The sequence below is a fragment of the uncultured Roseovarius sp. genome (assembly GCF_913057115.1).
Taxonomy (GTDB): domain Bacteria; phylum Pseudomonadota; class Alphaproteobacteria; order Rhodobacterales; family Rhodobacteraceae; genus Roseovarius.
Genome location: NZ_CAJXNN010000003.1, coordinates 111,535 through 159,736, shown reverse-complemented (window position 1 = coordinate 159,736; position 48,202 = coordinate 111,535). Strand labels below are relative to the sequence as shown.

Sequence of the window (48,202 nt, the reverse complement as noted above, 5' to 3'; positions counted from 1 at the left end):
GGCACCTATGCCCGGCAGATGGGCGAATGGTCGGGCCTGCAACTGCCGATGACCTCGATGACCCACCATTATTTCGTGACCGACACGGTGCCGGAATTCCAAGACCTTGAGGAAGAACTGCCCGTCATCCGCGATGACAAGCTGGTCTCCGGTTACATCCGGATGGAGCAGAAAAAGGGCCTGATCGGCATTTACGAGAAGGAAAATCCCAACACCGTGTGGGAGGATCACTGCCCATGGGACGCCGAGAATGAGCTTTTCGAGGCTGACTATGACCGCATCATGCCGTGGCTGGAAAACGCGCTGGACCGGATGCCTATCTTTGCAGAGCTGGGCATTACCCGCGATGTGCATGGTGCGATCAGCCACCCGCCCGATGGCAACCCGCTGATTGGTCCCGCGCCCGGTGTGCGCAACTACTGGTGCTGCTGTGGCACGCAGATCGGGATTGGCTGGGGCCCGGGCCTGACCCGCGAATTGGCCCGCTGGATGGTGCATGGGGCGGCCGATATATCGATGCGGGATTATGACCCGCGCCGCTTTGGGAGCTACGCCACCAAAGACTGGCAGGTGATCAAGGCCAAGGAAGATTACTGCCTGCGCCACGAAATCCCCTTCCCGCATTTCAACCGTCTGGCGGGGCGGCCGGTGAAACCCTCGCCGCTTTATGAGCGCCTCAAGGAAAAGGGCGCGGTTTACGAGGAGGTCTTTGGCCACGAACGCCCCCGCTGGTTCGCCCGCGATGGCGTGGCGCAGGAGGATCACTATTCCTTCCGCCGCAACGCGGTGCACGATGTGGTGGGGGCCGAATGCCAAGCGGTGCGCGAGGCGGTGGGCATCATGGATATCTCGGCCTTCACCAAGGTTGAGGTTTCTGGCCCGGGGGCCGAGGCGCTGTTGGATCGGTTGGTCGCCAACCGCCTGCCGCAAAAGGTGGGGGGCATCGCGCTGACCCATATGCTCAACCGCCGGGGCCGGATCGAGTTGGAAACCACGGTGGTGAAACTGGCCGAGGATCGCTTTTATCTGGTCTGTGCGGCCTTCTTTGAACAACGCCTGCTGGATCACCTGGACCAAAACCACGCGGGTGAGGAGGCGCAGGTGATCCTGCGTTCCAATGACTGGGCTGCGCTTGCTCTCAACGGTCCGGCCTCTCGTGCGGTTTTGACCCAATGCACCGATGCCGACCTGTCGAATGACGGCTTCCGTTGGCTGACCGCGCAACAGATCACCGTGGCGGGTGCGCCTGTCTGGGCGTTCCGCATGTCCTATGCCGGGGAGCTGGGGTGGGAATTCCACATTCCGCGCGAGCATACCCTTGCCGTCTATGACGCGCTTTGGACGGCGGGTCAGGCCCATGGCATCACCGATTATGGCAGCTTTGCGATGAACGCCCTGCGGATGGAAAAGGGCTTTAAGGGCGCGGGGGAGCTGACCAACGAAGTCACCTTGCCCGAGGCCGATGTCATGCGCTTTGCCAAGCTCGACAAAGAGTATCTGGGGGTTGAGGCCACCCGTCAAAGCGCCGCACAGGCCGAGGCGGGCCAACACCCCTGGACCTGCGCTTACCTTGAGATCGAGCCGGATGGAGAAATCGATGGTCACGGCGGCGAGGCGGTGATGCTGAATGGTCATGTCGTCGGCTCGACCGCCTCGGTGGCCTATGGGCATACCGTCGGCAAGATCCTTGCCTTTGCCTATATCAAACCCCACGCCGCCGCGCCGGGCACCGAATTGCAGGTGGTGATTCATGGCACATCCCGTACCGCCCGCGTGCTGGGCGAACCGGCCTATGACCCGGCCAGCGTTCTGCCCCGCACCGATGCTGTTGCCGAGGCCGCGCAATGACCCTGCCCAAAACCATGCGCGCCATGGTCACCATGGGCCATGGTGACCTTGATCAAATGGTGCTGCATCCTGATTGGCCCCGCCCCGATCCGGCCCCCGGTGAGGTGCTGATCCGGGTGGGCGCTTGTGGGCTGAACAATACCGATGTGAACACCCGCTCGGGCTGGTATTCCAAAACGGTGAGCGATGCGACAACCGGAGGTGCCTTTGCCGAGGTGGGCGAGGATGACCCCACATGGGGCGGCGCGCCCATCACCTTCCCGCGCATCCAAGGCGCCGATGTTTGCGGTGAAATCGTCGCCGTGGGCGACGGGGTTGACCCGTCCCGCATTGGTGAGCGGGTGATCACCGATGGTTGGCTGCGTGATCCCGATGACCTTCTGAACAAGGACAAATCGGGCTACTTCGGCTCGGAACGCGATGGTGGTTTTGCCGAATACACCACCACGCCCGCGCGCAATGCGCTTCCCATCAAAAGCCCGCTTTCGGATGCCGAACTTGCCACTTTCTCCTGCTCTTACTCCACTGCCGAGGGCATGTTGACCCGCGCGCAGGTGAGTGCCGGGGATACCGTGCTTGTTCCCGGTGCCTCGGGGGGTGTGGGGGGCGCATTGGTGCAACTGGCCAAGCGGCGCGGCGCGCGGGTCATCGCCATGGCCGCCGAGGGCAAACATGAGGCCGTGCGCGCCCTTGGGCCCGACCGCATCCTACCGCGCGCGCCGGGTGACCTGCGCGCCGCCTTGGGCGATGAGAAAATCACCGTGGTGGCCGATGTGGTGGGTGGCCCCTATTGGCCGCATCTTATCGACATCCTGGAGCGCGGCGGGCGCTATACCTGTTCAGGTGCCATCGCGGGGCCGATGGTGGCGCTTGACCTGCGCACCTTTTACCTGCGCGATCTCACCTTCACCGGCTCCACCGTGATCGACCCCGAGGTGATGCCCAATATCGTCCGCTATATCGAAGCAGGCGAGATCAAACCGGCACTGGCCGCCACCTATCCGCTGGAAGAGTTGCGCGAGGCACAGGCCGCCTTCATCGCCAAAACGCACAGCGGCAATATCGTGGTGACCCCATGAAAATCACCTCGATTACCGTCTACCAAAAAGACCTGCCGCTGGAGCATCCCTATTGGCTCTCCGGCGGGCGGCTGCGCTTTGACAGTCTCGACGCCACGCTGGTCAAACTCGAAACCGATGAGGGTCTCATCGGTTGGGGCGAAGGCACGCCTTGGGGGCATACCTATGTCCCCGCCCATGGTCCGGGCATCCGGGCGGGGATCGAAACCATGGCTCCCTTCGTCCTTGGCCTTGATCCGCGCCGGGTGCTGGAGGTGGAGCGCGCCATGGACCTTGCCTTGCCCGGCCATCTTTATGCCAAATCGCCCCTCGACATGGCCTGTTGGGATATCGCGGGGCAAGCGGCGGGCCTGCCGATTGCCGACCTGATGGGCGGCGGCAGCCGCACGCCCCGGCCCATCGCCTCCTCGGTGGGTGCCAAAACCGTTGAGGAGACCCGCGAGGTCATGACCCGCTACCGCGCCCGCGGCTATATCGCCCATTCGGTCAAAATCGGCGGCGATGTGGAACGGGACGTGGCCCGCATCCGTGATGTCGAGGCGCATCGCGCCCCGCATGAAATCATCCTTTACGATGTCAATCGCAGCTGGACCCGGCAACAGGCCCTGCGTGTGATGCAATCCACCCAGGACCTGCGCGTCACCTTCGAACAACCCGCCGAAACGCTGGATGATATCGCCGCCCTGCGCCCGCTGCACTCCGCGCCGGTTTCGATCGACGAATGCCTCGTCACCCTGCAAGACGCCACCCGCGCCGCCCGCGATGGCCTGGCCGAGGTCTTCGGCATCAAGCTCAACCGCGTCGGCGGCCTGACCAAGGCGGCCCGCATGCGCGATGTGGCGCTGGCCCATGGCATCGACATGTACGTCATGGCCACCGGCGGCTCGGTTCTGGCCGACACCGAGGCGCTCCACCTCGCCGCCACCATCCCCGGTCACGCCTGCCACGCGGTCTGGGCCTGTCAGGATATGCTGACCGCCGAGATCGCGGGCGGCCGCGGCCCGCGAAATGAAAACGGCCACCTGCACCTGCCCGAGGACCCGGGCCTCGGCGTCCACCCCGACGAAGACAGTCTTGGCGATCCGGTGGCCCACTATGCCTGACCGCGTCTTTCTTCTGGCCAAAAATATCCTGGGGGGAAGGTTGCAAACCGATCAGGTTTGCAACGTGGGGGGCAAAGCCCCCCAGCCCCCGGCGATGCCGAAGGCAGCGCAATACCTTCCGGGAGCACGCCCATGAAACTCACCAAACTCCGCCTCTGGCATGTTCCGCTCACCAGCTTTGAGGCCTATTACATGGCCGATGGCAAGACCTGCGACATGGTGGAAACCGTGGTGATCGCGCTTGAAACCGATACCGGCCTGACCGGCTGGGGCGAGGTCTGCCCGATCCCGCATTACCTGCCCGCCTATGCCCGTGGCATCGCGCCCGCCTTGCAGGAATTGGCACCCGTCATCCTTGGCGGCGACCCGCTTGGGGCCGAGGCCTTGATGGCCCGCACCGAGGCATGGCTTCCCGGGCATGCCTACGCCAAGTCGGCGCTTGATATCGCGCTGTGGGACATCACCGGGCAAGCCGCCGGATTACCGCTTTTTGCACTTCTGGGCGGAAGGCAAGCCGCCGACCTGCCGCTTTATCATTCGATCACCTGCATTGCGCCGGATGAGATGGCCCGTATCGCGCGTGAGGCACAGGCCCAAGGCATGACCCAGTTTCAGGCCAAGCTGGGCGCAGATGGCGATTGGCAGGCTGATGTCGAACGCCTCACCAAGGTGCGCGAGGCCGTGGGCCCCGGTCCACTGGTCTATGGCGACTGGAACTGCGGCGCGACGACACTTTGGGCCACGCGTGTTGGCCGTGCGGTGGCCAATCTTGACGTGATGCTGGAGCAACCCTGCGCGACGCTCAACGAATGTGCCCAGGTGCGCGCCGCCACGGGCCTGCCCATGAAAGTGGATGAATTGGCGCATGATACGGCCACGCTTTTGCAGGCGCATAACCTTGGCATCATGGATGCGGTTGCGCTGAAGCTGTCGAAATTCGGCGGGCTTTCGGCCCTCAGGCAGGCGCGCGACCTCTGCCTGCACCTTGGGGCCAAGATGTGCATCGAATGCACTTGGGGCTCGGATATCGCCACAGCCGCCGCACTTCACCTTGCTGCAGCCACAAACCCTGCCCGGGTGCTGAACGTCTGTGATCTCTCGGGCTATGTCAGCCCGCGCATTGCACCCGACGGCCCCGTGCGCGCCAATGGCCGCATCACCCCGCCCGACGGCCCGGGCCTTGGCATCACACCCGATCGCGACCTTCTCGGCACGCCTGACCTGATACTGGATTGAACACATGAACAGACAGCACACCCAAGCCGAATGGACAGAACGCGCCCGCGCCGTGCTTCCCGCCGGGGGGTTCGGCAATTTCGACCCCTCGATCGTAATCCGCGAAGGCCGCGGGTCACGGGTCTGGGACGAGGACGGCAAAGAGTACGTCGATTACCTCATCGGATCGGGCCCCATGCTTCTGGGCCACGGCCACCCCGAGGTACTTGAAGCGGTGTTCGAACAACTCCCCAAAGGCCAGACATTCTTTGCCAATAACGCGCTCGGGATCGAACTGGCCGAGGAAATCTGTCGTGCCGTCCCCTGTGCGGAACAACTGCGCTATGTCTCTTCGGGCGGAGAGGCGGACATGTACGCAATGCGCCTCGCCCGGGCCTTCACCGGGCGCGACAAGATCGTGAAATTCGAGGGCGGTTATCACGGCATGTCCGCCGAGGCGCAGATGAGCCTTGCCCCCTCACGGCGTGAGAATTTTCCGCAGGCCATTCCCGACAGTGCAGGCATCCCGCAAAGTGTGGCCGATGAAATGCTGATCGCGCCGTTCAACGATTTCGACTATATCCGCTCGCTTCTGGCCGAATATGACGGCCAAGTCGCCGGTCTGATTGTGGAGCCCTTGCAGCGTATCATCCCATCTGCGCCCGGCTTTCTTGAGTTGCTGCGCGCGGAATGCGACCGATACGGCATTGTCCTGATCTTCGACGAGGTCGTGACCGGCTTTCGTTTTTCCTATGGTGGAGCACAGGAACACTACGGCGTCACGCCGGACCTATGTACCCTGGGCAAGGTGATCGGGGGCGGCTTCCCCCTCGCGGCGACAGTCGGGCGGGCCGACATCATGGCACATTTCGACAAGGCGGCCGTGGGCGAGGAAGGTTGGCTTATGCAACTTGGCACGCTCTCTGGCAACCCGGTGGCGGCAGCGGCGGGGCTCAAAAGCCTAGAAATCCTGCGCCGCGACGGGCAATATGCAAAACTTCGCGATCTTGGTGAGCAGGTTGCCAGCATGATCCGCGACGCGCTTGAGCCAACCGGTATTCCCTATCGCATAGTGGGCGATGCAACCCTGTTCGAGGTCGTATTCACCACACAGGATGCGCGGGATTACAGGTCGGTACAGGTTGGCGATACCGGTCGCGCGAAAGACTGGAACGATACTCTGCGCCTCCACGGTATCTTCAAGTCACCGGGCAAGACCTACCCAAGCCTCGCCCTGACCGAAGACGACCTTGCCATGACATGCGAGGCGATACAGGCCGCGGCGGTGGCGATCGCTGCAAAAACATGACCACTCCGTATTGCCAGGGGTCTGTTGCTGCTTCGGCATCGGCTCATCAGTCGCAAACACTGGATCAAGAATTGGAGCCCAGCCAGTCAAAGCGGGCGCTGGTCGTTTTGCAGCGAACGCTTGCTCCTCGCCTTTGCGGTTGTTTCAACAACCGCCCAATCAGATACACCGCCCACCATCCACTTCCATGCAGACGCCGGTGATCATGCTGGCCTCATCGCTGCACAGGTAGGCGGCGGCGTTGCCCATATCCTCCGGCGTCGAAAACCGGCCCAAGGGTATCGTGGACAAGAACTTGGCCCGCATCTCGGGGGTATCTTCCCCCATGAAACTCGCCAAAAGCGGGGTCTCCCCCGCCACCGGGTTCAGGGCATTTACCCGGATGCCCTCAGGGGCGAGTTCCACCGCCATGGCCTTGGTTGCCGTGTTCATCCAGCCCTTGGAGGCATTGTACCAATTGAGCTTCGGGCGCGGACTGACCCCTGCGGTGGAGGCGACGTTCAGGATCGCGCCGCTGCCGCGGTCCTTCATTCCCGGCACCAAGGCGCGCGCCACGAGGTAAACCGATTTGCAGTTCACTGCGAAAACCCGGTCGAAATCCTCTTCGGTGACATATTCCATCGACTGCGGCAGATGCGTGACCCCTGCGTTGTTCACCACGATATCGGGCAGGCCGAAGGCGCCCTGCGCGGCCTCCGCCATGGCCTGCACGCTCGCCCCGTCCGAGACATCGACGGTGCAGGCCACAGCGCCCAACTCCGCGGCCGCTGCCTTTGCCGCCTCGCCGTTGATATCGGCAATCATCACCTGCGCGCCTTCGGTCAGGAACTTGCGCACGATGCCTTCGCCAAAGCCGCTGGCACCGCCCGTCACGATGGCGGTCTTTCCTTCCAATCGCATCACTCTCTCCTCCTCGTTCATCCGTACAAAACGCATGTACGTTTTGTACGTTTCTCCCCGTACGCATTGTTAACGTCACGGGCGTCGGGAAAAAATACCGACGCGATACCGACGTGAAACCGACGCCATGCAGACAGGGGTTTTTCCCGTTAACCCAATGGCTTAGCCCCCGATTCGCGTACAAGCCGGGCATCCACCTCAAAAACCCCCGCCAAGCGCGCGAACCGCTGCAATTCCCGGAACAGCTTTTCGCGCCGCCGCTCTGTCCATTGAACACCCGGCTCCGGCCAAAACCCGGTGACCAGCATCCATCCCTTGGCCCGGTCCGCCTTCAGTTCGACCCGGCCGACAAAGCGGTCCCCTTCCAAAAGGGGATAAACATAATACCCCCAACGCCGCTTGGCTTTCGGAACGAACATCTCGTTGCGATATTCAAAGCCGAAAAGACGCTTCAGGCGCGTACGGTCTCGTATGGACGGGTCAAACGGATTCAACACCCTCAGACGTTTGACCGGAGGGGTCAGCTGGTCCAAACGCGACTCGATATCCGGCGCACCCCAGCCGTCACGCCACTCACCATCCGCCCCCTGTACCCGCAAAGGCACCAATTCGGCCCTCGCCATCCAGTTCCGAACCTCGCCGGCAGTGGTCGCATCCCAGAAACGCTGGATCTCCCCAGGGGTAGCCATCATCAACTTGTCGACCGCTGATTTGTGCAATTTATCAATGGCTTGCTCATCATCCAGAGCCTCGTGAAGGCTTGCAGGAAAAACCCGCTCTCCCAAATCATAGAACTTGACGAAGTTCTTCCGGTGGCTGGTCGCCAACTCCCCGGCATACCACATTTGATCCAATGCCTTCTTGTGCGGCGGCCGTGCCCACATTTCATCGCCGCGCGCACCGCTGTCAAAGGCATGTGTGGAAAGTGGGCCCTCCGCTTCAATACGCTTACGTATTTTAGCGACCTCCTCCCGGCCCAATCCCGATTGGAACCACGCACTACGTGCCGCCTTCTCGCCCAACCGCTGAAATTGCCGCCGCCAATACGGCAGCACATCCTTCGGAATAAGCGAGGCATCATGCGTGAAATGCTCGAACAACTGGCGCTGCTCCAACAGGGGCCAAAGCATCCCTTCGCGGTAATTCTGGTTGCGCGACCACAGAATATGATGATGCGCCCGGGTGACATTGCGCACCGTGTCAATCTGCACGAAACCAAGGTCTTGAATCATGCGGATCACATCCACCGGCCCGGTTGGCGCCTGCGCTAACCCATTAACCTGCAACCATAACCACCGGGCAGACCGGTTCGATACCTCAAGTCGGGCCGTCATGATGAACTAAGGTAAATCAGCGCATCGCGTAGGTCTCGGCCCTCCAGATCAAGGATAACATCGGCAAATAGCTTGCCCGCATCACAGGCCGACGCCGCACTCGCCCGTTGCAGATTGTCGAAGGTTCTGGCCACCGCGCGACCATTTTCCACCGACTGCACGCGATCATTTAAGGCCACGGAAATACGTTGCTCAATACGCGCCCGTGCTGCGGGGCTAAGCTGCTTTGGAGCACGCGTCACCCCCAATCGAACAGCCTTACGTTGAATGCGATAATAGGTGCGCAAGGTCTTGACCGAAAAATAGGTTTCAGCCCTCCCAAGAACATCCTCCATGCGTTGTGGCCGCATCTCGCCCTTGACGATCAGCCCACAGTTTCGCTTGCTCATGCCGTCCAGAAGGGCGCGCTGCATCTGGTGAAAGAACTTCATTTCTGCCAAGGGCAAATGCGTGATACCACTGTCATACAAGGGCGCAATCAGCCCTTCGGTTGCCACGCCAACCGACAGATCGCCATCGTAAAGAGCTATTAACCTATCGGCGATATACCCTGCGACAAGCTTGTCATTCATCAGCAGGCGCGTGTGTTCTTCGGCAAGGGTCAGTTTTTCACCACGAAAGCCTTGGTCGATCAGTTGATTGCGTACGGGTGCGATTTCCGGCAGGCGGCCCAGAAGGTCGATGATCTCATCGCGGCTGTCTTTGGCCGACTGTGCCGCGCTTGGCCCGGCCAATGTGCTCAAGGCCAGGAAAACAAGGGCGGTCAAAATTTTCAGGGGCATGGGCGCTGTCCTTTCGGCGCGATACAACCTTGGTCCAGCATCCCGCACCACCCGCGCCGGTGCAATACAAAGCTGCGTGTCAGCCGGTTTTCGGCAGCCGTGGCACCGCGTCGATCAATTGCTTGGTGTAGGCATGTGTGGGTTTGGCAAAGACATCCTCGGTCGGGCCTTCCTCGACGATAAGGCCATCCTTCATAACCAGCACCCGGTCGGTCACATTGCGCACCACGCTCAGGTCGTGACTGATGAACAGGTAGGTCAATGACAGCCGGTCGCTCAGGCTGGCCAGGAGGTCCAGCATCCGGGCGCGCACCTGTACATCCAGGGCACTCACCGCCTCATCTAGGATAATCAGGTCGGGTTGGATGATCAGTGCGCGTGCAAGCGCGATCCGCTGTCGTTGCCCGCCAGAAAACTCATGGATGTACTTGTGCCGATCATCGGCATTAAGCCCAACGTTTTCAAGCACTTCCACGACAGCTTCCTCTCGTGCAAGCGCCTTTGGCGGCACGTCAAGCAGGTGCAAGGGCTCCGCGACCGAGCGCGCCACAGTCCAGCGTGGGTTGAAGCTGCCGTAGGGGTCTTGGAACACCACCTGCATCCGTCGCCGCACAGCGCGGTTGGCGCTATGGCCGTCGAACACGGGGTACCCATTCAAGGTAATCGTGCCGCCCTGAAGCTCCTCCAGGCCCAGAATGGCGCGTGCCAGCGTGGACTTGCCACAGCCGGATTCCCCCACCAATCCAAGGTTTTCACCGCGTTGGATATCGAAACTGACTCCACCTACGGCCCGATGCACCCCGGCTTTGCCGAACCACCCCTCGCGCGGTGCCGGATAGTCCCGCACGGCATTTTGAACCGATAAAAGCGGGGCGCGGTCGGTGACCTCTACCCGATCAGGCTTGTGATCCGAGGCCTCCATCAGCGCCAGGGAATATGGTGCCTTGAGGCTCTCGAACCGTCCGCGCTCAACCACGCGGCCCTCGCGCATGATCACAATACGGTCGGCCATACCCGCCACGACACCCAAATCATGGCTGATCAACAACAGGCCCATGCCGTCCTCATCCACCAACCGCTTGAGTAGCTTCAACACCTCTGCCTGCGTGGTCACATCAAGGGCCGTAGTGGGCTCATCCGCAATCAGCAGCTTGGGCCGCAAGGCGATGGCCATGGCAATGCACACACGTTGCCGCTGCCCGCCCGAAAGCTCGTGCGGATAGCGTGACAGCGGCACGCGCTCGGGCGGCAGTTCAACCCGGCGCAGGGCCTCTTCAGCACGCTGCATAGCCTTGTTTTTGCTCGTGTCTTCGTGAATCAGGATTGTTTCGGCCACCTGTTCACCAATGGTGTGAAGCGGATTGAGGGCTGTCATCGGTTCCTGAAAAACCATGCCCACCTCTTGGCCACGCAGAGCGCAAAGCGCAGGCTCTTGGAGGTCCAGAATACTATGGCCATTCACCATGATGCGCCCTTCACAGGCCGCACCGCGCGGCAAAAGCTGCATCACCGACAGGGCCGTCATCGACTTGCCACTGCCTGACTCGCCAATCACGCCAAGGATTTCCCCGGCGTTGAGCGCAAGCGAAACATCATGCAATACGGGCGCGCGTCCAATGCTGAGGCTCAGGCTTTCGATATTGAGAAGGCTCATCGCGCATCCCTCGCCAACCGGGGGTCCAGCCAATCGCGCAACCCGTCCCCCATCAGGTTCAACCCCAGCACCGTCAACAAAATCGCCAACCCCGGGAACAGCGCCATATGTGGAGCAAAAGAGATCATCGTCTGGCTGTCGGCCAGCATTCGCCCCCAGCTTGGCACCGGTGGTTGCGCCCCCAGGCCGACATAGCTCAATCCCGCCTCGGCAAGGATGCCAAGGCTAAACTGTATCGTGCCTTGGACGATGAGAAGGTTGGTGACATTCGGCAGGATATGCTCGGCGCTGATACGTAGACGACCCTTGCCCGCGACGCGTGCCGCAAGCACATAATCCCGTGTCCAAAGCGAAAGAGCGGCGCCACGCGTCAGCCGTGCAAAGACGGGAATATTGAAAATGCCGATGGCGATAATGGCATTCACGGCACCGGGGCCAAAGACAGCGGTGATCATGATCGCGATCAGCAGGCTCGGGAAGGCAAAGATCAAGTCATTTCCCCGCATGATGACTTCATCCAGCCAACTGCCCGTTCGCGCGGCAGCGGCCAATCCCAACGGCACACCGAACCCCATGCCGATGACGACGGCGACGATGGCCACGGCAATCGAAGTGCGCGCGCCAACCATCAGCATCGACAGGATATCGCGCCCGAAATGATCCGTGCCCAGAAGGTGTACCCCTGAAGGTGGCTTGATCTTGTTGGCGATATTGAGCGCCTCGATGTCATGCGGCACCCAGACAAACGACAGGACCGCCGCGCCCGTGACAATCGCCGAGATCACACCCCCGATCCAAAGGCTGGCCCTCATCTGCGCCCCCTCAGCCGTGGGTCGACCCACGCATAGGCCATGTCGACGGCGAAGTTGACCATGATGACAGCGAAAACCAGCAGCATCACCACCGACTCAACCACGATCAAATCCCGCGCGCTGATCGCTTGGAAAACCAACCGACCAAGCCCCGGAAGGTAAAAGACATTCTCGATGATAATCGCACCCGCAAGCAGAAAGGAAAACTGCAAGCCGATGATCGTCAGCACAGGTACAAGAGCGTTTCGCAGGGCATGCCGTCGCAACGCCTGCCCCCGCGACAAGCCCTTGGCGCGGGCCGTGCGGATATAATCCTCACCCAGGGTATCCAGCAAAGCCGAGCGCATGACACGTGCCAGAATACTGGCCTGCGGCAATGCCAAGGCGATGGCGGGCAAAGTCAGTGCCTTGATGGCGGGGCCCATGCCCCCGTCCCATCCCGGAAAGCCTCCCGCGTTGAACCAACGCAGGTTGATGGCAAAGACCAGCACCATCAGCATCGCGAACCAAAAATTCGGTATCGCCACGCCCAGTTGTGTCCCCCCCATGATCGCAAGGTCCACCGCCGATCCACGCCGCCGCGCGGCCCAAATGCCCGCCGGAAACGCGATAAGCGTGGACAGCGCCAAGGCATATAGCGCCAGTGGCAGGCTGACCCAAAGCCTATCCGCAATCATCTCGGACACCGGCGTGCGATAGGTGTAGGAGGTGCCAAAATCTCCCTGAAGCATCCCGCCGGTCCAAGACAAGTACCTTTGAACTGGCCCGCCGTTCAGGCCCAGTTCCTCTCGCAGGGCATTCAAAGTATCCTCCTGCACGTTGAGACCAAGCATATAGGCGGCCGGGTCCCCGGGCACGACTTCCAAAGCAAGAAAGATCACGACACTGGCCACCCACAGCGACACGACAAGAGAAAAAATTCTCCGCCCGGCATAACGCAGCATCAACTGTGGCCTTTCGTCATTCTATCACCTGAGCGCCTCGACACGTTGAGCCCTTTATGACTTCTGGCAGGCGGGTTGTTAAGGGCAGGCATCGCACAAAAGAACAAGGCCCCGCCACTCAGGGAGGCAGGGCCTTGATGACAACACGCAATGCGATGCTCGCGTTACGCCGCCTTGCGGGGTTCAGTCAAAACCTCTGGCTGGCTGCCACGCTCAAAAAACGCGGCATGCAAGGCACTTATCGATTGCGAAAGCGCTTTACGCGGAACCACGAACTGCACATCGACCGCACGCGTCGTTTGATGCGCCGTGATAACGTCGACATCCGACTGCGCCAGCGCTTTCAAGCCGTTGGCCAAAACCTTCAGCCCCGACAAGTCGCGGCCGATCACCGAAGCGATGGCAAGCGGCTGAATAGTGAGTTCCGCGCTAGGATAAACTGCGTTCAAATCCCGCTCGACCTTCCGGATATCTCGAAGTGGCGCGTCCACGAAGTGCGTAATCGTATTGGCGTTCGATGTTTTGGACACAATGCGAATACCATGCCGTGTAAGCAATTCGAGGATTTTCGCATCATAGCCTTTCACCCCGACCATATCCTGTTCGAAAAGCTCAAGCGCATGAACATCAAGGCCTGTCACGATCTCTGCCGCCGGGGTTTGGGCAGGTTGGTCATCAATGAGCGTGCCAGGATCATGCGGCTCAAAGGCGTTAGTGACGCGCAAAGGCACGTCTGCCTGACGCAGGGTTTTGGCCGCCTTGGGGTGAATGGCCTCCATACCCATGTTCGAGAGCTGGTCGGCGACGTCATAGTTCGTATGACCCAGCTTAAACACGTCGCCTTCAACAAGGTTCGGGTCTGCCGAAGACAGATGGAATTCCTTGTGAATGATCGCCTCCCGCGCGCCGGTCAGGGCGGCTATACGGCTGAACGTCACTTCTGAATACCCACGATCGAACTCCGCCATCAGGCCCTCCTTGCACTGGGCATAGCCTGTGACAATGGGCATTTCCTTGGCGGCGTCGACGTCGGCGAAACCATCCCTGATGCGTTCATCCAAAGTCACTTCGCGCTCATCGCGCCAACCGCTGAGGTCAACGAATCGTGCGTTGATACCTTCGCGGCGCAACGCAAGGGTCGTCACGTAGGCCGAATGCGCCTCGCCCAATCCCGACAACAGTTCGCGCGTCAGCATCATGTGCTGGCTTAGCCGGAAATGTCCGTAGGAACACAGACGTTGCAAGTCGATCAAGCAGCTGCGGGCACCTTCAACGCGGTCACGCACGAAATCGTCCGCATCGCTGATGTCCGCCGGGTTCGCCAATACGGCAGCATGGGCATCACGCATGCCTTTCGCGACTTTCGACAAAGCATCAAGCCAGCCGTGGTCGTCTTCATCGTTGGCAAAGCAGGCGTAGACACCGGCCTCTTCGGTTTTCTTGTGCTCAAGCAACAAGTTGGTGATTCCGCCGAAAGCCGAGACAACGAACACTCGGTTGTACATCTCTGCGTTGTTGTCGCGATTGAACAAGGGCTCGATCAATTCGTTCAGGCGCGACATGGACGTGCCACCGATCTTCTCGACGGTGTGATTTTCAAAAGTCATCTAAGCTCATTCCAGGGCTTGCGCCCTGCAATGCCTCTCTGGTGTTAAGAAACCTCTTCCGGCGCGGCATAAGACCCATCTTCACGATGGACTTCTTTACCGGTCACTGGCGGGTTGAAAACGCAGGCCATGACGAGTTCTTCCTCGGCCCGCAGAATGTGACGATCATGCTCGTTCAGGGCATACATCGTACCCGGCTTGATCTGATGGGTTTCCCCGGTTGCCAGATCAGTGATCGACCCCTTGCCCTGAATGCAGTAGACGCTTTCAAGGTGGTTCTTGTACTCGAAGGTGTGCTCGCTGCCTTCGTGCAGGAAGGTGATGTGGAACGAGAACCCCATTCCGTCATCGGCCAGAAGCATCCTCACCGACGTCCAGTCTGCATCCGAAACGGAATTGCCGGCTTTGACCACGTCGTCAAAATCTCTCACAATCATTGGCTTACTCCGCTGCAATCTTCGTGTTCACCGTCGCGTCGCGAGCGGCATCCAGCAGGATGTTGAGACCCTTGCGCAACGTCTCTTCCGGGATGGTCAGCGGCGCGAGCACCTTGACCACTTCGTCCTGTGCGCCGGACGTCTCGATGATGAGGCCCTTTTCAAAGGCGCGGGCACAGATGTCACCCGCTAATTCTCCCGATCCGACATCGACGCCCTGCATCATGCCACGGCCCTTGAGGCGGGCATCCGATACGACATCTGCAACGGCTTGCAGCCCCTCGGCGAGGATGGCCGACTTCTTCTGCACCTCTTTTTGGAAAGCATCGTCTTTCCAAAACTTCTCGATCGCGACCCGACCAGTGACGAAGGCATGGGTATTTCCGCGGAAGGTGCCGTTGTGTTCGGCGGGCTTCCAAATATCATGCTCAGGCTTGATCAAGAGCGCGGCGAACGGCAGGCCGAAACCCGACAGCGATTTTGCCTGCGTGATCATGTCCGGCTTGATCCCGGCATCTTCAAAGGCGAAGTACGTCCCGGTACGGCCACAGCCCGATTGGATATCGTCCACGATCAGCAGCGCACCAAGTTTCTTGGCCAAACGGGCAACGCCCTGCATCCATTCATTCGACGCAGCATTCAGGCCGCCCTCGCCCTGCACGGGCTCAAAGATAAAGGCCGCGGGAGCATCGACACCGGAGGAGGGATTGTCGAACATCCACTCGATCTGTGCAAGCGTATCCACACCCTCACCAAGCGCGCCATCAAATGGCAAATGCGTCACATCGGCCAGCGATCCGCCACCGGCACCGGCACGCTTACTGGCGTTCCCGGTCAGCGAAAGCGCCCCCATTGTCATGCCGTGGAAGCCATTGGTAAATGCCACCACATTGCGACGGCCAGTGACCTTGCGGGCCAGCTTCATCGCGGCTTCAACGGCGTTTGTGCCGGTCGGGCCGGTCATCATCACCTTGTAGTCCATGCCCCGCGGCTTCAGGATGTTGTCCTCGTAGGCCTGCAGAAACTTGGCTTTCTCGGCGGTGTACATATCAAGCCCGTGAGCAATGCCATCACCCGCGATATGCTCGACAAGCGCTTGCTTCATATCCACGTCGTTGTGCCCATAGTTGAGCGACGAACAACCGGCGAGGAAGTCAATGTAGGTCTGCCCTTGAGCATCGGTCATTTCCGCGCCCTTGGCAGTGGTGAAGACCGTTTCGAAGCTGCGGCAGTAACTGCGCGCCTCTGATTCACGGCGATTAAAAATGGAAACTTCGGCTGACGTGTCAGTCGACATGATAAATCCTTTGGTTAGGAGAGTTGAAGGCTGGCGCGCAAGACATCAGGCCGCGCGCTTCAGCTCCTCGGCGAATTCGATTGTGACCATGTGTTCCGTCGCATGACGTCCGTCGAAATGGTCCTCACGGGTATAATGCGGCTCGCTGCGCAATTTGCCGTTCTGAGCCTTTGAGAACCGCCCGAACAGCGCCCAAGAGGCATCGTTGTTGATTGTGATCGTGGTTTGCAGGCGATTGACGTCCTTGCATTCTTGACGATCAAACAGCTCGGTCAGCATGCGCGTTCCAAGACCCTTGCCACGTGCTTTGGAAGACACCGCGACTTGCCATACAAACAGTGTCTCCGGATCGCTCGGCATGATGTATGCCGAAACCCAACCCACTGGCTCGCCATCCATTTCGGCAAGAATGCAGGTATCGCCAAAATGGTCACACTGGATGAGGTTACAATACATCGAGTTCTCATCCAGCGGGTGACAAGACGAGATCAAATCCCAAATCGCTGCACCATCCTCACGCGCGGGTTTGCGAAAGGTCAACTTTGTCTCGGCTTTTGATCCTTGAATGCTATGCACGGCTCTCAGTCCCTTTTTGTTTGTATGTCTAATAATACGTATCGCGCAAAATATTTCAAGAGGCTAAGTATTTTGCCGAATTATACGAGGACTCCCTCTAATTTGTATATTTTTATGCTTAGGACTATATATCACGTATGAAACATTTAGTTAGTAAAACCAAGGCTTCACCATCGCGGATTGCGCAGATCGAAAAAACGGGTAAGTTATCAAGGCCTTATCCGGAGCTTGACTTGGACCGCACAGATATCAGCCTCATCGCCCTTCGCCGCATTCTTCGTGCGACCGAGATGTATGCGCGCGATCTGGCGCGCGAGGCCGGACTTACGGCCGTGCAGCTACGCGTGTTGCAAATTGTCGCGGAAAAAGGGCGCGCGACCCCGACCGATCTTTCGCAGCGCATGGGCGTGACAATGGCCACAGTCTCCGCCCTCATCAAGAAGCTGGAAGGCAAAAACCTTCTTACGCGGCATCGCTCAACCACTGACCGCCGCCAGATGGACCTTGAGATCACCGATGAGGGCCTATCCAAGGTACAAGTTGCGCCCGATGCATTGCAGCAGAAGTACGTGAAACAGTTTGAAAGCCTTGAGGAATGGGAGCAGGCGATGATCGTCGCGGTCTTGGAACGCGTCGCAAGCATGCTCGACGCAGAGGAAATCGATGCCTCCCCAGTGCTTGCGGTGGGCGATATCCACCATACACACTAATATCTTTGGTCGCATAGGTCGCGCTGCGTCAGCCGTACCTGCCTTCTTGCGAGAAGGGGCCTTTACGGATCAAATCCCCATGACACAAGTTTTCGCCGCACCGGCATAAAAATGCCCAGTTTTGTTGGAATATTGTCCTTCAATCCTGCATAATGTGCAAAACATGGCTAATCGTCCATTAACAAAGCCTCGGTAAAGAGGTCAGGCAAGAGCAGCATCGGAGCAACTGGATGCTCGAGTTCGACAATGTGAGTAAGTCTTTTTGGACTGGCACGCAGCGCAAGGTAATTCTTGACCGCGTGAGCTTTCGTGTCGACATCGGCCATTCACTCGGCGTCCTAGCCCCCAACGGTACCGGCAAGACAACGCTGATCAACATGATGGCCGGCCTTGAAAAACCAGATGAAGGCGAAATAAGGCGTGGCTGTCGGATCAGTTTTCCGCTTGGCTTCATGGGTGGTGTGATTTCGAAAATTTCTGCGATGGAAAACTCTCGCTACATCGCCCGGCTATATGGCCTCGATCCAGATTATATCGAGGCGTTTTGCCGGTGGATGTGTAATTTGGGGGAGTATTTCGACCAGCCGTTGGGCACCTATTCATCCGGCATGCGGGCGCGATTCACTTTTTCACTGATGCTGGCACTGGATTTCGACATCTATTTGATTGATGAAGGCATGCCCAGTTCTACAGACGTTGAATTCAATCGCAAGGCCGGGGAGATCCTCAAGGAACGGCTGCGCACCACCACTGTCGTGATTGTATCGCACCAACCGGCAACCCTTGAAAAATTCGCGCGTTCGGCTGCCGTTCTTATGAACGGACAATTATACATGTTTGATACCTTGGAAGAGGCGAAGCAACTCTATGACTACGAAACCCAAGGCTAGAAAATTCCGCATCCGCCGAAACGCCCCAACCACGGGTGGCTCGGGTGGATCTCAACCGCACACGTCCGAGCAGGAGCCGCCGCAAGCGTCCCAGCAGGAAGACGGCGGTTCGGCACATGTGCACCCGACACAAGCTCATGAGGGGCAGATCAGTTCGGCCAGGGAGATGGCCGCGTCCCAGAGCATCGACGACATTCGCAAAGAAGGCCTGACCGGACGGCAACTGCGCATGGCCCGTCGTATGGCCCAAAAATATGGCCTTGCACCAACATCGGACTTTGACGCCGTACGGCTATTGCGCGCGAAGGGTGTCGATCCGTTCCAACGTGCCAATATCCTGGAACTCGTCGCGCCGGGTAGTGGCTCTGGCGGTGATGGTGGTGGGAGCGCGGCAAAGCCCACGACGCCCGAGGGCGGACAGCCCAAAGTCCAGCTGCCGCAAACGGTTCCAATGGGCCAGCAAAACCTGCCCTCCACCGAACAGCTCAGCCCGGCAGACCGCCGAGCACATGAGATCCAAGGGATACAGCGTGACATAGCAAAACGCCGCCGTCGCAGACTTTTGCTTTTGCTGACGCGTCTCGCAGCCTTCGTTTTCCTTCCAACCCTGATTGCCGGCTACTACTTCTATGCCGTCGCGACCCCGATGTATTCCACCAAGTCGGAGTTTCTTATCCTGACAGCTGATGGGGGGGGCACCGGGAGTCCCGCCAGCTTGTTCAGCGGCACCGCCTTTGCAACTGGGCAGGATTCAATTGCGACCCAATCCTATCTGGGCTCCAAAGACGCCATGCTTCGCCTGGACCAAGACGTGGGTTTCCGGGATCACTTCAGTCAGGACTGGATTGACCCCATTCAACGGCTTGCCCCCGATGCAAGCAATGAAAGTGCCTATAAGCTCTATAAGAAATATGTGAATCTTGGCTATGATCCGACCGAGGGTGTCATTCGGATGGAGTTGTCGACCGCCGATCCGGAAACGAGTGCGCGCTTTTCAGAGAAATTGTTGGAATATGCCGAAGAGCGTGTCGACCAACTGAGCCAAGAGAAACGGCAAGACGCTGTGAAGACGGCCGAGGCCAGCCTCGAAGACGCCAAGGAAGACCGCCGTGCGGCACAAGAGAGACTCGTGAAAATCCAGGAGGGGTCACTTCTTGATCCGGAAGGCGAGATTGCGTCGATACGGGCTTTGATCAACTCGGTCGAAATGCAGCTTCAGGAAAAGCAGTTGGCACTCAATACGCAAATGAACAATCAAAGGCCCAATCGGGCGAAAGTGGCCGCACTCGAAAGCGAGATTGAAGTGCTACAGGCAGAACTGAAAAAGCAAGAAGCGCGCTTGAACAGCGCAACAGAGGGGAGTTCCTCGCTTGCAGCACAGGCTGCCGAAATCCAGATGGCTCAGGCCGATCTTGCGACGGCTGATATGGTTTTGCAGTCAGCACTGGAAGCCAAGCGTCAATCAGAGATCGAGGCAAACAAACAGGTCCGTTACCTCACTGTCAGCGTGAAGCCAGTTGCCTCGCAAGACCCTTCCTACCCGCGGTCTTTCGAGAATACCATGTTGGCCTTCCTGATTTTCTCGGGCATTTACCTGATGATCTCTCTCACCGCATCAATCCTTAGAGAACAGGTATCGTCATAAACCATGAAACATATCGCCATCTCCGGTCTGAGCATCGGCAATGACCTGCCGCTGACGTTTCTTGCCGGTCCCTGCGCGCTGCAAAGCACAGATCATGCCCAGATGATCGCTGGCACACTTAAAGAAGCCTGTGAAGCGCACGGCGCTCAACTGGTTTTCAAAGGCAGCTTCGACAAGGCCAATCGAACCTCCGTGTCAGCGCAGCGCGGCACGGGTATTGACGAAGGCCTGAAGATTCTGGAGGCCGTGAAAACCGGGCTGAACATCCCCGTAGTGACCGATATCCACTTGCCGGAACAATGCGCTCCGGTGGCCGAAGTTGCGGATATCTTGCAAATCCCAGCCTTTTTGTGTCGCCAGACGGACCTTTTGGTCGCCGCGAGTGAAACAGGTGCCGTCATCAATGTCAAAAAGGGCCAGTTTTTGGCACCTTGGGACATGGTGAACGTCATCAAAAAGATCGAGCGTACGGGCAACGAGCAGATCTTGCTGACAGAGCGCGGAACGTCATTTGGCTACAATACCTTGGTGACGGACATGAGAGCTTTGCCGCAAATGGCGGCAAGCGGTTACCCGGTCGTCATGGACGCCACGCATTCCGTGCAGCAACCGGGCGGCAAGGGTGGAAGCACGGGGGGGCAACGTGAATTTGCCCCGGTGATGGCACGCGCAGCCGTGGCGCTTGGCGTTGCCGCGGTATTTATCGAAACCCATGAGGACCCGGATAACGCACCCTCGGACGGGCCCAACATGATTCCTCTTTCTCAGATGCCCGCACTGATCGAAAGCCTGATGACTTTCGACAGTTTGGCAAAATCTGATCCGATACGACTTTGAGTAAGCAATGCGAGTGAGTTCTGCCGTGAGAAAACCATCCCCGAACGTTGTTCAAAACAGCTGGTCATTCCTGCGCGATGCGATGATTTCACCCACAGGCTTCCGCGAGTACGATGCCCGCTGGAAATATCCCGAAGAAATCAACCTACCCGGGGTGACTGCCCTGGGGCTAGGGCTTGGGACGCAAATGCAAAGGCGTGGGATCAAACCCGAAATTGCTGTTGGAAATGACTATCGGGACTATTCGTTGGCCATCAAACAGGCGCTCATGCTGGGACTCATACAAGCGGGAATTCAGGTCAAGGACATTGGCCCGGCCCTCAGCCCAATGGCGTATTTCGCTCAGTTCCACCTTGATACTCCAGCTGTCGCAATGGTCACGGCCAGCCACAACCCGAACGGGTGGACGGGTGTGAAGATGGGGTTCGAGCGCCCATTGACACATGGCCCTGATGAAATGGCCGAACTGCGTGACATCGTTTTGAATGGGGCAGGAGAAGCCCGCGAAGGCGGTGGCTATGAATTCATCGAGGGTATCCGCGAGGCTTATTTGGACGATCTCGTGGGCGACTTTAAAATGTCGCGAAAACTGCGCGTTGTCTGTGCCACCGGAAACGGCACCGCATCCGCCTTTGCGCCCGATCTTTTCGAGCGGATAGGGGTCGAGGTCATCCCCTCCCATAACGAGTTGGACTACACCTTTCCGCATTACAACCCGAACCCCGAAGCCATGGAAATGCTCCATGATATGGCCGACAGCGTTAAGCAAAGCGGTGCGGACTTTGCGCTTGGCTTTGACGGTGATGGCGACAGGTGCGGCGTGGTCGATGACGAGGGCGAAGAGATTTTTGCCGACAAGGTGGGCGTCATCATGGCCCGGGATTTATCCAAGCTTTATCCGGATTCGACCTTCGTGGCGGATGTAAAATCAACCGGGTTATTCGCCTCGGACCCCGAATTGAAACTGCATGGCGCGAAAGCCGATTATTGGAAAACCGGTCACTCTCACATGAAACGACGGGTTAAAGAAATCGGCGCGCTCGCCGGGTTTGAGAAATCAGGCCACTACTTTCTCGCCGAACCCGTAGGGCGCGGCTATGACTGCGGTATGCGCGTGGCCGTCGAGATCTGCAAACTAATGGATCGCAACCCCGGCCAGTCGATGTCCGATCTTCGCCGCGCCTTGCCGCAGACTTGGTCAACGCCAACGATGTCTCCCTATTGCGCCGATACCGAGAAATATGACGTCCTGGATCGCTTGGTGGAAAAGCTGGTCGCCAAGCATGAAGCCGGTGAAACGGTCGCCGGGCGGACCATCGACAATGTGGTTACGGTCAATGGGGCGCGGGTCATTTTGGACAATGGGTCATGGGGCTTGGTGCGCGCGTCCTCGAACACACCAAATTTGGTCGTGGTCTGTGAAAGCAGCGAAAGCGAAGCGGAAATGCGCGCAATCTTCGAAGCGATCGATGCCGTTATTCGGACAGAACCGCAGGTCGGTGAATACGACCAGACGATCTAAGGCAGGCCGTTTCGAAGTCCACGGCCCACACAAGCGGCTTGTTCGTTGGCCGCAAAATAACTATAGGCAGCCCATGTTGGACGAGGCTGACGATATCCACCCACTTTTCTCCGGTGCACCAAGCAGTACCGAGTTCAAAAAGCTGCGCAAACGAGTCGTTCGCCAGACGCGTGAAGCAATTGAACAGTTTGGCATGATTGAGAAAGGCGCACGTTGGCTTGTGTGTCTTTCTGGCGGCAAGGACAGCTACACCTTGCTGGCCGTTTTACACGAGTTGCAATGGCGCGGTCTGCTGCCCGTCGACATCCTCGCCTGTAACCTAGATCAGGGGCAGCCGGGGTTTCCCGCGACAGTCTTGCCTGATTTCCTCGAAAAGATGGATGTTCCACACAGGGTGGAATACCAAGACACCTACTCGGTCGTCATGGACAAGGTGCCGCAAGGACGTACCTATTGCGCGCTTTGTTCGCGCCTCAGGCGTGGCCACCTTTATCGCATCGCAAGAGAAGAAGGGTGCACAGCGGTCGTCTTGGGGCATCACCGTGACGATATTCTCGAGACCTTTTTCATGAACTTGTTTCACGGCGGGCGCTTGGCCACGATGCCACCGAAACTTGTGAACGAAGAAGGCGATCTTTTCGTTTACCGCCCCTTGGCATTTGTCGCCGAGTCAGACTGCGAGCGTTTCGCGAAGGCCATGCAATATCCCATAATCCCCTGCGATCTATGCGGATCGCAAGATGGATTGCAGCGCCAACAGGTGAAAGGCATCTTGGACGCTTGGGAAGCCAATTCCCCAGGGCGCCGACAGGTCATGTTTCGGGCGCTCATGAATGCCCGGCCCTCACACCTTTTGGACCCGAAGCTATTTGATTTCGCAGGTCTCGAACGTGGATCTCTAAAATTGAACGAAAATCCCGAGGGCTTGCCGAAGCTGCGTTAAGCCGGTGTTGAGGCGACCAAAGATACCATCATGCGGAAACGCTTCGGAAAGCCCGCATGATACTATCGCTGAAATCTTCGCTTGGCAAAGCCCTGAGCCTTGCTTCCGTTTTAGGCCAAAGACCACAAGTTCTCGCGTTTTTGCCTGCGCTTGTTCTAGGTAGTTTTTGGCTGGGTGGAGAACTATTGCTCATGGTCACCGCACTCGGCATTCCTGTACTTTTGGCCTTTGCCGAACAAAGGGACGACACCGCAATCTCGGCGCATAACGACAAACTGGAAGATGAACTGGACTCAGTGTTGTCGATAGCGCGGCGCAAAGCGCTCAAGACTGTATGCTACATGGTCGAAATCGATGATCACCGTACGATCCTTGATCGCTTTGGCTCGTCGGCCATGGCTGACATCATGGATCAGACCCAAACCCGTCTCAAGCGAGCCGTCAGAAATCAGGATCGCGTGCGCATCTTGAACGACAACCTCTTGACCGTCGTCATCGCGCCGACGCGCCAACTCGACCACCCATCAGCCCTTAAACTTGCAGGGCGCCTGCAAAGCGCGGTCGAGGAGCCATTGGCGGTGGATGCGGCCAATATCTATATCTCAGCGTCCATTGGATTTTGCACCAGCGATACGCTCTCCAATCCCACCGGTGCCGATTTGGCCGATGCAACGACACTCGCGCTTAGAGACGCCCAACGCCATGCCCCGTCAGGGTTGCGCGCGTTTTCTCGTGATTTGACGATTTCCGACAAGGCGCCCGCCCAATTGCGTCACGAGATAGAGGCTGCATTCGAGCAGGGCCAAATCAAAGCCTGGTTTCAACCCCAAGTTTCAACAGAAACAGGAATGGTGACCGGGTTCGAGGCGCTCGCCAGATGGCAACATCCATCCAGAGGTATGATCCCACCCGCAAAGTTTTTGCCGGACCTCGAGCATTCCGGGCATATCGAACGCCTTGGCGAAGTCATTCTGAACGATGCCCTCACCGCCATGTCGCAATGGGACAGCCTTGGCCTTACGATTCCAAGGGTTGGCGTAAACTTCGGCTCCGACGAACTCCGAAATCCCAAGCTTGTCGAGAACGTGGCGTGGGCCTTGGATCGTTTCGACATAGCCGCGCAACGTCTTGCCGTTGAAATACTGGAAACCGTCGTTTCCACGTCACCAGATGACACGATCTCAAGCAATATTCGTGGATTGGCTAACCTTGGCTGCCATATTGATCTGGATGATTTCGGCACCGGTCACACCTCTATCTCTTCGATCCGCCGCTTCGCTGTTCAACGTCTGAAAATTGACCGATCCTTCGTCGTAAAGGTTGACCAAGACCCGGATCAAAAAGACATGATCGCAGCCATACTGGTGATGGCGGAACGCTTGGGGCTGGATACCATTGCAGAAGGGGTCGAAACGGCCGGTGAGCACACCATGCTGGCCCAACTCGGGTGTGGGCATGTACAAGGCTATGGAATTGCGCGACCAATGCCGTTCGAACGCACCATGGAATGGCTCGAGGCTCACGCGCAGAAAGTAAAACAGCCCCCGATCATTGGAAGGCAAACAGGGTGAATCTTGTAATCCAGTGCGACACACATGGCCGATTTCCCTGAATCCACTTGACCTTTGCCCCCGCACTCTGTTGAACCCCCGTGAACGTCAACAGACAGGTGGCCACCGACGATGGACGATCAGAACAAGAACCTAATTCTCGCAACCGCGCTCAGTTTCATCGTCATTCTGGTGTGGTTCGTCGTGTTTCCTCCGCCTGAGCCGACGGAGTCCCCCAACGCCAGGACAACTGCTGAGTCAACGACATCCGAGCCGACCTCGGCAAGTACGCCTACGGCCGAAGGCGATACAACTGTCGCGGCGCAATCTGGTGGCGCGACGACCTTGTCTCAGGATGCGCCGCGACTCGCGATCAATACTCCAACCGTTGAAGGCGCCATTTCCCTTCAGGGCGGACGTATCGATGAGTTGTCGTTGAAGAATTACCGCGAAACCCTTGAACCGGGCTCGGACATCGTCCAATTGCTTCAGCCCGTGGGTGGTGAAGAACCCTATTATGCCCTGTTCGGCTGGGCCCCCGGTGCTGGTCTGGCCCCTGATCAAGTTCCCAATGCAGATACAATTTGGTCGGCGGAAGAAGGCAGCGAATTGACACCGGATTCACCTGTTACATTGCGTTGGGATAATGGGTCGGGTTTGATATTCGAGCGCGTGATCTCGGTCGACGAGGACTTCATGTTTACCGTCACGCAATCGGTTGAAAACACAGGCAGTCAAACGCCTACCCTCGCGCCGTACGGGATCATTGCCCGCCATGGCGAGCCTGCAGATATGAAGAACTTCTTCATCCTGCACGAAGGCTTGATTTCAATGTCAGACGGTGAACTCGCCGAAGTCGATTATGATGACGTGGCAGACTACGAATTCAACCCGCGTGAAGGTGCGCCAGCGGAGGTCGTGCAAGTCAACGAAAACGGCTGGACTGGTTTTACAGACCACTATTGGATGACGACGCTCATCCCAAATCCCGGTACGCCGTTCAAATCTGTCAACAAATACGACCCTACGCGCAATATTTACCAAACCGAAGCGGTGCAACCGACGTTAACTGTCCAGCCTGGTGAGAAAGCAACGGCACAAACGCGACTCTTCGCAGGTGCGAAGGAATGGGAGGCCATTCGATCTTATCAGAACGAAGGCGGCGTCGAGCGTTTTCTCGACTCAATTGATTGGGGTTGGTTTTTCTTTCTGACCAAACCGATCTTCGCCGTCCTGCATTGGTTGAACGTCACCCTCGCAGGCATGGGGCTCGCCGGGTCCATGGGATGGGCCATCATCGGTCTAACCCTTTTGATCAAAGCACTTCTTCTACCGCTGGCTTATAAATCCTATGTCTCGATGGCGAAGATGAAGGAACTCCAACCGCAGATGGAGAAGATCAAGGAAACCGCGGGCGACGATCGCCAGAAGCTCCAACAAGAGATGATGGCGCTCTACAAGAAGGAGAAGGTGAACCCTGCCTCCGGCTGCTTGCCCATCCTCCTGCAAATCCCGATCTTCTTTTCGCTCTACAAGGTGATTTTCGTCACGCTGGAACTGCGCCACGCGCCTTGGGTCGGCTGGATCAAAGACCTCTCGGCGCCCGACCCCTCGTCGCTCTATAACCTCTGGGGCATCTTCCCTTGGGACGCACCCGAACCCGGCTCGATCATGGCGCTGATCTTCATTGGTATCCTGCCGCTTCTGCTGGGTATCTCCATGTGGCTACAGCAAAAGCTCAACCCGGCACCCACTGACCCCACACAACAAATGATCTTTGCTTGGATGCCTTGGGTCTTCATGTTCATGCTGGGCAGCTTTGCCAGCGGGTTGGTCATTTACTGGATCGCGAACAACACGATCACCTTTTCGCAGCAGTACCTGATCATGCGAAGCCAAGGGTATAAACCAGACGTTCTGGGTAACATCAAATCCAGCTTCAAGCGCAAAACGCAGACGGAAGAAAAATGACCGGACAGATCACCAAGATCATCCGGCACCCCATCAAGAGCCACGGTCGAGAGGCCGTGGCTCGTGTCTCTTTGACGGCAGGCCAAACCATGCCGTGGGATCGCACATGGGCTGTCGCACATGAGCTTTCCGATGCCGATGGCTCCGAATGGGTCCCCTGTCAGCACTTTTCTCGCGGCTCCAAGGCGCCCAGCCTTGCGGCGATCACCGCCAAACTGGATGAAGACAGCGCCAAGGTCACCCTTCACCACCCCACACAAGGCAGCCTGACGTTTCACCCCGATACCGAGGGCGACAAGCTGCTTGATTGGGCGCGCGGCCTGATCCCTTCCAACCGCGCCCAATCCACCAAACTTGTCCGCGGCGCAAAACGTGGCTTCACCGATAGCGATTTCGCCTCGGTGACCCTGTGCAACATGGCCTCGCACCGCGCCGTTGAGGCCCGCATTGGGCGCGACCTGTCCATCCATCGCTGGCGCGGCAATATCTGGTTCGATGGACTGCCCGCATGGGAGGAATTCAACTGGATGGATCGCGAGGTGCAAATCGGCAGCGCCATCCTCATCCCACGCGAACGCACCGACCGTTGCCTTGCAACCCACAACAACCCCGACACCGGCGACCGTGACACGGACATCCTTAGCGCGCTAGACAGTTTCGGACATCAGGATTTCAGCGTCCGCGCCGAAGTCGTGAAATCCGGTGACATCGCCTTGGGCGACGAAATAGGGTGCCTATGATGCAGCTTCCCTTCCCCGTCGCAGAAACCCCGGATGAGGCCACACTTGAAAAAGGCCGCAAGCTTTTCGCCGGCCCCATCGACTTTCTCAAAGGGGTGGTCGCCATGTCCGGCCTGCCCCCCGCCGACCGGCTTGAGGTCTGTTTCGCCGGGCGCTCGAATGTGGGTAAATCCAGCCTGATCAACGCGCTTACAGGTCGGAAGGCACTGGCCCGCGCCTCCAACACGCCCGGCCGCACACAGGAAATCAACTACTTCACCATGGGCGAAGAACGCTACCTTGTTGACTTGCCCGGCTATGGTTACGCCAACGCACCGCTGGCCAAGGTCGAACAATGGCAGCGCCTGCTGAAACAGTACCTCTCAGGGCGTCAAACCCTACGCCGGGCCTTCGTCCTGATCGACGCGCGCCACGGGATCAAACCTGTCGACGAAGAGATCATGAGCCTGTTGGACAGCGCCGCCGTAACCTTCCAATGCGTTTTGACCAAAACCGATAAGGTGAAAGCCAAGGATCGCGACAACGTGCTGAAACAGGTGCGCGGGAAACTCTCGGCCCACCCTGCCGCCTTCCCCGAAATCCTTCTCACCTCCTCGGAAAAGGGCGATGGCATCGCCACTTTGCGGGCGATCATCGCGAATCTGGACTGACGCAACCGAAATCTTTCAAAGATTTCGGACCGATTTCTTTTCAAGAATTCGGCACCACGCCAAAAAACGCGACCCTCTCAGGCCGTGTTTTCATGTCTCGTTTGGCTGGGCTCAGTGGCCCAAAATCTGGCTCAAGAACAGCTTGGTCCGCTCAGATTTCGGGTTGTTGAAGAACTCTTCGGGTTCATTCTGTTCAACAATTTGACCTTGGTCCATAAAGATTACACGGTTGGCAACCTTGCGGGCGAAGCCCATCTCGTGCGTCACGCAGAGCATGGTCATACCTTCTTCGGCAAGCTGGATCATCGTGTCCAGGACTTCCGAGATCATCTCGGGATCCAAGGCCGACGTGGGTTCGTCGAACAACATGATCCGTGGCTTCATGCACAGCGACCGCGCAATCGCCACACGCTGCTGCTGACCGCCCGAGAGCTGACCGGGATACTTATCGGCCTGCTCAGGGATCTTGACCTTCTCAAGGAAGTGCATGGCGATCTCCTCGGCCTCGCGCTTAGGCGTCTTGCGTACCCAGATCGGCGCAAGAGTGCAGTTTTCCAGGATCGTCAGGTGCGGGAACAGGTTGAAGTGCTGGAACACCATTCCGACCTCAGACCGAATCTTGTCGATGTTCTTTACATCCGACGACAATACCGTGCCATCCACGGTGATTTTGCCCTTCTGATGCTCCTCAAGCGCGTTGATGCAACGGATCAACGTGGACTTGCCCGACCCCGAAGGCCCCGCAATAACGATCCGTTCACCACGATTGACCGTCAGGTCAATATCCCGCAGCACGTGGAACGCCCCATACCACTTGTTCATGTTTTCGATAGAGATCGCGACTTCGTCGCTGACTTGCATTTGAGCGGCTTCAGACATGGTGCCCTGCCCTCCTTAACGATGATCGGTTTGCAGCTGACGTTCCAGCCACTGCGAATATTGCGAAATGCCGTAGCACACGACGAAGAACAGAAGCGCGGCAAAGCCCAGAAGCTCCCAATACACGCCGTTCCACTCGGTCGAGGCAAGGATCGGTCCACGGATCATGCCCACAAGGTCGAACATCGAAATGACCGACACCAGCGTGGTATCCTTGAACAGCCCCACCGCCACGTTCACGATCCCCGGGATCGAGATTTTGAGCGCTTGCGGCAGGATGATCAGGCGCATCGCCTGCGGATAATCCAGCCCCAAACTATCGGCGGCCTCATACTGACCCTTCGGCAAAGCGGCAAGGCCGCCCCGGATCACCTCGGCGATATAGGCCGAGGCGAACATCGTGATCATGATGATCACCCGCAGGATCAGGTCAAAGGTCGTGCCCGGCGGCAAGAAGTAGGCCAGAACCACGTTCGCCACGAACAAAAGCGTGATCAGGGGAACACCGCGAATGAACTCGATGAAGAGCACGCAGATCCACTTGATGATTGGCATGTCCGATTGCCGCCCAAGCGCCAGCGCGATCCCGAAGGGAATCGACAGCGATACGCAAACCGTCCCAAGGATCATGTTGAGCATGAAGCCCCCCATGTCCCGGCTGGGCACGGCAGCCAGAAGCGTATTATCGCTTACCGTGGCCTCAACGATCATGCCACCGATCCACCATGTGATCAGTGCCGCGATGATTGCCCCAAAGAACCCCGCAGCGAAAGATTGCTTCACCAATCGGTTCCAGACAATGTAACCCGTGACGAACCCCAACAGTGCAAACACCGGCGACAGGATCGAGCCGCCCCAAATCAGCCAATAGGCCAAGAAGGGATACAGGCCCGAGAATATCAACAGCTTTCGCGGGACGTGATTGGGGAACATGATGGGGGCCGCCGCCGCAAACAGCAGGACAAAGGCCAATGTCGGGCGCCAATATTCCTCGGACGGGTATTTGAACCCGAACAAGAGTTGGTTCCAACGCTCGGTCAAGACAGCGAAACACCCGCCAACATCCCCTTGCAGGATTTCACGGCAGGCACGAAGGGACGGTGCATCCCAGATGCCATTCAAGAACCATGGCAAAAAGCCCGCCAGCAGATAGTAGACTGCGGCAAGCGCCGCCAGCGTCAGAATGCTGTTGGAAACGCCCGAGAACAAGTTTTCACGCATCCACTTGACGATGCCGGTTTCCATCGCCGGCGGCGGCGCTTCGGGCAGCATCGTGTCCCGGACAAAGGCGATGGAATGCTGGTGTGTATCCGACATCTCAACGCTCCTTCAGCTTGACGCTATTATTGTAAACATTCATCACACCCGAAATCGCCAAACTGATCGCCAGATAGAATAGCATCAGCAACAAGACCGTTTCGATCGCTCGGCCCGTCTGGTTCAGGGTGATGCCGCCAAGGGTACCCGTAATATCCATGTAACCCACGGCAATGGCGAGTGACGAGTTCTTGGTGAGGTTTAGATACTGCGAGATGACCGGCGGGATGATCACCCGCAGAGCCTGAGGCAGGATCACGAGGTTCATGATTCGCCCCGGGCGCAGCCCCAATGAGGCCGCTGCTTCGGTTTGGCCCTTGCTGACGGCCAAGATACCGGCACGGACGTTTTCCGCGATAAAGGCCCCAGTGTAGATGGCAAGCGCGAACCACAACGCGATCAATGACCCCCTAATCTGGATCCCACCCTGAAAGTTAAAGCCCTTCAGCGCCGGGTAGTCCAAGGCAATCGGTCGACCGAGGATGAAGAAGATCAAGAGCGTCGGCACGATCAAGATGACCAACGAGGGCCACCCCATCGGTAAAAGCTTCCCCGTGTCGTACAGCAACTTCGTCGCATAACGGCGATAAGCGAACATGCCGATGACCGAGGCAATGAAAACCCCCACCACAATGCCAGATCCCTCAAGCCACACAGGCTTGGGGACATACACACCTCGATTGGTGAAGGCGACAGCATCCAGAAACATGGTACGCGCCGGGTCATCACCTCGAAACGCGCTCGGCGCGGGCAGAACTGCTGTCATCACGGTGAAAATGATGATGATCCAGATCAGGACCGGCACGTTTCTAAATGCCTCGACGTAGCCAGCCATCAGCTTCCGAACAAGCCAGTTTTTCGACAGCCTCAAGACGCCGACAACCACACCAAGAACCGTCGCTGTAATACAGCCCAGAAAGGCCACCAGAAGAGTGTTCAGAATACCGGCGACCGACGCCCGCCAATGCGACGACCGGCTGTCGTATTCGATAAGTGTCTGGTTAATGTCGTATCCCGAAGGCTCACCCAGAAACTCGTAGGAAATGTTCAACCCGGCGTCTCGCAGGTTTTGCATGAGGTTTGACCCAAGATAGGCAAACAATGCAATGACCGCCAATAACGCGATGAATTGGAATGTATATGATCGGTACCGCGTATCGTTGATCAGCATAGATAGCCGAAACGACTCGCGCGGTGGGTCGCTGAGTGTTGTCATGGATGACTTCCCTGATCGTCCCCGGGCTCATTTGCGGCGGGTTTATCCACGCTCGTCCGGCCCAGATTATTGATTGTCCTGGTCATACAGGAAAGGGGGCGCGGTGTATCCGCGCCCCCAAAAGGTTCGATTAACGGAACGGCGGGCTGTAGAGCAAGCCACCATCGGTCCACTGCGCGTTCAGACCACGCGACAGGCCGATGGGCGTATTCTCACCGATGTTCTTTTCGAACAATTCGCCATAGTTACCGCCAACCGAGATCGCACGGACAGCCCAATCAGCGTCAAGACCGAGCATCTCGCCAAGGTTGCCCTCGGTGCCCAGCAGACGGTTGACTTCAGGCTTGTCGCCGGGGGCCGAGGCCATGTCGGCGATATTCGCACTGGTCACGCCATATTCTTCGGCAGCGATCAGCGCGTTCAGCGTCCAGCGCACCACATCGCCCCATTCGTTGTCGCCGTGGCGCACAAGCGGGCCCAGCGGCTCTTTCGAGATGGTCTCGGGCAAGATCACGTGATCGCCGGGGTTTTCAAAGGCAGCACGCGTTGCCGCCAGACCCGAGCGGTCGGTGGTGTAAACGTCGCAAGCGCCTGCAAGGTACTGTTGCTGACCTTCGGCGTTGGTTTCGATCGGAACCGGCTCATAGTCCATGTTGTTCGCACGGAAATAGTCGGCAAGGTTCAGCTCGGTGGTGGTGCCGGTCTGGATACAGATCGTTGCCCCACTCAGTTCCTTGGCCGAGCTTACGCCCAGCGCCTTGGGAACGATGAAGCCCTGACCGTCATAGTAGTTGATGCCGGTGAATTCGAACTTCAGGTCAACGTCACGGCTGAAGGTCCAGGTGGTATTCCGGGCCAGCATGTCGATTTCACCAGATGCAAGCGCGGTGAAACGCGTCTTGCCGGTGGTCGGAACGAACTCAACGGCGGAACCGTCGCCAAGAACGGCGGCGGCAACAGCGCGACAAACGCCTACGTCGAAGCCTTCCCATTCGCCGTTGGCGTCAGGTGCAGCAAAGCCAACGAGACCTGTGGTCACACCACAGTTCAACGTGCCACGCGCCTTCACGTCATCCAGCGTGCCCGCCGCAGCAGCACCAGCAGCAATGCCGGCGACAGTCAGCGCGCCAAGAAATACGGATTTTTTCATTTTTACCTCTTCCTGATTGTCCACTCTTTTTGAGCGGTTCATACGGCTCAACCGAGCCGGGGCGATACTGTAAAAAGGGAATTTCCCCTTTCAGTGCCCGTAAGTGTGAGTGGATTCATTCAAGAACGTCAAGCCCAAGATCACAAAAAGCGATGGTCTCGACTGCTGCATGACCTTGCGTAAGGCGCTTTTAAAAGCGGTTCGCCTGGCTCTGCGCAAGATTCAGAAAGCGCTTGGCGTGCAGAAAATCACTTTCTTTCCTTTTGGCCACGGCAACAGCTTCCTCGTCAGGCCCCCAAAGCTCTTCTTGCCACGCCTCGTCAACGCGCGAGAGATGCCAAAGCTCTTTCGCCTCCCGCATATCGTGTACGGCGGCCAACCCGATGATGTATGATCCGGAGAGGGAAACGAGGTCATGAAAAGCCGTGAGCGAAAAGGAATCCATGCTATGCGCTTGGCGTGAAAGAACTTCCAGCGCCTTGGGCGACTGAGGCTGATGAATCACCCCTGAGACAGGATGAAGCCTCGCACCAAACGCTTTATCCGCCCAATCCAACAGCGGGTTCCAAGCATCGGCCTGCCGCTGAACAAGGGCTTCCGGACTGTCAGCACGATAGCACAAGAGATCCGCATCCGCGTAATCCGCGATCATTTGCGCAACCTCGGCATGCTGGACCGAAACCTTATCAATCGCTGCGTTCGCAGACCGCGTAACCGGCATCCGGGCTGGGTCTATTTCACCGTCCTGCGCATCCCACTCTTCGGCAATCGCCTGCGCCATCGAGCGCGTGGGAATGACCAACGGATTCTTGGCTGGCGTTTTCACGGTCCTGCCATCCAGCTCAACCGTGAAGCCCTGGTCCATTTCCACAACCGACGCCTCTTTCCAGAAACGCTTTGCTTTCCATTCGCTCATGACACCGTCTCCCACAATCTGTTCAGTGCGCCGTGCAAGTCTTGGAACCCTTCAAGGACAGTCACCGCACCCTCCAAGGCGGACACCTCGTGGTATCCCCAACTGACCCCGATGCCCGTGATACCCGCTGCCTGCGCCATCTGCATGTCAAAGCTGGTGTCACCAACCATGACCGCATCCTTGGGTTCGACCCCTGTTTCAGACATCGCCGCCATGAGCATTGAGGGATGAGGTTTGGAGGGATGGTGATCACTGACTTGCTGGGTGATGAAGAAACGGTGCAAATCATGCGCTTCAAGCAGTTTGTCCAACCCGCGCCGTGATTTCCCGGTGGCCACACCAAGAAGCACGTCAGGCATTGCATGCAAGGCCTCCAGTGCGTCCACCGCCCCGGCATAAAGCGGCGACGAATGGGCGGCACCGTTCTTGTGCCTCAGGTCGACATAGGCTTCCTTGTAAAAATCCACCATCTGGTCGTGTTGCCCACGCTCCAATTCGGGTGCCAAGCGGGCGACAGCTACATCAAGCGAAAGCCCGACAATACCCAGAACCTTACTCCGTTCAGGCATACCCATGCCGACCCGATCAAAGGCATATCCCATCGCGGCAAGGATGTCCGCTTGACTGTCGACAAGCGTCCCATCCACGTCGAAGACCACCAACCGCAACGCGGATGTCATGACATTTCCTCGAACGGATCATCAGGGACGTCGGAGGTTTGCCACTGGAAGGTTTCCCACGTGCGCTGCATATGCTCTGGCATGGGGGCCGTCAGGTGAAGCGTGGCCTTGGTGACAGGATGCTCCAGTGTCAGCGACCGCGCGTGCAAATGCAGTTTGCGGCTGAACTCACCACCAAGCTGCGCCCCCCAGCCATCGCCGAGATTCTCCTGGCCCGATCCACCATACTTGCCGTCGCCGACGATCGGGTGCCCGATCTCGGCCATATGCGCACGCAACTGATGTGTGCGGCCGGTAACCGGAACCAAGGCAACCCAGGCACATCGCACGCCTGCCCCCTCAAGGACCGCATAATCGCTCGTCGCGTGTTTGGCACCGGGCGTAGAATCAACCTCGCGCGGATGAAGGCACAGCATCTTTTCCCCCTCACCCTTCGATCCATGACCTGGTGCCTTCACCAAACCAAACTTGATCGTACCTACTCGCGGAGAGGGGACGCCTGCGACCGCTGCCCAGTATATCTTGCGCGTATCCCGATGCCGAAAGGATGCTGTCAGTGCGGTTGCCACGGCGCGCGTGCGCGCCATGATAAGAACGCCCGACGTATCCTTGTCGAGCCGATGCACAAGACGAGGTTTTTCATCCATCCCAAAGCGCAATGCCTCGGCCAAACCGTCGACATGGCGGCTTTGCTTGCTCCCGCCTTGAACCGGCAGGCCCGGAGGCTTGTTAAGCGCAATAATATGGTCGTCGCGATAAATGACACAGCTTTGTATCATCTTCGCATCTGCTGCACTGACCGATGACGCTGCCTGCGTTTTCATGTCACCGGGCTCAGGCAATGGCGGCACGCGCACGCTCTGGCCTTCTTCTAGGCGCGAATTGGCTTTGACGCGCGCACCATCGACACGCAATTCACCCTTGCGGCACATCTTTTCGATGCGCCCCTGCTGCACATGAGGAAATTTCCGACGAAGCCAACGATCCACCCGCTGATCCGCATCTTCAGCCGAAACTGTAATATTCTGAACCCGGCTCATGCCCATATTCCTCTGGCAATCAAGACCCCAAGGCCCAAGCCCAACAACGAAAGCGCGACAGAGAGCACGACATATAGCCCGGCCGCCGCGATCTGTCCGCGCTCGTACAAGGTGAACGCCTCAAGCGAAAATGCGGAGAACGTGGTGAACCCGCCCAAGACCCCGGTCATGACAAATGGGTTCAGATGCTGCAACCCGCGATGAAACGAGTACACGGTAAAAGCCCCCATCGCGAAAGACCCCAGGACATTCACCGAAAGAACACCCAGCGGAATACCCGATGCGATCACGCGCATCACGCAAAGCCCTGCCCCATAACGAAGCATGGCACCGATTGCGCCACCAAGGGCCACTTGAATAAAGGTCGCGATCATGGAGGCGTCATTCGCGCGGCACATGACCTTTGTCAAGAAGCGCGCCCTTGGTCCTTGGCAATGTGTGACGATTGCGAGTTGGCGAAGACTGTGCACAAACTGTCGCCGGACAACTCCCTAGGACAGCTTGATGAAAGATCCCACCACCCTTCTGCGCCGATTGTTCGACCGGGCCGTCGAAGTCGCCGATCCGATGCAAAGCCTTGCAGGATTCCTGCCGCCCCGCCCGACGGGTCGCCTCGTGGTCATAGGTGCAGGAAAGGCAAGCGCCCGGATGGCTGAAGCCGTGGAAGCTGTCTATGGCCCCTGCGAAGGATTGGTGATCACCCGCTATGGATATGCGCGCCCATGCCAAGGCATTGAGATCGTCGAGGCCGCCCATCCCGTGCCCGACGAAAACGGATTGCGCGCCACCCGAAGAATACTGGGTCTTTTGGAGGGATTGTCTGAAAACGACACGGTCTTGGCATTGATATCTGGTGGCGCATCCGCGTTACTTGTTTGCCCTGCGGGCAACATCACACTGAAAGAAAAACAAGCGATCAATAACGCGCTTCTGGCCTCCGGTGCCACGATTGGCCAGATGAACACCGTGCGAAAGCATCTTAGCCGGGTCAAAGGCGGGCAACTGGCGATTGCAGCGCATCCGGCAAAAATGCTGTCCCTGATGATCTCGGACGTCCCCGGCGACGACCCGGCCATGATCGGCTCTGGTCCCACGGTGGGCGACGACAGCACACCAGAGGATGCGCTGCAGATCTTGCGCCAGTTCAAAATCCCTATACCAAGGTCCGCCAAAGCTGTGCTCACCGGCCCGACTGCCGTTGTCAAAACCTATGACCCGCGCCTTTCATCAGTCGAGAACGTGATCTATGCCGCGCCGTCGCAATCTCTTGAGGCAGCGGCTGACATGGCATTGAACGAGGGCTTGGACGTCACTGTCATTGGCGATTCTGTCGAAGGTGAAGCGCGTACGATTGCCAAAGACCACGCCAGACGCGCGATCAAGGTACAAAACCAAATGAAGCGCGGTGACGCGCCCAAGCTCCTATTGTCTGGCGGTGAATTGACGGTGACCAGAACGGGAAATGGAATTGGCGGTCCAAATGCCGAATACATGCTTGCCTTGGCGTTAGAGCTCAATGGCCGTGATGGCATCCATGCAATTGCCTGCGACACCGACGGTGTCGATGGTGCGGCCGATGTCGCCGGCGCGATCATCGGCCCGGATACATTGGCAAGCAGCAACTATCATGCGGCGGCTTCCGCATTGGAGAATAACGACGCGCACAGTTATTTCGAACGCCTCGGCACGCAGGTCGTAACAGGGCCGACCCTGACCAACGTCAACGATTTCCGTGCTATCCTGATCAAAGCTCGGTGAAACCGGCCCGCTATTCCTCTTTCTGCCTTAGCCAGTACCCCGTGCGTCCGACACTCTCATAAGCCTCGAAACCGGCCCGTTTTGCATCCTTGACCGAGTAGATATTCCGCAAATCCGCAAATCGCGGGGTCGCCATTTTCTTGGCGATTTTCTTGAGGTCCAGCGCCCGAAACTCGTTCCATTGCGTCAAGATGACCAGCAAATGCGCGTTGTTCACGCATTTATACGGATCGTCCTGCCAATGCACGCCGGGCAAAAGCGACTCACCTTCATGCTGGCCCTGAGGGTCACACACCCGAACTTTCGCGCCACCACCTACGAGCGCCGGCACGATTGTCAAAGCTGGCGCTTCACGCATGTCGTCGGTATCCGGCTTGAATGTCACACCTAGAATACTCACGATCTTGCCGTTGAACGACCCGTCACAAAGATCAAGAAGCTTGTCGATCATCCGCCGCTTCATTTCCTCGTTCACATTGATCACCTTTTCGGTGATCTGCATCGGCAAGCCGTGATCTTGTCCGATACGGGCCAACGCGCGCGTGTCTTTCGGGAAGCAACTTCCACCATAGCCAGGCCCGGCATGAAGAAACTTGTCCCCGATCCGCTTATCTAACCCCATGCCATGGCTCACGCGCTTCACATCCGCGCCAGTCCGTTCGCAAAGTGCCGCGATCTCATTGATGAAGGTGATCTTGGTCGCCAGAAAAGCATTTGACGCATATTTGATCATTTCTGCCGTTTCCAAATCCGTGGTCAGGATCGGAAAATCGCGCAGGTATAGCGGACGATAAATCTCGGCCATCACTTCCGCAGCGCGATCGGTTTGAACGCCCACAATCACGCGATCAGGCTTCATGAAATCCTCGATCGCCGCCCCTTCGCGCAAGAATTCAGGATTGGACGCGACATCAAAGTCCAAATCCGGATTCGCCTTCTTGACGACCTGCTTCACTTGCCGGTTCGTGCCGACAGGCACCGTGGATTTGGTGACGATCACAACATAGCGGTCAGCCGCTTTTGCGATCTCTTCGGCCGCAGCCATGACATAGCTCAGGTCGGCATGTCCGTCACCTCGGCGCGTCGGGGTGCCAACCGCAATGAAAACCGCTTCAGCCTCGGCAATCGCAGCATTGAGATCACCGGTGAATGACAGGCGGCCGGCATCAACATTCTTGGCCATGAGCTGCTCGAGCCCAGGCTCAAAAATCGGGACGTTCCCGTTGTTCAATTTTTCGATTTTGGCCGGGTCTTTATCGACACAAACGACATCATGGCCGAAATCTGAAAAACATACCCCCGAGACAAGCCCGACATAGCCCGTGCCGATCATCGCAATCTTCATGCCTCAATACCTTTCAACGGTAACCGCTCTTTTTGCCCTCTTAATGCGCCCAAGACGCGTGGCAGTCAACGAAAGGGCGCGCATCACATAGGTTCTAGCAAGACAGTGATGCGAAAAAACAAATACAGGGCTCAAACCGCAAAACCACGCGACGGGCCTCAGTCATTCAATGCGCGGTATCGAACTATAGCTGCTTGTATCCGCTCTTCTGCTGCCATCTCCACGCATCCTCGATCATTTCGTGAAGCGTGGACCGTTTGGTTGTCCAGCCAAGTTCTGTGGCTGCCTTTTCCGACCCGGAAACCAATTTCGTCGCATCGCCCTCACGCCGAGGCCCTTCGTGAACAGGAACGTCCCGGTTGGTCACGTTACCGGCCGCCTTGATCACCTCACGAACAGAAAATCCCGTTCCAGTACCCAAGTTGAAGACAGAGCTTTCGCCCCCCTCTTCCAGACGCTTCAGGCCAAGAAGATGCGCCTCGACCAGATCGCAAACGTGGACGTAATCGCGAATACACGTGCCATCCGGCGTGTCGTAATCCGTGCCATGGATCGTCAACCCATCGCGCTGGCCGTCAATCGCTTGCAACACGACGGGAATAAGGTGCGTCTCAGGATCATGCGCCTCGCCCACTTCCGCTTCAGGATCGGCACCCGCCACGTTGAAATATCGAAAAACAACGCTTTTCAGGCCGTAAGCGGCCTCGAAGTCTCGCAGGATATCCTCGATCGCACGTTTCGAGGCGCCATAGGCATTAAGCGGTTGCTGTGGTGTATCCTCAGTCAAGACGACATTGTCGTGCTCTCCATAGGTCGCGCAGGTCGAGGAAAAAACGAAGTTCCTGCAACCGGCCGCGGTGCAGGCCTCAATCAACGTCAGCGACCCCGCTACGTTGTTGCGCCAGTACAGGCCCGGTTTTTGCATCGCCTCCCCAACAAGCGACAACGCGGCGAAATGCATGACAGCGACCGGCTTATACTTGGCGAAAACCTGATCCAGCCTTTCACGATCATTCAGGTCGCCTTGCTCAAAAGGCCCGAATTTCACCGCTTCGCGCCAGCCAGTCGACAAGTTGTCGTAAGTAACCGGCTCATATCCGGCATTTCTCAGTGCCTTACAAGCATGAGACCCGATGTAACCGGCACCACCCGTAACCAGAACTGGTTTCAAAGCTCTCTCCATCGCTACTCTGTGCAGCGGTAGCAATCGCTACCTCCATCCACAAGGCGCAACTTTGCTCAACTGTGCCTTGCTGCCACTGTTTTCCCAACGTCGACCTCCAAAGTGCCGGCATCTTCGCGAAGAACCACACCGAAAAGATCTAGAGCTTGTTTCAAGCTGTACCGTCCAAGGGCAACATCATGCGCCACATCCTCAGGTGGTCGCTCAAAAGGGTCGCCATAGCCACCACCACCGGGGGTTTTCACCTGAACCCGGTCACCGGCGGACAGGTTGATATCCTGTTCCTTCGACAAATGAACAGGTGTGTAAGCCACCCCGCGCAACAACACCGTGACCTCGTTCTTGGCGCCATCCTGCCCGCCGATTGCGCCTTGTGGTCCAAATCGGCCATGGTCCATGACAAAACTTGCACGCGCCGTCCCGCGCCGTAACTCCACATCGTATTCCAGCCCGAAACCACCCCGCATCCGTCCAGCGCCGCCCGACCCTTCGCGCAGCGCATAACGATGGTAAAGCACGGGAAAGGCTTGCTCCATGATCTCGACCGGCGGCGCCTTGGAAATACCGATGGTGGAACACCCGTTGCTCAATCCGTCACCGCCAGCATGCCCGCCGTATCCTCCACCAGACAATTGGTACATGACGTAATCCCGTCCAAGCAGGGGGTCGTGACCACCCAAGGCGAAATTCCCGCTCGTTCCGGCCGGTGCCGCTGTCACGCGGCTGGGCAAAGCCTCCACCAAGGCGGCAAAGACTGCCTCGGCGATGCGCTGGCTCACTTCGGCGGCACATCCCGACACCGGCCTTGGGTACTGCGCGTCAAGAAACGTACCTTCGATGCCGATAACCTTCAGCGGCTCGAAAGCCCCGGCGCTGATCGGAACTTCTGGAAAGATATGTCGCATGGCAAGATAGACCGATGACAGGGTTGTCGCCTTGACAGAATTCATCGGCCCCGCACAAGGCGGGCTTGATCCTGCAAAATCGAAAACAAGGCTGTCGTCATCCCGACGAACCGTCAAATGAATGGCCAAAGGCGCGTCAACGACTCCATCACTGTCGATCCACGCCGTGGCGGAATGCCGGCCAAATGGAATTTCTCGAACGAATGCCCGCATTTGCTGTGCTGCTCGACTGCGCAGTTCTGCAATGGCTTGCCTAACCGTCGCTGTTCCGTACCGATCCAGAAGCGCATCCATCCGTTCGGCCCCCAAATCAAGGGCTGCCGCCTGTGCTTTGACATCTCCAATCCGCTGGTCGGCCACGCGAATGTTGGAGCAGATAATCGAATAGATCTCGTGATCCATTTCTCCACGTTTGAACAGCTTGACCGGCGGAAGCCGCAAACCTTCCTGCTCGACTGCCGTTGCCGATGCTGAGAACCCACCGGGAACCGCCCCGCCTGTATCCGGCCAATGCCCGGTATTCGACAGCCAGCAGAAAATCTCCCCGTCGCGGTAATAGGGCTGTGCAAAACGCACATCCATAAGGTGCGTACCGCCAAGATATGGATCGTTGACGATATAAATATCACCCGGCTCTGGCGGCAAAACGCGCCCCGCATTGATCATCTCGATCAGGGTCCGGGTTGAATACTGCATTGTCCCGACGAATACCGGCAGCCCGCCCGCGCCTTGAGCGATCAAAGACCCGTCCACCGGGTCGTAAATGCCATCGGAACGGTCATTCGCCTCGGCAATCACCGGTGAAAACGCGGCCCGCGAAAAAGCAAGGTCCATCTCATCGCAAACCTGCATCAAGCGGGCCTGAATAACTGAAAGGGTGATCGGGTCTATCGTCATGCCGCACCATCCACATGCACGATCACATTGCCATGCCGGTCCCCTTCCGCACGGTCCCATGGTTCGATCAGCACCGTCGTATCCATCTGCTCGACAATCGCCGGGCCCGAAATCTGAAACTCAAGCGGTAGAAAATCTCGCCTATAGATGGGCGTTTCGTACCAATCGCCACCAAAGCGCACGCGGCGATGGCCGACTCTCGCGTCTGCAACGCCGGGCTTGCGGCCCGCTGGATCAATCAATGTCGACAAATCCAACGCCTGCCGCTCCCCGATAACCGAACAATTCGCATTCACCACGATCGCCCGCACGCCCTCAAGCGCCACGCGAAACCGATTGAAATAAGCCACCTCGAAAAGCCTGAGCAAGTCGTCCCGGCTGACATCGGGGCGTTCCAGATCGACACGCAACAGATGGGTTTGCCCGGCATATTGCATATCCACGCTGTAAAGGTACCGAATGCGCTCGGATTCGACCCGCTCTTGGCCGATAAGGGCCTCACCCTCCGCGGATTGCGTGGCAAAAACGCTCTCCAATTGACCCTCTTCAAGGTCCTCGACGGCACAGGCGACGGTTTGGACGAAGTCATGCCGCAAGTCCGCAACCACGCATCCGATGGCATTGGTGATACCCGGCCGCGCAGGGACCAGCACCTTCGGAACCCCCAATTCCCGCGCAAGGCTGGCGGCGTGCAACGGCCCCGCACCGCCAAACGCGAAAAGCGCGAAGTCGCGCGGGTCCACCCCAAGCGACAGCGATACCATGCGAATGGCGCCTGCCATCTTGGTATTGGCCAGCCGGATCACGGCCTCGGCAGCCTCGGTCACGTCCAAATTCAACGGCTCCGCAAGTTTTTCGGCAAACCGTTGCGCCACCTTGTCAGGGGCAATCCTTCCCGTCTTCGCCAGTTGCGCGGGGTCAAGACGCCCCAGGATCAGGTTCGCATCGGAAATCGTCGGGTCCCGACCACCTTTGCCATAGCAAATCGGCCCGGGATCGGCCCCTGCACTATGCGGCCCCACTTCCAAGAGTCCCGCTTCATTGACACGCGCGATTGATCCGCCTCCAGCCCCGACCGTCCGAACATCGACCATCGGAACGTGAATAGGCATCGCATACTCGATCTCGATTTCATTCGAAACCGCGGGCTCCGCGCCTCTGATCAACGACACATCAGTCGAGGTCCCACCCATGTCATAGGTGATCAGGTCCGGCATATCCGCCAATCGCCCGATATAGGCCGCAGCCATGACACCGGACGCAGGCCCCGACATCACCGTTTTGGCCGCCTCGCGCGCGACTATACGGGAGGACACCATGCCACCGTTTCCGTTCATCACCAAGATATCGCGGTCATATCCGCTTGCGCTCAATTCCTCGGACAGCCGCGCCAAATACCTGTCCAGTATAGGCTGGACACTCGCGTTGACCGCCGCGGTAACACCACGTTCGAACTCACGCGATTCCTGCAAGATCGCATGGCCAAGCGTGATATGGGCATTGGGCCAGATGCTTGACAGCACCTCACCTGCTCGGCGCTCATGTTCCGGGTTTGCATAAGCGTGCAAAAAATGCACGACAACCGCCTCACACCCGGCATCCAGCAAGACCTTCGCGGCCTCCACGACTGCGTTTTCATCAAGTGCAACCAGCACCTCGCCCGAAGCATCCATGCGCTCGGGCACTTCAATTCGCAAGTTCCGCGGAATGATCGGCTCAAACCGCCCGGTCATTCCATAGGCTTGCGGTCGCGTCCGGCGTCCAAGCTCCAGCACGTCGCGAAACCCCTGCGTCGTGATCAGGCCCGTTCGGCTCAGCTTGCGTTCAAGAACAGCATTCGTGGTGGTGGTCGTGCCGTGAACGATCAAATCGAGTGCGGGTAAATCACACTTGGCCGTGGCAAGAGCATCCATGACACCGAAGGCCTGATTGTCCGGGGTACTGGGCACCTTGGCCAAGCGAACTTCGCCAGTGTTTTCGTCAAGCTGCACAAGATCGGTGAACGTGCCACCAACGTCGATTCCCGCGACAATGCCCGTTCTGTCTTGCCCCATTCCAGTACCATCCCACATTCCTTCATAACGTTTGGGCACCGACCTTCAAAAGTCAACGTGCATCGCAGGCAACATTAGGGTTGCCCTTTGGCCGCGCTTCGGGTCAATCCTTGTATCGACATGGAACTTGGTCCCTATATCCTGCTCGCATCGCTCGAAGGCGCAGTAACAGCCGCGGTTCTGGCGCTGACAGCCGTCGGCCTGTCGCTTGTTTTCGGTGTCATGCGCGTGGTCAACATCGCCCACGGCGAGTTCTTCATGCTGGGTGCCGTCATCGCGTGGTACGTGGCCCAATCCTTCGGCGGCCACCCCGCCCTTGGATTTGCTCTGGCGCTTGTCGTCGCGCCCCTCTTCGTCGGCGTCATCGCCGTCGTGGCCGACATGACGATCCTCAAGCGCCTGGAATACGACCCCGAGCGCACGATCGTCGCCACGATCGGCCTGCTTTACATGATCCAGCAGCTCACGCTGATGACCTACGGCCCCGAAGCCCGCCCTGTCGAGGCGCCATTCAATGAACGCATCGCATTGCCTTGGATCGAGTTTGGCGACAATGGTCTTGAGTTCTATTACCCTTGGGGCCTTTCAACGACATCTTACAAACTCGCCGTTATCGGCGCAGCCACCGCGGTTCTGGCTGGGGTCTGGGTGTTGATGACGCGCTCTCGCGCGGGCCTGCTCATGCGCGCGACCCAGGCGGACCGCGAAATGGCATTGGCCTTCGGGATTCCCGTGGAGCGGGTCTATGCCCTGGTCTTCGGCATGGGCGCGGGATTGGCGGCCTTGGCTGCGGTTCTCATCGTGCCAATCCAGCAGGCACACTACCTGATGGGCGCGGACCCGCTGCTGTTATCGTTCATCGTGGTCATCATCGGTGGCCTTGGCTCCCTGCCCGGAACGGTTCTGGCAGCCGTTCTTATCGGGCTGTCCGACGGGATCATTTCGGTCTTCTTCTCACCAACACTGGCCAAAATCCTGGCGACGCTTCTGGTCGGCCTCGTCCTTGTCTTCCGCCCACAGGGCCTGTTCGGGACACGCGCTGTATGAATAAGACCCGCCGAGTTATTGGCTTGCACCTGGGCCTTCTTGCGCTTCTCTTCGCGCTCCAATTTGTGCTGCCAGCCTATCATCATGGCAATCTGGCGCGCATCATGGTTCTGGCGAGCTACGCCATCGGCTACAATATCCTGTTCGGCTACACCGGCCTGCTCAGCCTCGGCCACGCCCTGTTCTTCGCGGCCGGGATGTACGGCCTCAGCCTGACCATCCAGCACGCAGGTTTCACCGCCGCGCCGGCGCTTTTGACCGGTCTGATCGCGGGGGCTGCCGTATCCGCAGCCTTGGCTCTGCTGGCACTGAGAACAGCCGGCGTGGCGTTCATGATCGTGACCTTGATGTTCGCGCAAGCGGGGTATCTGACGATCCTTTACTTTGCTCAATACACACGAGGCGACGAGGGCTTCGTCATTCAAGCGGCCCAACGTGTGCTTTGGGGCATTGATCTCAGCGAACCGACAAACCGGTACTTCGCGGCCTTCATTCTTTTTGCAACATGCCTTCTGGTCTCCCTAGCCCTGGTCCGAGCCCCCTTTGGCCGAACGCTTATTGCCATCCGCGAAAACGAGGAACGTGTCAGGATGCTGGGGTACAACACCTTTGCACACAAGCTGGCGGCAATGATCATTTCCGGCACGATCTCGGCATCCGCAGGAGCGGCTTACGGCCTGCTCTTTGGCTATGCCGGGGCAAGTTTTGCCAGCGTACAATACTCGATCTTCCCGCTGCTTTGGGTGCTTTTGGGAGGGGCCGGCACGGTCCTTGGTCCCTTCGTCGGCACCTTGTTCATGTTCTACCTGATCGACCTCAGCTCCGGCATTACGACCGCCTACATGCTCATCGCGGGCGTCACGCTGATCGTGCTCACGCTCTTTGCACCTCAGGGTCTGGTTGGTGAATTGCGCCGCCGGGTCTGGAGGTGGCTGCCATGACCCTGCTTTCGACGCGCGGGCTTACCAAAAGCTTCGGTGGGCTGCAGGCGGTAACGAATGTCGATCTGGATTTGCCCAAGGGGGAAGTACGCGCACTCATCGGCCCGAATGGCGCAGGAAAGACCACCTTGGTCAGCTTGATCTGCGGTCGCCTTGCACCTTCATCCGGCACGGTGACCTTCGACGACCGGGCAATAACCGATCTGCCCGCGCACAAGCGTGTGCAGCTTGGGATCGCCTATACATTCCAGATCACTTCTGTCTTCCCACGCCTCTCGGTCCGCGAAAACGTGGCGCTCGCCGCCCGCCGCCATATCCCCAAACCCGACGTACCGGCGGCCGTGGACTCCGCACTTGCACGCGTGGGCCTGAAGAACCGGATTGACGAGGACGCAGGCAACCTCAGCTACGGTCACCAGCGGTTATTGGAGATCGCCATGGGTTTTGTCCAACAACCGCGGCTTCTGATCCTCGATGAACCGACCCAAGGTCTTGCCGACCATGAAATCGAAAATTTCAAGGCGCTGATAAACGACCTGCGCAAGGTCACGACAATTCTTTTGATCGAACACAACATGAGCGTCGTCATGGAACTGGCCGACCGCGTGACGGTGCTCAACTTCGGCGAACTGCTTGCCGAAGGCACACCGCAGCAAATCCACGAAAACGCCGAGGTCCAAGCGGCCTATCTTGGGAAAGGCTGATGCTGGAACTTGACCGCATAAACTCAGGCTACGGCAAGGCCCAGGTCCTCAGGGACTTTTCACTGCGCGTGGCATCTGGCGAAATTCTCTGCCTGCTGGGGCGTAACGGCGCGGGCAAAACGACGACCATGCAAACGATCATGGGCCTTTTGCCGCTCATGTCCGGCAGCATACGCCTCGAAGGAGAGGACATCAGCAGCCGGCCAGCCCATGAAATTCCCCGAGCCGGCATTGCCTATATCCCCCAAGGGCGCCGCTTGTTCACCGGGCTGACCGTGGCCCAGAACCTTGAAATAGGCCTGCGCACCCGCAACCATGGCAAGGACACTCTTGACGAGGTATTGGAGCTTTTCCCGCGTCTGCGCGAACGTATGAACCAACGCGCCGAAACCCTCTCGGGCGGGGAACAACAAATGCTCGCCACGGCACGCGCTCTTTGCCTCAAACCCAAGGCGCTATTGCTGGACGAACCCACCGAGGGCTTGCAACCCTCGATGATCGAGGCCATCCGCCAGGTCATTGACAGAATGCGAAGCGCCGGGGTGGCGATCCTGCTTGTCGAACAACGTGTGGATGCCGTTCTGGAATTGGCCGATCGGGTGGCCTTCATCGAGAACGGCCGCAACGGCGCGACAATGGATGCCGAAGAGCTGCGCGCCGACCATTCCATTGTCGATCGCTACATCGGTGTCTGACCCCTTGCAGACAGCGGCCCATCCGGGGATAACACCGCCCAACGAGGGATCACCGATGAAGAAAAGAGATATGAACCGCGATTGGATCGCCACGGCCCGCACCCTGTCCGAAGCCTTGCCCTACCTGCAACGCTATGATGGGGCGATTGTCGTCATCAAACTGGGTGGCCACGCCATGGGTAGCGACGAGGCCATGGACAGCTTCGCCCGCGACGTCGTGTTGATGCGTCAGGTGGGCGTGAACCCGGTGATCGTCCATGGCGGCGGCCCGATGATCAACCAGATGCTCGACAAACTCGCCATCAAATCGGATTTCGTGGGCGGCAAACGCGTCACCGACGAGGCGACGATGGAAGTCGTGGAAATGGTCCTTTCCGGGCGGGTCAACAAACGTATCGTCCAGGCGATAAATGCCCAGGGCGGCAAGGCGGTCGGGCTATCCGGCAAGGATGCCAATCTCATGACCTGTGACGCAGCCGATCCCGCGCTCGGTCTTGTCGGCACGCCCACCGAATTGGACCCCAGCCTTTTGCACACGCTTTTTAGAGACGATACGATTCCAGTGATCGCACCCTTGGGGGCCGGACGGCATGGAGAAACCTTCAACGTCAACGGCGACACCGCCGCCGGGGCCATCGCTGCTGCCCTCAAGGCCGACCGGCTCTTGCTTTTGACCGATATCGACGGAGTCCGTGATACCAGCGGCGAGGTCGTTACCGAACTGACCGCCGAACAAATTCGCGACATGACCACCCAAGGCATCATCGCCGGTGGCATGATTCCCAAAACCGAAACCTGCCTTGCCGCCATCGACGGCGGTGTGCGTGCCGCCGTTATCCTTGACGGCCGCGCACCGAACGCCTGTCTTTTGGAATTGTTCACGGATCACGGCGCCGGGTCGATCATTCGCAAAAGCTAACCCCGTTTCACGCTTGCGTCATTGGGCTGCATCCCGCTTGCGCCGCGCCACGTTTGGCATAGTTTGCATGCCATGGAAAACGAAGCCATCATTCGTCTGAGCGTCTTTCTGGGCCTCTTCACACTGTTCGCAGCGATCGAGGCCTTTGCACCACGCCGCCCCCGCAGCCAGCCGCGCAGCCGCCGTTGGGTGACCAATTGG

The 48,202-nt window shown here is 58.2% G+C and carries 44 protein-coding genes (1 of these 44 cut by a window edge); 22 read left to right on the top strand and 22 right to left on the bottom strand.

The features are described from left to right. From QZ498_RS02790 to QZ498_RS02770, 5 genes are all read left to right on the top strand, one after another. On the top strand, positions 1-1,848 hold a 1,848-nt coding region (locus QZ498_RS02790), incomplete at its 5' end, for an FAD-dependent oxidoreductase (protein WP_294620000.1). Next, positions 1,845-2,927 carry an alcohol dehydrogenase family protein gene (locus QZ498_RS02785; protein WP_294619998.1) on the top strand — a complete coding sequence of 361 codons (1,083 nt, stop codon included), beginning with the start codon at positions 1,845-1,847 and terminating at the stop codon, positions 2,925-2,927. The genes QZ498_RS02790 and QZ498_RS02785, both read left to right, overlap by 4 nt. Further along, positions 2,924-4,030 (top strand): mandelate racemase/muconate lactonizing enzyme family protein, encoded by a 1,107-nt coding sequence (locus tag QZ498_RS02780; protein ID WP_294619996.1) that lies wholly within the window; start codon positions 2,924-2,926, stop codon positions 4,028-4,030. The genes QZ498_RS02785 and QZ498_RS02780 overlap by 4 nt, the downstream gene beginning before the upstream one ends. A 132-nt stretch (positions 4,031-4,162) precedes the next feature. Then, positions 4,163-5,266, top strand: a complete 1,104-nt coding sequence (locus QZ498_RS02775) for a mandelate racemase/muconate lactonizing enzyme family protein (RefSeq protein WP_294619994.1) — start codon at positions 4,163-4,165, stop codon at positions 5,264-5,266. 4 nt (positions 5,267-5,270) lie between these two features. Further along, positions 5,271-6,554, top strand: coding sequence for an aminotransferase class III-fold pyridoxal phosphate-dependent enzyme (locus QZ498_RS02770; RefSeq protein WP_294619992.1), 1,284 nt, complete (start codon positions 5,271-5,273; stop codon positions 6,552-6,554). A 159-nt stretch (positions 6,555-6,713) separates the two neighbouring features. Here QZ498_RS02770 and QZ498_RS02765 read toward each other — a convergent pair whose 3' ends face one another. The 10 genes from QZ498_RS02765 to ectA all read right to left on the bottom strand — a co-directional run bounded on the left by QZ498_RS02765 (position 6,714) and on the right by ectA (position 16,861). Then, positions 6,714-7,454, bottom strand: coding sequence for an SDR family oxidoreductase (locus tag QZ498_RS02765; RefSeq protein ID WP_294619990.1), 741 nt, complete (start codon positions 7,452-7,454; stop codon positions 6,714-6,716). A 149-nt stretch (positions 7,455-7,603) separates the two neighbouring features. Next, entirely contained in the window at positions 7,604-8,686 is a 1,083-nt protein-coding gene (locus QZ498_RS02760) for a winged helix-turn-helix domain-containing protein (protein ID WP_367117616.1), read from the bottom strand. 98 nt (positions 8,687-8,784) lie between these two features. Further along, complete coding sequence (locus QZ498_RS02755; RefSeq protein ID WP_294619986.1) at positions 8,785-9,570, bottom strand: hypothetical protein; 786 nt, start codon at positions 9,568-9,570, stop codon at positions 8,785-8,787. A 79-nt stretch (positions 9,571-9,649) separates the two neighbouring features. Next, complete coding sequence (locus tag QZ498_RS02750) at positions 9,650-11,224, bottom strand: ABC transporter ATP-binding protein (RefSeq protein ID WP_294619984.1); 1,575 nt, start codon at positions 11,222-11,224, stop codon at positions 9,650-9,652. After that, positions 11,221-12,036, bottom strand: coding sequence for an ABC transporter permease (locus tag QZ498_RS02745; protein ID WP_294619982.1), 816 nt, complete (start codon positions 12,034-12,036; stop codon positions 11,221-11,223). Before QZ498_RS02745 ends, QZ498_RS02750 begins: the two co-directional genes overlap by 4 nt. Next, positions 12,033-12,980, bottom strand: a complete 948-nt coding sequence (locus QZ498_RS02740) for an ABC transporter permease (RefSeq protein ID WP_294619980.1) — start codon at positions 12,978-12,980, stop codon at positions 12,033-12,035. The genes QZ498_RS02745 and QZ498_RS02740 overlap by 4 nt, the downstream gene beginning before the upstream one ends. A 164-nt stretch (positions 12,981-13,144) precedes the next feature. Beyond that, entirely contained in the window at positions 13,145-14,587 is a 1,443-nt protein-coding gene (locus QZ498_RS02735) for an aspartate kinase (RefSeq protein WP_294619977.1), read from the bottom strand. Between the two features lie 44 nt (positions 14,588-14,631). Continuing rightward, positions 14,632-15,024, bottom strand: coding sequence for an ectoine synthase (locus QZ498_RS02730; RefSeq protein ID WP_294619975.1), 393 nt, complete (start codon positions 15,022-15,024; stop codon positions 14,632-14,634). A 4-nt stretch (positions 15,025-15,028) separates the two neighbouring features. Further along, positions 15,029-16,321 carry a diaminobutyrate--2-oxoglutarate transaminase gene (gene ectB / locus QZ498_RS02725; RefSeq protein WP_294619973.1) on the bottom strand — a complete coding sequence of 431 codons (1,293 nt, stop codon included), beginning with the start codon at positions 16,319-16,321 and terminating at the stop codon, positions 15,029-15,031. Between the two features lie 45 nt (positions 16,322-16,366). Continuing rightward, positions 16,367-16,861 (bottom strand): diaminobutyrate acetyltransferase, encoded by a 495-nt coding sequence (gene ectA / locus QZ498_RS02720; RefSeq protein WP_294619971.1) that lies wholly within the window; start codon positions 16,859-16,861, stop codon positions 16,367-16,369. 269 nt (positions 16,862-17,130) lie between these two features. Between ectA and QZ498_RS02715 the strand changes: the two genes are divergently transcribed. The 10 genes from QZ498_RS02715 to yihA all read left to right on the top strand — a co-directional run bounded on the left by QZ498_RS02715 (position 17,131) and on the right by yihA (position 28,355). After that, on the top strand, positions 17,131-17,607 hold the full coding sequence (locus QZ498_RS02715; protein WP_294620018.1) for a MarR family transcriptional regulator: 477 nt from the start codon (positions 17,131-17,133) through the stop codon (positions 17,605-17,607). Between the two features lie 230 nt (positions 17,608-17,837). Continuing rightward, positions 17,838-18,497, top strand: coding sequence for an ABC transporter ATP-binding protein (locus tag QZ498_RS02710; RefSeq protein WP_294619969.1), 660 nt, complete (start codon positions 17,838-17,840; stop codon positions 18,495-18,497). Continuing rightward, positions 18,475-20,142, top strand: a complete 1,668-nt coding sequence (locus tag QZ498_RS02705) for a capsule biosynthesis protein (protein WP_294620016.1) — start codon at positions 18,475-18,477, stop codon at positions 20,140-20,142. The genes QZ498_RS02710 and QZ498_RS02705 overlap by 23 nt, the downstream gene beginning before the upstream one ends. Positions 20,143-20,145: 3 nt before the next feature. Beyond that, the gene (kdsA, locus tag QZ498_RS02700; protein ID WP_294619967.1) at positions 20,146-20,979 is read left to right on the top strand and encodes a 3-deoxy-8-phosphooctulonate synthase; all 834 of its coding nucleotides are present in this window, start codon (positions 20,146-20,148) and stop codon (positions 20,977-20,979) included. An 82-nt stretch (positions 20,980-21,061) separates the two neighbouring features. Further along, positions 21,062-22,501: a phosphomannomutase/phosphoglucomutase gene (locus QZ498_RS02695; protein ID WP_294620014.1), complete on the top strand. Its 1,440-nt coding sequence runs from the start codon at positions 21,062-21,064 to the stop codon at positions 22,499-22,501. 73 nt (positions 22,502-22,574) lie between these two features. Next, on the top strand, positions 22,575-23,444 hold the full coding sequence (ttcA, locus tag QZ498_RS02690; RefSeq protein WP_294620012.1) for a tRNA 2-thiocytidine(32) synthetase TtcA: 870 nt from the start codon (positions 22,575-22,577) through the stop codon (positions 23,442-23,444). A gap of 56 nt (positions 23,445-23,500) precedes the next feature. Then, entirely contained in the window at positions 23,501-25,015 is a 1,515-nt protein-coding gene (locus QZ498_RS02685; RefSeq protein ID WP_294619965.1) for a bifunctional diguanylate cyclase/phosphodiesterase, read from the top strand. A gap of 111 nt (positions 25,016-25,126) precedes the next feature. Continuing rightward, entirely contained in the window at positions 25,127-26,965 is a 1,839-nt protein-coding gene (gene yidC, locus QZ498_RS02680; RefSeq protein ID WP_294619963.1) for a membrane protein insertase YidC, read from the top strand. After that, positions 26,962-27,705: an MOSC N-terminal beta barrel domain-containing protein gene (locus tag QZ498_RS02675; protein WP_294619961.1), complete on the top strand. Its 744-nt coding sequence runs from the start codon at positions 26,962-26,964 to the stop codon at positions 27,703-27,705. The genes yidC and QZ498_RS02675 overlap by 4 nt, the downstream gene beginning before the upstream one ends. Then, positions 27,705-28,355, top strand: coding sequence for a ribosome biogenesis GTP-binding protein YihA/YsxC (gene yihA / locus QZ498_RS02670; protein WP_294619959.1), 651 nt, complete (start codon positions 27,705-27,707; stop codon positions 28,353-28,355). The genes QZ498_RS02675 and yihA overlap by 1 nt, the downstream gene beginning before the upstream one ends. Positions 28,356-28,466: 111 nt before the next feature. Here yihA and QZ498_RS02665 read toward each other — a convergent pair whose 3' ends face one another. The 8 genes from QZ498_RS02665 to crcB form a co-directional block, all read right to left on the bottom strand. Next, positions 28,467-29,234: an amino acid ABC transporter ATP-binding protein gene (locus QZ498_RS02665; protein ID WP_294619957.1), complete on the bottom strand. Its 768-nt coding sequence runs from the start codon at positions 29,232-29,234 to the stop codon at positions 28,467-28,469. 15 nt (positions 29,235-29,249) lie between these two features. Beyond that, on the bottom strand, positions 29,250-30,551 hold the full coding sequence (locus tag QZ498_RS02660; RefSeq protein ID WP_294619955.1) for an amino acid ABC transporter permease: 1,302 nt from the start codon (positions 30,549-30,551) through the stop codon (positions 29,250-29,252). A 1-nt stretch (position 30,552) separates the two neighbouring features. Beyond that, positions 30,553-31,767 carry an ABC transporter permease subunit gene (locus QZ498_RS02655; RefSeq protein WP_294619952.1) on the bottom strand — a complete coding sequence of 405 codons (1,215 nt, stop codon included), beginning with the start codon at positions 31,765-31,767 and terminating at the stop codon, positions 30,553-30,555. Between the two features lie 130 nt (positions 31,768-31,897). Continuing rightward, positions 31,898-32,917 (bottom strand): amino acid ABC transporter substrate-binding protein, encoded by a 1,020-nt coding sequence (locus QZ498_RS02650; RefSeq protein WP_294619950.1) that lies wholly within the window; start codon positions 32,915-32,917, stop codon positions 31,898-31,900. A 190-nt stretch (positions 32,918-33,107) separates the two neighbouring features. Beyond that, positions 33,108-33,833: an ATP12 family chaperone protein gene (locus QZ498_RS02645; protein ID WP_294619948.1), complete on the bottom strand. Its 726-nt coding sequence runs from the start codon at positions 33,831-33,833 to the stop codon at positions 33,108-33,110. After that, complete coding sequence (locus QZ498_RS02640) at positions 33,830-34,513, bottom strand: HAD-IA family hydrolase (protein ID WP_294619946.1); 684 nt, start codon at positions 34,511-34,513, stop codon at positions 33,830-33,832. Before QZ498_RS02640 ends, QZ498_RS02645 begins: the two co-directional genes overlap by 4 nt. After that, entirely contained in the window at positions 34,510-35,553 is a 1,044-nt protein-coding gene (locus QZ498_RS02635; RefSeq protein WP_294619944.1) for an RluA family pseudouridine synthase, read from the bottom strand. Before QZ498_RS02635 ends, QZ498_RS02640 begins: the two co-directional genes overlap by 4 nt. Beyond that, on the bottom strand, positions 35,550-35,927 hold the full coding sequence (gene crcB, locus QZ498_RS02630) for a fluoride efflux transporter CrcB (protein WP_294619942.1): 378 nt from the start codon (positions 35,925-35,927) through the stop codon (positions 35,550-35,552). Before crcB ends, QZ498_RS02635 begins: the two co-directional genes overlap by 4 nt. A 130-nt stretch (positions 35,928-36,057) precedes the next feature. Between crcB and QZ498_RS02625 the strand changes: the two genes are divergently transcribed. Continuing rightward, the gene (locus QZ498_RS02625; RefSeq protein ID WP_294619940.1) at positions 36,058-37,311 is read left to right on the top strand and encodes a glycerate kinase; all 1,254 of its coding nucleotides are present in this window, start codon (positions 36,058-36,060) and stop codon (positions 37,309-37,311) included. A 10-nt stretch (positions 37,312-37,321) separates the two neighbouring features. Here the strand turns inward: QZ498_RS02625 and QZ498_RS02620 are convergent, their stop codons facing one another. The 4 genes from QZ498_RS02620 to QZ498_RS02605 form a co-directional block, all read right to left on the bottom strand. Continuing rightward, entirely contained in the window at positions 37,322-38,656 is a 1,335-nt protein-coding gene (locus tag QZ498_RS02620; RefSeq protein WP_294619938.1) for a UDP-glucose/GDP-mannose dehydrogenase family protein, read from the bottom strand. 184 nt (positions 38,657-38,840) lie between these two features. After that, positions 38,841-39,827 carry a UDP-glucose 4-epimerase GalE gene (gene galE / locus QZ498_RS02615; protein WP_294620010.1) on the bottom strand — a complete coding sequence of 329 codons (987 nt, stop codon included), beginning with the start codon at positions 39,825-39,827 and terminating at the stop codon, positions 38,841-38,843. 68 nt (positions 39,828-39,895) lie between these two features. After that, positions 39,896-41,641: a hydantoinase B/oxoprolinase family protein gene (locus QZ498_RS02610; RefSeq protein WP_294619936.1), complete on the bottom strand. Its 1,746-nt coding sequence runs from the start codon at positions 41,639-41,641 to the stop codon at positions 39,896-39,898. Next, on the bottom strand, positions 41,638-43,695 hold the full coding sequence (locus QZ498_RS02605) for a hydantoinase/oxoprolinase family protein (protein ID WP_294619934.1): 2,058 nt from the start codon (positions 43,693-43,695) through the stop codon (positions 41,638-41,640). Before QZ498_RS02605 ends, QZ498_RS02610 begins: the two co-directional genes overlap by 4 nt. 120 nt (positions 43,696-43,815) lie before the next feature. On the opposite strand from QZ498_RS02605, the gene QZ498_RS02600 reads away from it, so the two are divergent. The 6 genes from QZ498_RS02600 to QZ498_RS02575 all read left to right on the top strand — a co-directional run. Further along, positions 43,816-44,742 carry a branched-chain amino acid ABC transporter permease gene (locus QZ498_RS02600; protein WP_294620008.1) on the top strand — a complete coding sequence of 309 codons (927 nt, stop codon included), beginning with the start codon at positions 43,816-43,818 and terminating at the stop codon, positions 44,740-44,742. Then, positions 44,739-45,683 carry a branched-chain amino acid ABC transporter permease gene (locus QZ498_RS02595; protein WP_294619932.1) on the top strand — a complete coding sequence of 315 codons (945 nt, stop codon included), beginning with the start codon at positions 44,739-44,741 and terminating at the stop codon, positions 45,681-45,683. Before QZ498_RS02600 ends, QZ498_RS02595 begins: the two co-directional genes overlap by 4 nt. Then, positions 45,680-46,387 carry an ABC transporter ATP-binding protein gene (locus tag QZ498_RS02590; protein ID WP_294619930.1) on the top strand — a complete coding sequence of 236 codons (708 nt, stop codon included), beginning with the start codon at positions 45,680-45,682 and terminating at the stop codon, positions 46,385-46,387. The genes QZ498_RS02595 and QZ498_RS02590 overlap by 4 nt, the downstream gene beginning before the upstream one ends. Continuing rightward, entirely contained in the window at positions 46,387-47,082 is a 696-nt protein-coding gene (locus QZ498_RS02585; protein ID WP_294619928.1) for an ABC transporter ATP-binding protein, read from the top strand. Before QZ498_RS02590 ends, QZ498_RS02585 begins: the two co-directional genes overlap by 1 nt. A gap of 55 nt (positions 47,083-47,137) precedes the next feature. After that, positions 47,138-48,001 carry an acetylglutamate kinase gene (gene argB / locus QZ498_RS02580; RefSeq protein ID WP_294619926.1) on the top strand — a complete coding sequence of 288 codons (864 nt, stop codon included), beginning with the start codon at positions 47,138-47,140 and terminating at the stop codon, positions 47,999-48,001. 72 nt (positions 48,002-48,073) lie between these two features. Next, a protein-coding gene (locus QZ498_RS02575; protein WP_294619925.1) for a sterol desaturase family protein crosses the window boundary here: on the top strand, positions 48,074-48,202 show its 5' end (the start). It continues 666 nt past the right edge of the window; only the first 129 of its 795 coding nucleotides appear in the window; the start codon lies at positions 48,074-48,076; its stop codon lies off the right edge, out of view.

Excerpts from the sequence above, each read along its gene's own strand:
- QZ498_RS02645 (WP_294619948.1), bottom strand. The coding sequence starts at position 33,833 with ATGAGCGAATGGAAAGCAAAGCGTTTCTGGAAAGAGGCGTCGGTTGTG.
- QZ498_RS02780 (WP_294619996.1), top strand. The coding sequence starts at position 2,924 with ATGAAAATCACCTCGATTACCGTCTACCAAAAAGACCTGCCGCTGGAG.
- QZ498_RS02600 (WP_294620008.1), top strand. The coding sequence starts at position 43,816 with ATGGAACTTGGTCCCTATATCCTGCTCGCATCGCTCGAAGGCGCAGTA.
- QZ498_RS02745 (WP_294619982.1), bottom strand. The coding sequence starts at position 12,036 with ATGAGGGCCAGCCTTTGGATCGGGGGTGTGATCTCGGCGATTGTCACG.
- kdsA (WP_294619967.1), top strand. The coding sequence starts at position 20,146 with ATGAAACATATCGCCATCTCCGGTCTGAGCATCGGCAATGACCTGCCG.
- QZ498_RS02775 (WP_294619994.1), top strand. The coding sequence starts at position 4,163 with ATGAAACTCACCAAACTCCGCCTCTGGCATGTTCCGCTCACCAGCTTT.
- QZ498_RS02755 (WP_294619986.1), bottom strand. The coding sequence starts at position 9,570 with ATGCCCCTGAAAATTTTGACCGCCCTTGTTTTCCTGGCCTTGAGCACA.
- ectB (WP_294619973.1), bottom strand. The coding sequence starts at position 16,321 with ATGTCGACTGACACGTCAGCCGAAGTTTCCATTTTTAATCGCCGTGAA.
- QZ498_RS02625 (WP_294619940.1), top strand. The coding sequence starts at position 36,058 with ATGAAAGATCCCACCACCCTTCTGCGCCGATTGTTCGACCGGGCCGTC.
- QZ498_RS02695 (WP_294620014.1), top strand. The coding sequence starts at position 21,062 with ATGATTTCACCCACAGGCTTCCGCGAGTACGATGCCCGCTGGAAATAT.
- QZ498_RS02620 (WP_294619938.1), bottom strand. The coding sequence starts at position 38,656 with ATGAAGATTGCGATGATCGGCACGGGCTATGTCGGGCTTGTCTCGGGG.
- QZ498_RS02595 (WP_294619932.1), top strand. The coding sequence starts at position 44,739 with ATGAATAAGACCCGCCGAGTTATTGGCTTGCACCTGGGCCTTCTTGCG.
- QZ498_RS02785 (WP_294619998.1), top strand. The coding sequence starts at position 1,845 with ATGACCCTGCCCAAAACCATGCGCGCCATGGTCACCATGGGCCATGGT.
- QZ498_RS02705 (WP_294620016.1), top strand. The coding sequence starts at position 18,475 with ATGACTACGAAACCCAAGGCTAGAAAATTCCGCATCCGCCGAAACGCC.
- QZ498_RS02665 (WP_294619957.1), bottom strand. The coding sequence starts at position 29,234 with ATGTCTGAAGCCGCTCAAATGCAAGTCAGCGACGAAGTCGCGATCTCT.
- QZ498_RS02765 (WP_294619990.1), bottom strand. The coding sequence starts at position 7,454 with ATGCGATTGGAAGGAAAGACCGCCATCGTGACGGGCGGTGCCAGCGGC.
- ttcA (WP_294620012.1), top strand. The coding sequence starts at position 22,575 with ATGTTGGACGAGGCTGACGATATCCACCCACTTTTCTCCGGTGCACCA.
- yihA (WP_294619959.1), top strand. The coding sequence starts at position 27,705 with ATGCAGCTTCCCTTCCCCGTCGCAGAAACCCCGGATGAGGCCACACTT.
- QZ498_RS02605 (WP_294619934.1), bottom strand. The coding sequence starts at position 43,695 with ATGGGGCAAGACAGAACGGGCATTGTCGCGGGAATCGACGTTGGTGGC.
- QZ498_RS02735 (WP_294619977.1), bottom strand. The coding sequence starts at position 14,587 with ATGACTTTTGAAAATCACACCGTCGAGAAGATCGGTGGCACGTCCATG.
- QZ498_RS02640 (WP_294619946.1), bottom strand. The coding sequence starts at position 34,513 with ATGACATCCGCGTTGCGGTTGGTGGTCTTCGACGTGGATGGGACGCTT.
- QZ498_RS02750 (WP_294619984.1), bottom strand. The coding sequence starts at position 11,224 with ATGAGCCTTCTCAATATCGAAAGCCTGAGCCTCAGCATTGGACGCGCG.
- QZ498_RS02770 (WP_294619992.1), top strand. The coding sequence starts at position 5,271 with ATGAACAGACAGCACACCCAAGCCGAATGGACAGAACGCGCCCGCGCC.
- argB (WP_294619926.1), top strand. The coding sequence starts at position 47,138 with ATGAAGAAAAGAGATATGAACCGCGATTGGATCGCCACGGCCCGCACC.
- crcB (WP_294619942.1), bottom strand. The coding sequence starts at position 35,927 with ATGATCGCGACCTTTATTCAAGTGGCCCTTGGTGGCGCAATCGGTGCC.
- QZ498_RS02675 (WP_294619961.1), top strand. The coding sequence starts at position 26,962 with ATGACCGGACAGATCACCAAGATCATCCGGCACCCCATCAAGAGCCAC.
- yidC (WP_294619963.1), top strand. The coding sequence starts at position 25,127 with ATGGACGATCAGAACAAGAACCTAATTCTCGCAACCGCGCTCAGTTTC.
- QZ498_RS02650 (WP_294619950.1), bottom strand. The coding sequence starts at position 32,917 with ATGAAAAAATCCGTATTTCTTGGCGCGCTGACTGTCGCCGGCATTGCT.
- QZ498_RS02590 (WP_294619930.1), top strand. The coding sequence starts at position 45,680 with ATGACCCTGCTTTCGACGCGCGGGCTTACCAAAAGCTTCGGTGGGCTG.
- QZ498_RS02760 (WP_367117616.1), bottom strand. The coding sequence starts at position 8,686 with ATGATTCAAGACCTTGGTTTCGTGCAGATTGACACGGTGCGCAATGTC.
- QZ498_RS02660 (WP_294619955.1), bottom strand. The coding sequence starts at position 30,551 with ATGTCGGATACACACCAGCATTCCATCGCCTTTGTCCGGGACACGATG.
- QZ498_RS02610 (WP_294619936.1), bottom strand. The coding sequence starts at position 41,641 with ATGACGATAGACCCGATCACCCTTTCAGTTATTCAGGCCCGCTTGATG.
- QZ498_RS02635 (WP_294619944.1), bottom strand. The coding sequence starts at position 35,553 with ATGAGCCGGGTTCAGAATATTACAGTTTCGGCTGAAGATGCGGATCAG.
- QZ498_RS02730 (WP_294619975.1), bottom strand. The coding sequence starts at position 15,024 with ATGATTGTGAGAGATTTTGACGACGTGGTCAAAGCCGGCAATTCCGTT.
- QZ498_RS02710 (WP_294619969.1), top strand. The coding sequence starts at position 17,838 with ATGCTCGAGTTCGACAATGTGAGTAAGTCTTTTTGGACTGGCACGCAG.
- QZ498_RS02655 (WP_294619952.1), bottom strand. The coding sequence starts at position 31,767 with ATGACAACACTCAGCGACCCACCGCGCGAGTCGTTTCGGCTATCTATG.
- QZ498_RS02585 (WP_294619928.1), top strand. The coding sequence starts at position 46,387 with ATGCTGGAACTTGACCGCATAAACTCAGGCTACGGCAAGGCCCAGGTC.
- QZ498_RS02740 (WP_294619980.1), bottom strand. The coding sequence starts at position 12,980 with ATGCTGCGTTATGCCGGGCGGAGAATTTTTTCTCTTGTCGTGTCGCTG.
- QZ498_RS02685 (WP_294619965.1), top strand. The coding sequence starts at position 23,501 with ATGATACTATCGCTGAAATCTTCGCTTGGCAAAGCCCTGAGCCTTGCT.